Source organism: Sedimentitalea arenosa, assembly GCF_016428585.1.
Lineage (GTDB): Bacteria > Pseudomonadota > Alphaproteobacteria > Rhodobacterales > Rhodobacteraceae > Sedimentitalea > Sedimentitalea arenosa.
The window spans coordinates 111552-166269 of the sequence record NZ_JAELVR010000011.1; the positions used below are offsets into that span (position 1 = coordinate 111552).

At 63.9% G+C, this 54718-nt stretch carries 61 protein-coding genes (2 of these 61 only partly in view); 28 read left to right on the plus strand and 33 right to left on the minus strand.

Going from position 1 to position 54718, the window contains the following annotated elements:
• From odhB to lpdA, 4 genes are all read left to right on the plus strand, one after another.
• Positions 1 to 752: the end of a 2-oxoglutarate dehydrogenase complex dihydrolipoyllysine-residue succinyltransferase gene (gene odhB, locus JF290_RS15985; protein ID WP_199025901.1), read on the plus strand. 820 nt of this gene lie to the left of the window's left edge; 752 of the gene's 1572 nt are visible here — the last part of the coding sequence; the start codon falls outside the window, past its left edge; the stop codon is at positions 750 to 752.
• Positions 753 to 765: 13 nt separating this feature from the next.
• Entirely contained in the window at positions 766 to 1269 is a 504-nt protein-coding gene (locus tag JF290_RS15990) for a hypothetical protein (protein WP_199025902.1), read from the plus strand.
• Positions 1270 to 1273: 4 nt separating this feature from the next.
• Positions 1274 to 1663 (plus strand): MAPEG family protein, encoded by a 390-nt coding sequence (locus JF290_RS15995; protein ID WP_199025903.1) that lies wholly within the window; start codon positions 1274 to 1276, stop codon positions 1661 to 1663.
• A gap of 162 nt (positions 1664 to 1825) precedes the next feature.
• A complete protein-coding gene (lpdA, locus tag JF290_RS16000) occupies positions 1826 to 3214 on the plus strand; it encodes a dihydrolipoyl dehydrogenase (RefSeq protein WP_199025904.1) in 1389 nt (462 codons plus the stop codon).
• A 17-nt stretch (positions 3215 to 3231) separates the two neighbouring features.
• Here the strand turns inward: lpdA and JF290_RS16005 are convergent, their stop codons facing one another.
• Positions 3232 to 3810, minus strand: coding sequence for a TetR/AcrR family transcriptional regulator (locus JF290_RS16005; RefSeq protein WP_199025905.1), 579 nt, complete (start codon positions 3808 to 3810; stop codon positions 3232 to 3234).
• A 103-nt stretch (positions 3811 to 3913) separates the two neighbouring features.
• Between JF290_RS16005 and JF290_RS16010 the strand changes: the two genes are divergently transcribed.
• Complete coding sequence (locus JF290_RS16010; protein WP_199025906.1) at positions 3914 to 4507, plus strand: NAD(P)H-dependent oxidoreductase; 594 nt, start codon at positions 3914 to 3916, stop codon at positions 4505 to 4507.
• A 6-nt stretch (positions 4508 to 4513) separates the two neighbouring features.
• On the opposite strand, the gene JF290_RS16015 is transcribed toward JF290_RS16010, so the two are convergent.
• The 4 genes from JF290_RS16015 to JF290_RS16030 are packed head-to-tail and all read right to left on the minus strand — an operon-like array spanning position 4514 to position 7416.
• The gene (locus JF290_RS16015; RefSeq protein ID WP_199025907.1) at positions 4514 to 5116 is read right to left on the minus strand and encodes a pyridoxamine 5'-phosphate oxidase family protein; all 603 of its coding nucleotides are present in this window, start codon (positions 5114 to 5116) and stop codon (positions 4514 to 4516) included.
• On the minus strand, positions 5103 to 5843 hold the full coding sequence (locus tag JF290_RS16020) for a lysophospholipid acyltransferase family protein (RefSeq protein ID WP_199025994.1): 741 nt from the start codon (positions 5841 to 5843) through the stop codon (positions 5103 to 5105). Before JF290_RS16020 ends, JF290_RS16015 begins: the two co-directional genes overlap by 14 nt.
• Positions 5843 to 6742, minus strand: coding sequence for a cell division protein FtsX (locus JF290_RS16025; RefSeq protein WP_199025908.1), 900 nt, complete (start codon positions 6740 to 6742; stop codon positions 5843 to 5845). Before JF290_RS16025 ends, JF290_RS16020 begins: the two co-directional genes overlap by 1 nt.
• Complete coding sequence (locus JF290_RS16030) at positions 6739 to 7416, minus strand: cell division ATP-binding protein FtsE (protein ID WP_199025909.1); 678 nt, start codon at positions 7414 to 7416, stop codon at positions 6739 to 6741. Before JF290_RS16030 ends, JF290_RS16025 begins: the two co-directional genes overlap by 4 nt.
• A gap of 189 nt (positions 7417 to 7605) precedes the next feature.
• Here JF290_RS16030 and JF290_RS16035 point away from each other — a divergent pair, with 189 nt between their 5' ends.
• The gene (locus JF290_RS16035; protein WP_199025910.1) at positions 7606 to 8292 is read left to right on the plus strand and encodes a zinc-ribbon domain-containing protein; all 687 of its coding nucleotides are present in this window, start codon (positions 7606 to 7608) and stop codon (positions 8290 to 8292) included.
• 12 nt (positions 8293 to 8304) lie between these two features.
• Here JF290_RS16035 and JF290_RS16040 read toward each other — a convergent pair whose 3' ends face one another.
• From JF290_RS16040 to argH, 6 genes are read right to left on the minus strand one after another with little or no spacing between them, the layout of a single operon-like run.
• Positions 8305 to 10887: a TIGR02302 family protein gene (locus tag JF290_RS16040; protein WP_199025911.1), complete on the minus strand. Its 2583-nt coding sequence runs from the start codon at positions 10885 to 10887 to the stop codon at positions 8305 to 8307.
• 34 nt (positions 10888 to 10921) lie between these two features.
• A complete protein-coding gene (gene lysA / locus JF290_RS16045; RefSeq protein WP_199025912.1) occupies positions 10922 to 12187 on the minus strand; it encodes a diaminopimelate decarboxylase in 1266 nt (421 codons plus the stop codon).
• A 32-nt stretch (positions 12188 to 12219) separates the two neighbouring features.
• Complete coding sequence (locus JF290_RS16050) at positions 12220 to 12555, minus strand: DUF2834 domain-containing protein (protein ID WP_199025913.1); 336 nt, start codon at positions 12553 to 12555, stop codon at positions 12220 to 12222.
• A 3-nt stretch (positions 12556 to 12558) separates the two neighbouring features.
• Positions 12559 to 12729 (minus strand): hypothetical protein, encoded by a 171-nt coding sequence (locus JF290_RS16055; protein ID WP_199025914.1) that lies wholly within the window; start codon positions 12727 to 12729, stop codon positions 12559 to 12561.
• Positions 12730 to 12780: 51 nt separating this feature from the next.
• Positions 12781 to 12999, minus strand: coding sequence for a hypothetical protein (locus JF290_RS16060; protein WP_199025915.1), 219 nt, complete (start codon positions 12997 to 12999; stop codon positions 12781 to 12783).
• Positions 12996 to 14384, minus strand: a complete 1389-nt coding sequence (gene argH, locus JF290_RS16065) for an argininosuccinate lyase (RefSeq protein ID WP_199025916.1) — start codon at positions 14382 to 14384, stop codon at positions 12996 to 12998. Before argH ends, JF290_RS16060 begins: the two co-directional genes overlap by 4 nt.
• A 22-nt stretch (positions 14385 to 14406) precedes the next feature.
• Between argH and JF290_RS16070 the strand changes: the two genes are divergently transcribed.
• The gene (locus JF290_RS16070) at positions 14407 to 14964 is read left to right on the plus strand and encodes a TlpA family protein disulfide reductase (RefSeq protein ID WP_199025917.1); all 558 of its coding nucleotides are present in this window, start codon (positions 14407 to 14409) and stop codon (positions 14962 to 14964) included.
• Positions 14965 to 14978: 14 nt separating this feature from the next.
• Here JF290_RS16070 and JF290_RS16075 read toward each other — a convergent pair whose 3' ends face one another.
• Entirely contained in the window at positions 14979 to 15554 is a 576-nt protein-coding gene (locus JF290_RS16075; protein ID WP_199025918.1) for a DNA-3-methyladenine glycosylase I, read from the minus strand.
• Positions 15555 to 15703: 149 nt separating this feature from the next.
• On the opposite strand from JF290_RS16075, the gene JF290_RS16080 reads away from it, so the two are divergent.
• The 4 genes from JF290_RS16080 (at position 15704) to JF290_RS16095 (ending at position 20025) form a co-directional block, all read left to right on the plus strand.
• The gene (locus tag JF290_RS16080) at positions 15704 to 16543 is read left to right on the plus strand and encodes an EAL domain-containing protein (RefSeq protein WP_199025919.1); all 840 of its coding nucleotides are present in this window, start codon (positions 15704 to 15706) and stop codon (positions 16541 to 16543) included.
• A gap of 222 nt (positions 16544 to 16765) precedes the next feature.
• Positions 16766 to 17941, plus strand: a complete 1176-nt coding sequence (locus tag JF290_RS16085) for an acetyl-CoA C-acetyltransferase (protein ID WP_199025920.1) — start codon at positions 16766 to 16768, stop codon at positions 17939 to 17941.
• A 106-nt stretch (positions 17942 to 18047) separates the two neighbouring features.
• Positions 18048 to 18770, plus strand: a complete 723-nt coding sequence (gene phbB / locus JF290_RS16090) for an acetoacetyl-CoA reductase (protein WP_199025921.1) — start codon at positions 18048 to 18050, stop codon at positions 18768 to 18770.
• A gap of 319 nt (positions 18771 to 19089) precedes the next feature.
• Entirely contained in the window at positions 19090 to 20025 is a 936-nt protein-coding gene (locus JF290_RS16095) for a transcriptional regulator GcvA (RefSeq protein WP_199025922.1), read from the plus strand.
• Between the two features lie 95 nt (positions 20026 to 20120).
• On the opposite strand, the gene JF290_RS16100 is transcribed toward JF290_RS16095, so the two are convergent.
• From JF290_RS16100 to JF290_RS16110, 3 genes are all read right to left on the minus strand, one after another.
• On the minus strand, positions 20121 to 20285 hold the full coding sequence (locus tag JF290_RS16100; protein WP_199025923.1) for a YdcH family protein: 165 nt from the start codon (positions 20283 to 20285) through the stop codon (positions 20121 to 20123).
• 109 nt (positions 20286 to 20394) lie between these two features.
• The gene (locus tag JF290_RS16105) at positions 20395 to 21168 is read right to left on the minus strand and encodes a tRNA1(Val) (adenine(37)-N6)-methyltransferase (protein ID WP_199025924.1); all 774 of its coding nucleotides are present in this window, start codon (positions 21166 to 21168) and stop codon (positions 20395 to 20397) included.
• Positions 21165 to 21380 (minus strand): putative signal transducing protein, encoded by a 216-nt coding sequence (locus JF290_RS16110; protein ID WP_199025925.1) that lies wholly within the window; start codon positions 21378 to 21380, stop codon positions 21165 to 21167. The genes JF290_RS16105 and JF290_RS16110 overlap by 4 nt, the downstream gene beginning before the upstream one ends.
• A 56-nt stretch (positions 21381 to 21436) precedes the next feature.
• On the opposite strand from JF290_RS16110, the gene JF290_RS16115 reads away from it, so the two are divergent.
• Positions 21437 to 22435, plus strand: coding sequence for a polyprenyl synthetase family protein (locus tag JF290_RS16115; RefSeq protein ID WP_199025926.1), 999 nt, complete (start codon positions 21437 to 21439; stop codon positions 22433 to 22435).
• An 11-nt stretch (positions 22436 to 22446) separates the two neighbouring features.
• Here the strand turns inward: JF290_RS16115 and JF290_RS16120 are convergent, their stop codons facing one another.
• From JF290_RS16120 to JF290_RS16140, 5 genes are all read right to left on the minus strand, one after another.
• A complete protein-coding gene (locus JF290_RS16120) occupies positions 22447 to 23292 on the minus strand; it encodes a 4-(cytidine 5'-diphospho)-2-C-methyl-D-erythritol kinase (protein ID WP_199025927.1) in 846 nt (281 codons plus the stop codon).
• Positions 23279 to 24925 carry a tetratricopeptide repeat protein gene (locus JF290_RS16125; RefSeq protein WP_199025928.1) on the minus strand — a complete coding sequence of 549 codons (1647 nt, stop codon included), beginning with the start codon at positions 24923 to 24925 and terminating at the stop codon, positions 23279 to 23281. Before JF290_RS16125 ends, JF290_RS16120 begins: the two co-directional genes overlap by 14 nt.
• 177 nt (positions 24926 to 25102) lie before the next feature.
• Entirely contained in the window at positions 25103 to 26752 is a 1650-nt protein-coding gene (locus tag JF290_RS16130) for an electron transfer flavoprotein-ubiquinone oxidoreductase (protein ID WP_199025929.1), read from the minus strand.
• A 181-nt stretch (positions 26753 to 26933) separates the two neighbouring features.
• Positions 26934 to 29225: a xanthine dehydrogenase family protein molybdopterin-binding subunit gene (locus JF290_RS16135; RefSeq protein WP_199025930.1), complete on the minus strand. Its 2292-nt coding sequence runs from the start codon at positions 29223 to 29225 to the stop codon at positions 26934 to 26936.
• Between the two features lie 3 nt (positions 29226 to 29228).
• Positions 29229 to 29681 (minus strand): (2Fe-2S)-binding protein, encoded by a 453-nt coding sequence (locus JF290_RS16140; protein WP_199025931.1) that lies wholly within the window; start codon positions 29679 to 29681, stop codon positions 29229 to 29231.
• A 263-nt stretch (positions 29682 to 29944) separates the two neighbouring features.
• Between JF290_RS16140 and greA the strand changes: the two genes are divergently transcribed.
• Both greA and JF290_RS16150 read left to right on the plus strand, forming a co-directional pair.
• Positions 29945 to 30415, plus strand: coding sequence for a transcription elongation factor GreA (gene greA / locus JF290_RS16145; protein WP_199025932.1), 471 nt, complete (start codon positions 29945 to 29947; stop codon positions 30413 to 30415).
• An 11-nt stretch (positions 30416 to 30426) separates the two neighbouring features.
• Positions 30427 to 31464 (plus strand): hypothetical protein, encoded by a 1038-nt coding sequence (locus JF290_RS16150; protein ID WP_199025933.1) that lies wholly within the window; start codon positions 30427 to 30429, stop codon positions 31462 to 31464.
• Positions 31465 to 31771: 307 nt separating this feature from the next.
• Here JF290_RS16150 and JF290_RS16155 read toward each other — a convergent pair whose 3' ends face one another.
• The 3 genes from JF290_RS16155 to JF290_RS16165 form a co-directional block, all read right to left on the minus strand.
• On the minus strand, positions 31772 to 32278 hold the full coding sequence (locus JF290_RS16155) for a pyridoxamine 5'-phosphate oxidase family protein (RefSeq protein ID WP_199025934.1): 507 nt from the start codon (positions 32276 to 32278) through the stop codon (positions 31772 to 31774).
• A 1-nt stretch (position 32279) separates the two neighbouring features.
• Positions 32280 to 32480, minus strand: a complete 201-nt coding sequence (locus JF290_RS16160) for a CsbD family protein (protein WP_199025935.1) — start codon at positions 32478 to 32480, stop codon at positions 32280 to 32282.
• 72 nt (positions 32481 to 32552) lie between these two features.
• Positions 32553 to 33803 carry a DUF2254 domain-containing protein gene (locus JF290_RS16165; protein ID WP_199025936.1) on the minus strand — a complete coding sequence of 417 codons (1251 nt, stop codon included), beginning with the start codon at positions 33801 to 33803 and terminating at the stop codon, positions 32553 to 32555.
• Positions 33804 to 33977: 174 nt separating this feature from the next.
• Here JF290_RS16165 and JF290_RS16170 point away from each other — a divergent pair, with 174 nt between their 5' ends.
• Entirely contained in the window at positions 33978 to 34811 is an 834-nt protein-coding gene (locus JF290_RS16170) for a formate/nitrite transporter family protein (protein WP_199025937.1), read from the plus strand.
• Positions 34812 to 34907: 96 nt separating this feature from the next.
• The gene (locus tag JF290_RS16175) at positions 34908 to 35099 is read left to right on the plus strand and encodes a PLDc N-terminal domain-containing protein (RefSeq protein WP_199025938.1); all 192 of its coding nucleotides are present in this window, start codon (positions 34908 to 34910) and stop codon (positions 35097 to 35099) included.
• Between the two features lie 136 nt (positions 35100 to 35235).
• On the opposite strand, the gene JF290_RS16180 is transcribed toward JF290_RS16175, so the two are convergent.
• Positions 35236 to 35562 (minus strand): ElaB/YgaM/YqjD family protein, encoded by a 327-nt coding sequence (locus JF290_RS16180; protein WP_199025939.1) that lies wholly within the window; start codon positions 35560 to 35562, stop codon positions 35236 to 35238.
• Between the two features lie 180 nt (positions 35563 to 35742).
• Between JF290_RS16180 and JF290_RS16185 the strand changes: the two genes are divergently transcribed.
• Both JF290_RS16185 and JF290_RS16190 read left to right on the plus strand, forming a co-directional pair.
• Positions 35743 to 35901: a DUF1328 domain-containing protein gene (locus JF290_RS16185; protein ID WP_199025940.1), complete on the plus strand. Its 159-nt coding sequence runs from the start codon at positions 35743 to 35745 to the stop codon at positions 35899 to 35901.
• A gap of 87 nt (positions 35902 to 35988) precedes the next feature.
• On the plus strand, positions 35989 to 36486 hold the full coding sequence (locus tag JF290_RS16190) for a Dps family protein (protein WP_199025941.1): 498 nt from the start codon (positions 35989 to 35991) through the stop codon (positions 36484 to 36486).
• A 69-nt stretch (positions 36487 to 36555) separates the two neighbouring features.
• Here JF290_RS16190 and JF290_RS16195 read toward each other — a convergent pair whose 3' ends face one another.
• Complete coding sequence (locus JF290_RS16195; RefSeq protein WP_199025942.1) at positions 36556 to 37368, minus strand: response regulator; 813 nt, start codon at positions 37366 to 37368, stop codon at positions 36556 to 36558.
• A 103-nt stretch (positions 37369 to 37471) separates the two neighbouring features.
• Between JF290_RS16195 and JF290_RS16200 the strand changes: the two genes are divergently transcribed.
• The 3 genes from JF290_RS16200 to JF290_RS16210 all read left to right on the plus strand — a co-directional run bounded on the left by JF290_RS16200 (position 37472) and on the right by JF290_RS16210 (position 39935).
• A complete protein-coding gene (locus JF290_RS16200) occupies positions 37472 to 37654 on the plus strand; it encodes a NepR family anti-sigma factor (protein WP_199025943.1) in 183 nt (60 codons plus the stop codon).
• Positions 37651 to 38208 carry an RNA polymerase sigma factor gene (locus tag JF290_RS16205; RefSeq protein WP_199025944.1) on the plus strand — a complete coding sequence of 186 codons (558 nt, stop codon included), beginning with the start codon at positions 37651 to 37653 and terminating at the stop codon, positions 38206 to 38208. Before JF290_RS16200 ends, JF290_RS16205 begins: the two co-directional genes overlap by 4 nt.
• A 62-nt stretch (positions 38209 to 38270) precedes the next feature.
• On the plus strand, positions 38271 to 39935 hold the full coding sequence (locus JF290_RS16210; RefSeq protein WP_199025945.1) for a histidine kinase dimerization/phosphoacceptor domain -containing protein: 1665 nt from the start codon (positions 38271 to 38273) through the stop codon (positions 39933 to 39935).
• A 10-nt stretch (positions 39936 to 39945) separates the two neighbouring features.
• Here the strand turns inward: JF290_RS16210 and hemA are convergent, their stop codons facing one another.
• Positions 39946 to 41169: a 5-aminolevulinate synthase gene (hemA, locus tag JF290_RS16215; protein ID WP_199025946.1), complete on the minus strand. Its 1224-nt coding sequence runs from the start codon at positions 41167 to 41169 to the stop codon at positions 39946 to 39948.
• A gap of 200 nt (positions 41170 to 41369) precedes the next feature.
• On the opposite strand from hemA, the gene JF290_RS16220 reads away from it, so the two are divergent.
• Positions 41370 to 42077: a Crp/Fnr family transcriptional regulator gene (locus tag JF290_RS16220; protein ID WP_328701272.1), complete on the plus strand. Its 708-nt coding sequence runs from the start codon at positions 41370 to 41372 to the stop codon at positions 42075 to 42077.
• Entirely contained in the window at positions 42074 to 42634 is a 561-nt protein-coding gene (locus tag JF290_RS16225; RefSeq protein WP_199025948.1) for a DUF4202 domain-containing protein, read from the plus strand. The genes JF290_RS16220 and JF290_RS16225 overlap by 4 nt, the downstream gene beginning before the upstream one ends.
• Here JF290_RS16225 and JF290_RS16230 read toward each other — a convergent pair.
• The 7 genes from JF290_RS16230 to JF290_RS16260 form a co-directional block, all read right to left on the minus strand.
• Positions 42624 to 42893, minus strand: a complete 270-nt coding sequence (locus JF290_RS16230) for a nitric oxide reductase F protein (RefSeq protein WP_199025949.1) — start codon at positions 42891 to 42893, stop codon at positions 42624 to 42626. The two genes, JF290_RS16225 and JF290_RS16230, sit on opposite strands and share 11 nt — an antisense overlap.
• Positions 42890 to 43438 (minus strand): cytochrome c oxidase subunit 3 family protein, encoded by a 549-nt coding sequence (locus tag JF290_RS16235; protein WP_199025950.1) that lies wholly within the window; start codon positions 43436 to 43438, stop codon positions 42890 to 42892. The genes JF290_RS16230 and JF290_RS16235 overlap by 4 nt, the downstream gene beginning before the upstream one ends.
• Positions 43435 to 45360, minus strand: coding sequence for a nitric oxide reductase activation protein NorD (locus tag JF290_RS16240; protein WP_199025951.1), 1926 nt, complete (start codon positions 45358 to 45360; stop codon positions 43435 to 43437). Before JF290_RS16240 ends, JF290_RS16235 begins: the two co-directional genes overlap by 4 nt.
• Positions 45361 to 45369: 9 nt before the next feature.
• On the minus strand, positions 45370 to 46182 hold the full coding sequence (locus JF290_RS16245; protein WP_199025952.1) for a CbbQ/NirQ/NorQ/GpvN family protein: 813 nt from the start codon (positions 46180 to 46182) through the stop codon (positions 45370 to 45372).
• Between the two features lie 5 nt (positions 46183 to 46187).
• Positions 46188 to 47552 (minus strand): cbb3-type cytochrome c oxidase subunit I, encoded by a 1365-nt coding sequence (locus JF290_RS16250; RefSeq protein ID WP_199025953.1) that lies wholly within the window; start codon positions 47550 to 47552, stop codon positions 46188 to 46190.
• Between the two features lie 15 nt (positions 47553 to 47567).
• A complete protein-coding gene (locus tag JF290_RS16255) occupies positions 47568 to 48020 on the minus strand; it encodes a c-type cytochrome (protein ID WP_199025954.1) in 453 nt (150 codons plus the stop codon).
• A 73-nt stretch (positions 48021 to 48093) separates the two neighbouring features.
• Positions 48094 to 50181, minus strand: coding sequence for a NosR/NirI family protein (locus JF290_RS16260; RefSeq protein ID WP_199025955.1), 2088 nt, complete (start codon positions 50179 to 50181; stop codon positions 48094 to 48096).
• Between the two features lie 108 nt (positions 50182 to 50289).
• Here JF290_RS16260 and JF290_RS16265 point away from each other — a divergent pair, with 108 nt between their 5' ends.
• The 5 genes from JF290_RS16265 to ahbB form a co-directional block, all read left to right on the plus strand.
• Positions 50290 to 52044, plus strand: coding sequence for a nitrite reductase (locus JF290_RS16265; RefSeq protein ID WP_227362098.1), 1755 nt, complete (start codon positions 50290 to 50292; stop codon positions 52042 to 52044).
• Between the two features lie 80 nt (positions 52045 to 52124).
• On the plus strand, positions 52125 to 52910 hold the full coding sequence (cobA, locus tag JF290_RS16270) for a uroporphyrinogen-III C-methyltransferase (RefSeq protein WP_199025956.1): 786 nt from the start codon (positions 52125 to 52127) through the stop codon (positions 52908 to 52910).
• Positions 52903 to 53211: a c-type cytochrome gene (locus tag JF290_RS16275; protein ID WP_425503965.1), complete on the plus strand. Its 309-nt coding sequence runs from the start codon at positions 52903 to 52905 to the stop codon at positions 53209 to 53211. The genes cobA and JF290_RS16275 overlap by 8 nt, the downstream gene beginning before the upstream one ends.
• Complete coding sequence (locus JF290_RS16280; RefSeq protein WP_199025958.1) at positions 53208 to 54350, plus strand: cytochrome D1 domain-containing protein; 1143 nt, start codon at positions 53208 to 53210, stop codon at positions 54348 to 54350. Before JF290_RS16275 ends, JF290_RS16280 begins: the two co-directional genes overlap by 4 nt.
• Positions 54351 to 54352: 2 nt before the next feature.
• Positions 54353 to 54718, plus strand: the 5' portion of a protein-coding gene (gene ahbB / locus JF290_RS16285) for a siroheme decarboxylase subunit beta (RefSeq protein ID WP_199025959.1). It continues 627 nt past the right edge of the window; the window shows 366 of its 993 coding nt (coding positions 1-366); the start codon lies at positions 54353 to 54355; the stop codon falls past the right edge of the window.

Genomic DNA, 54718 nt, shown 5'->3' on the forward strand with positions numbered 1-54718 from the left:
CGCCCACCCCTGCTGCCCAATCTCCCCGCGCCCCGGTCCCGGCCGAGGACGCCGCCCGCGAGGAGCGGGTCAAGATGACCCGCCTGCGCCAGACCATCGCCCGGCGCCTGAAGGACAGCCAGAACACCGCCGCCATGCTCACCACCTACAACGAGGTGGACATGACCGAGGTGATGGCCCTGCGCAGCCAGTACAAGGACGAGTTCGAGAAGAAGCACGGCGTGCGGCTCGGCTTCATGTCCTTCTTCACCAAGGCCTGCTGCCACGCGCTGAAGGAGGTGCCCGAGGTCAATGCCGAGATCGACGGCACCGACATCGTCTACAAGAACTTCGTCCACATGGGCGTCGCCGCCGGCACCCCCACCGGCCTCGTCGTGCCGGTGATCCGCGATGCCGACAGCATGTCCTTCGCCGAGATCGAGAAGGCCATCGCCGAGAAGGGCCGCCGCGCGCGCGACGGCAAGCTTTCGATGGCGGAAATGCAGGGCGGCACCTTCACCCTGTCCAATGGCGGCGTCTACGGCTCGCTGATGTCCTCCCCGATCCTGAACCCGCCGCAATCGGGGATTTTGGGCATGCACAAGATCCAGGACCGCCCGATGGCGATCAACGGAGAGGTCGTCATCCGCCCGATGATGTACCTGGCGCTGAGCTATGACCACCGCATCGTCGACGGCAAGGGCGCCGTGACCTTCCTCGTCCGCGTCAAGGAAGCACTGGAGGATCCGCGCCGGTTGCTGATGGATCTTTGAGAGCCGAAAGAAGATGGAAAGGCCAGCCGACCCCGCTCACGAACCCCATATCGAAGCGTTCAACCTGACGGTGGCGCTGGTCTTCAACCATCTCTACATCAATTTCCCTATCCGGCAGTGGTTCACCGCCGGAACGCTGGGCGACGCATTCAAGGAACTCTGTGAGACGCCTGATCAGGATCTGGTCCTGCCTTCCGGTATACCGCAAGAGGCCGGAGTGACTTACATTCGCGGATCCAACGTTCCTCCTTCGCGCTACCTACAGGAAATCTTGCGATGGCTGGAAATCAATGGGCTGCATTTTCGCGACACGGATTCCGACGGTGACGATGTTTTTCAGATGACGTCCAAGGCCCTGACGATACTGGGGAAATCTCCTGACGGCATATCCGGAAACCTTGGCAACAGCCTGACAAATGCAGTCGGCGCTGCAGGTGCGGAAGCCGGCAAGGCCGCCATCGGCGAGGTTGTCGGACAGATCATCGGCGCTGCCGCGCGCGGATTTGCAGGAGGATAATGATGTGACCCCCGAACTCACCGCCCTCACCCTCGCCGCCCTGCTGCAAGTGCTCCAGTTCGCGGCCTACTCGGTCACGGCCAACCTCCAGGTCGGGACGAAAACCGCGCTCGGCCCCCGCGATGAACCGGTGCATCTCACCGGCACCGCGGGCCGCCTGCAGCGCGCGATGACCAACCATTTCGAAGGGCTCATCCTCTTCACCATTGCCTGCACGGTCATCGCCCTCACGGACCAGTCGACCGCCCTCACCCAAACCTGCGCCTGGACCTACCTCGCCGCCCGCGTGCTCTACGTCCCGGCCTACGCCTTCGGCCTGACCCCCTGGCGCTCGCTGATCTGGGGTGTCGGCTTCCTCGCCACCGTCACCATGCTTCTGGCGGCGCTGGCATGATCTTCATCTTCGCGGAAATACTCCGGGGTGAGGCGCGCACGCGCCGAGGGGCGGAGCCCCTGTCCCGGCCCGCGCCATCGCTTTCGCTGCACACCGCGTATGTACGCGATATGCACGGCATGTGTACGCTTGGCACAGCCCGAATTCCCACAGGAGACTCCCATGGCTAACTACGACGTCATCATCATCGGTTCCGGCCCCGGCGGCTATGTCTGCGCCATCCGCTGCGCCCAGCTGGGCCTGAAAACCGCCTGCGTCGAGGGCCGCGACACGCTCGGCGGCACCTGTCTGAACGTCGGCTGCATCCCCTCCAAGGCGCTGCTGCACGCCAGCCACATGCTGCACGAGGCCGAACACAATTTCGCCGCAATGGGCCTCAAGGGCAAAAGCCCCTCCGTCGACTGGAAACAGATGCTCGCCTACAAGGACGACACCATCGGGCAGAACACCAAGGGCATCGAATTCCTGTTCAAGAAGAACAAGATAGACTGGATCAAGGGCTGGGCCTCGATTCCCGAGACGGGCAAGGTCAAGGTCGGCGACGACGTGCACGAGGCAAAGAGCATCATCATCGCCACCGGCTCCGAACCCGCCTCCCTGCCCGGCGTCGAGGTCGATGAAAAGACCGTCGTCACCTCCACCGGCGCGCTGGAACTGGGCAAGGTGCCGAAGAAGCTCGTGGTGATCGGCGCCGGCGTCATCGGCCTCGAACTGGGCAGCGTCTATTCCCGTCTCGGCGCCGAGGTCACGGTGATCGAATATCTCGACGCCATTACCCCCGGAATGGATTCGGAAGTCCAGAAGACCTTCCAGAGAATCCTGAAGAAACAAGGGCTTGAATTCATCATGGGCGCGGCGGTCCAGAAGACCGAAACCCTGAAAACCAAGGCCAAGGTACACTACAAGCTCAGGAAGGACGACAGCGAACACGTGCTCGACGCCGACGTGGTGCTGGTCGCCACCGGACGCAAACCCTATACCGACGGGCTCGGGCTCGACGGTCTCGGCGTGACCCTCTCCAAGCGCGGCCAGATCGAAGTCGGCAAGGACTGGCAGACCAACGTCAAGGGCATCTACGCCATCGGCGACTGCATCGACGGCCCCATGCTGGCCCACAAGGCCGAGGACGAAGGCATGGCCGTCGCCGAACAGGTTGCCGGCAAGCACGGGCATGTGAACTACGGCGTCATCCCCGGCGTGATCTACACCCACCCCGAGGTCGCCAATGTCGGCGAAACCGAACAAACCCTGAAAGAACAAGGCCGTAACTACAAGGTCGGCAAGTTCATGTTCATGGGCAACGGCCGCGCCAAGGCCAATTTCGCCGCCGACGGCTTCGTCAAGATCCTCGCCGACAAGGAGACGGACCGCATCCTCGGCGCGCATATCATCGGCCCCAGCGCGGGTGAGCTGATCCACGAGATCTGCGTCGCGATGGAGTTCGGCGCCGCCGCCGAAGACATCGCCCTGACCTGCCACGCCCACCCGACCTATTCCGAGGCCGTGCGTGAGGCGGCCCTGGCCTGCGGCGACGGCCCCATCCACAGCTGACCATTGGCCCCGGCGGATCACACCGCCGGGGTCAACCACGCTCGCAGGTAGGTCTGCAGGCGCGCCTCGAAGGACTGCGCCGCATGCAAGGCACAGAACTGCAGCGCCATCGACTGGACCGCAAAGGCCTGCACCCCCTCGGCCAGCAACTCCGCGTCCACGTCCCGGCGATAGGACCCGGCCGAGATCCAGCCCGCGACCAGCGTCACGTACCGATCGAAACTCTTCGCGATCGGTCCGATCTCGGACACGGCAGCGGCTCCCGAATAGCGCAGGATCACGTCGAACACGTAGCGTTCCGAGGTCATGAAACTGTGCAGCGGCATGAGCTGCGCGCAAATCCCGGCCACATCCCGCGGCACGGGCACCGACTCGGCGCGTTCCAGCAAAGTGTCGAGTTCGCCGCCGATCAGCAGTTCCATCAACGCGTCCTTGTCCCGGAAATGCGCAAAGAATGTCCCCTTGGCCACGCCGGCGCGTGCCACCACGTCCTCGACCCTCAGCGCCTCGTACCCCGACTCGCGCACCAGGGCGTCCGCCTCTTCCAGCAGCCTGGCGCGCGTGCGCAGGGTCCGTTGTTGAATTGGTTTGCTCATGCAGCTCTTGTGACAGTTTTTCTGACCGTGGTCAAATTTTGTAATTGACCACGGTCACTTTATGACGCAAATAAGTGACCACGGTCAATTTATGGAGAATCACATGTCATCCAGGAAGATATTTGTCCTCGACGGTCACCCCGCGAAAACCAGCCTGTCGCGAGAATTCGCCGAACGCTATGCCGACGCGGCCCGCCACGCGGGCCACGAGGTGCGGATCACGCATCTCTCCGAACTCGTCTTCGATGAGGATTTCGGTCAGGGAAACTATGAGAATTTCAAACCCCTGGAACCTGTGCTTGAGCAGGTCATGGAGGATATCGAGTGGAGCGAGCACCTGGTCCTGACCTCACCGATGTGGTGGGGCGGCCTGCCCGCGCGCCTGAAGGGATTGATCGACCGCGCCTTCGTGCCGGGGCGCGCATTCGATCCGCGCAACACCACGCTTTCCGGGATGCCCTCGCCGATGCTGACCGGACGCTCGGCCCGTGTCATCCTCACCTCGGACACGCCGGGCTGGGTGATGCGCCTGCTCTATCGGCGCGCGCTGATCTGGCAGATGCGGGGGCAGATCCTGGGCTTCGTCGGGTTCAAGCCGACCCGCTTCACCTATTTCGCGGGCGCCAGCTACCCCAAGCCGGGCATGGTCGAGCGTTGGATCGGACAGGTCGAACGGATCGGCGCGGCCGCGGCGTGACGTCGCTCACCAGAGCGTTTCGGCGGCGCGAGCACCCCAGGCCGTGTCATAGGCCGCGCCGCCCTCTTCGCCATCGGTCATCTCGGCCAGGATATCGCCTACGCTCGGCAGTCCGGCGCTGTCATCACGGGACCAGAGACCGGCGCGCAACACCGCCCGCGCGCATTGGGTATAGACCTCGCCGATGCGGATCACGATCACCGTCGCCGGTTGCCGCCCTTTCTTCGTAAAACGGTTCCGCAACTCCGCGTCCGTGGTCAGTTTCGCACGTCCGTTGATCCGCACGACCGTGTCGGACCCCGGCACCATGAACATCAACGACACGCGCCCGTCCGTCACGATATTGCGCAGGGAATCCAGCCGGTTGTTGCCGCGCCAGTCGGGCATCGCCAGGGTTCCCGGGTCCAGTTCGACGACCACCGGGCCGTCATCCCCACGCGGGCTGCCATCGGTGCCATCAGTGCCGACCGTGACCAGCACGCAAAAGCGCGAGGCGGCGATCCAGCGCCGGTAGAGCGGCGTCATCCGCGCGGCGACCTTGCGCAACGCTGGTTGGCCCGGTTCGCCATAGAGCGCTTCCAGCGCCTCGATATCCTCAAGATACTGCATCGGCCTCGAACCCCGCTTCGCGCATCAGTGCGTCCGACCGGGTTTCGACCCGGCGTTCCAGTTCCTTCATGAACTCGACCCGCGACAAACCCGGCGGCATCGGCTCGAGAAACTCGACCACCGCGACGCCGGGACGGCGCATGATGCCCTTGCGCGGCCACAGCACCCCGACATTCGTCGCCACCGGCACGCAGGTCTGGCCCAGCTGTTCATACAGGATGCCGGTGCCGACCTTGTAATCGGCCTTCATCCCCGGCGCGACGCGGGTACCCTGCGAATAGATCACCAGCTGTCCGGCCTCCTGCCGGCCTGCATTGACGTCTCGCACCATCTTGTCGATCGCCGCCCCGCGCTTGCCCCGGTCGACCGGAACACAGTCCAGCAGCTTGGCATATTGACCGATGACGGGCGTGCGCAGGATCTCCTTCTTCATGATGAACTTCGCCGTGGGCAAGGCGGTGAAGATCATCATGATGTCCAGAAAAGACTGGTGCTTCGCCGCGATCAGCGCCTCGCCCTGGGGCGGCGTGCCGCGCACCTCGCAGCGGATCCCGACCATCCAGCGCGCTGACCAGAACACCCAGCGGGAATAGGTCTTGCAGCAAACCCGTGCCCCATGCTTGCTGAACAGCGCCCACGGCGCGAATACCAGCCCCACGATCGGCATCATCACATAGATCTGCCCGACGAAGAGCAGAGAGCGCAGCCATTGGAAAGCGTCCCGGATCATTGCAATCGCTCCAGTTTTCGATGCGCCGCGACCCAGGTCGCCCCAAAGGCCACTGCCGCCGCAAGGATCGGGATCAAAAGCGGCAACAGCCAGCCCGCCCCGCGGAACCCCAGCCCGGTCAGAACGCCGCCGGCCTCGCTGGCCGCGGGCAACAGCGCGACTCCTGACATGCCGAGCGCAATCCCGCCGCCCGCCCCGATCAGGGCACGGAATGTGAACCGGCGGATGAAGGCCTGCGCAATATAGCGGTCCCGTGCCCCGACCAGCCGCAGTACTTCGATCACCTGCGCGTTCGCCGCGAGAGAGGCATTGGCCGCCAGAGTGATCATCGCGGCGGTCGCGCCGGCGATCAGCAGGATCGAGATCAGCGCCATGCGCCGCAGGCCGTGCGCCGCATCGACCAGCGGCGCCCGCCAGCGGCCGTGATCGTCCAACACCGCGCCCGGCACCTCGGCGCTCAGCCGCAGGCGCAGCCCGGCCGCGTCGTACCCCGGATCGGCGGCGACGACATCGATCAGCTGCGGCACCGGCAGGCCATCGAGCGGCAGTTCGGCTCCGAACCAGGGCTCCAGGAGCGCGGCCTGCTCCTCGGCGGTCAGCGGCTCCGCACTGGCGACCCCCGGGGTCTGCCGCAGGATGGTCAGCGCGGACTCGGTCTGCGCGGCAAGCTGCTCGGGCGGGGCCGAGATGCGCAGCGTCGCGCTGCGGGCCAACTCGTCGGCCCAGCGATCCGCCAGCCGCCCGGATGCCAGCGACAGCGCCAGGGCAAAGACCGCGAGGAAGGCCATCGCACCCGCGACGAACACGGTCAGCTGCGCCGTGATCCCACTGGGCGGCACCACCCGGTCGGCCTGCGCATCACCGACAAGAAAGGCGCGAATATTGCCCTTGCTCACAGATCCGCCCCCGCCAGTTGCAACCGCCGGTCCGAGATCCGCAGCACGCGCGCCTGCACCTGGCTCTTGGCGGCCCGGATCAGCGCGAGGTCGTGGCTGGCGATCAGCACCGTCTTGCCCATCCGGTTCAGCTCAACCAGCAGGCGCAGCAGGCGCTGCGACATCTCCCAATCGACATTGCCGGTCGGCTCGTCCGCGAGGATCACGTCGGGCGACATGATGACGGCCCGCGCCAGCGCCGCCCGCTGACGTTCGCCACCCGAGAGTTCCGGCGGCAGCGCATCGGCCCGGGCGGACAGGCCGACCCAGTGCATCAGGTCACTGAGGTTCTCGCTCTCCTGCGTCACGTCCCGCCCCGACACGGTCAGAGGCAGGGCGATATTGTCGGCCAGCGGCAAGTGATCGAGAAAACGGCAATCCTGGTGGACGACCCCGATGCGCCGCCGCAGCAATGCCATCTGGTCGCGATCCAATTGGGTCAGGTCGGCATCAAAGGCGGTGACGCGGCCCGCCGTGGGCAACAGCGCACCATAGCAGATCTTCATCAGCGTGGTCTTGCCCGAGCCCGACGGCCCGGTCAGGAAATGGAACGACCCCGGGGCAAGGCGCACCGAGATGTCGCTCAGCAGTTCGCCGCCGCCATAGCTGTAGCCCACCTGTTCAAGCTCGATCACGGCCAACCCTCTGCCATCCTCGTGCCTTTTGCCTGACACACAGATCAGTTTCAATGGCCGTTCGCCCGGCCCGGTGGCAGGCCGCCGCCGGGTGTCAAATTGGGCCTTTGCGAAAGGGATGCGACCCCCTATGGTTCGGCAAAACAATCAGGACCGGTGCAGGCAGTCACCCGGATCAGGAGGGGCAGAATGCGTCTGACATGCCCGAAATGCGGTGCCCAGTACGAGGTGCCGGATGAGGTGATCCCCACGGAAGGGCGCGACGTGCAATGCTCGGCCTGCGGCACCACGTGGTTCCATGCACATCCCGATCATCCCTCGGTCGCCCAGGCGGATGCTCCGGCGGCTGAGATCGCGGCTGCCGCCGAGGATACGGACGACGAACCCGAGGCAGACAACGATCCGCTGGAAACTCCACCGCGCCGGGAACTCGATCCCGAGGTCGCGGAAATCCTGCGCTCGGAAGCCGATCGCGAGTCCCGCCTGCGGGCGGCGGAACGTGATCCCACCGCCACGGCGCCCGCCTTGGACCAAACGCCGGCCGATGATGGTGCCACCAAGCCTGTCGTTTCCGCCCCCACACGCGATGGCGGCGAGACAACCACGACCCCACATGGCGAGGCCCCAACGACGGCGGAGCCGTCCGATGCGTCCGAGAAAGCGCCGCGCAAAAGCGGGTTTCTGCGCGGGTTCAGCCTGATCATCCTTCTGGCGATGGCGCTGGTGCTGATCTATTCGAACGCTGCCGAAATCTCGGCGGCAATGCCCGCACTCGCGCCAACGCTCGACAGCTATGTCGATCTGGTGAACCAGGGCCGGGTGTGGCTCGACGCGACGATCAGCCCGCAGTCCCCCCAACCCGCCCCGACGGAATAGTCAGGCAGGCGATCAGAACCGTTCCAGCAACCTCTGAAGGTAGTCCAGCTCGACCTCGGGCCGTTCGCCATCGCCGGATCGGCGGCGGATCTCGTCCAGCAACTCCCGCGCGCGGCGATAGACATCTTCGCCCTGCAACAGGTTCTCGGGAGTCCCGAGCGAGCCGTTGGAACCGGTGTCGCGCCCCAGCGGATCACGATTCTGCGCCCGCATGTCTCCGTCGGTCGTGCCCTGGCCCGGCTGGTTCTGCTGTTCCTGCGCCATTGCTTCGCCGAGCGCCCGCATACCTTCGCGCAGCGCTTCCATCGCCTCGGATTGCCGGTCGATCGCACCGGCGTAATCGTCCTGCCGAAGGGACTCTTCGGCCCCGTCCATCGCGCGCCCGGCCCGGTCCAGCGCCTCGCGCGCTGCGTCGCCTTCCGGCGTTCCCGCACCCGGCATCTGGCCCTGCTGGCGAGACAGCTCATCGCGCAGGGCGCGCTGCCGATCCGCCAGCGATTGCTGACCGCCGGGCTGCCCCGGCTGACCTGGCTGAGCGCCTTCGCCCTGGCCGTCGGCGCGCCCCTGGCCCTGGCCCTCATGGCTCTCGCCACGGCCCTGACCACCGTTGCGGCCCTGGTTGCCCTCGTTTTCACCGGCCTGCGCGCCCGGGTTGAACTGTTCCTGCAGGTCGCGGAACGCCTGATCCGAGAGACCTTGCTGCTCGCGCAGTGTCTCGGCCAGTCCCTCCATCGCCTGCTGCCCCGGGGACTGGCCGCCCTGGCCCTGTCCCTGGGTCACGCGCATGTTCTCCATCATTTGCTGCAGTTCCTGCAGCGCCTGTTCGGCCTCGGCCATGCGGCCCTGCTCCATCAACTCCTGGATGCGATCCATCATGCGCTGCAGATCGTCCTGCGTCATCTGCATCGAGTTCTGCGCCTGCTGCTGTCCCTGCTCGCCCTGTTGCCCTTGCTGCTGGGCCTGGCGGGACAGTTGACGCAGGTAGTCATCGGTGGCGCGCCGCAACTCCTGCATCAGTTCGGCGATCTCCTGATCGGACGCGCCGTTGCGCATCGCTTCGCTCAACTGCTCCTGCGCGCGGCGCAGGCGCTCCAACGCGTCGCCGAGATCACCCTCTTCCAGCAGGATCGCCAGATCCCACAACGCCTCCGCCATCTCGTTCTGCGCCTCGACGGCCAGCAGGTCGCGTTCCGCGAGGCTTTCCAGCCGGCGCAGGATCACCCTGAGCCGCAGATAGGCGGTTTCCGAACGGAACACTTCGTCCGGGCGGTGCGAGATCGCCCGCAGCACCTGAGCCACGCGCGGCGCATTCGCCCGCGCCCAAAGCAGGTCGCGCCGCATCTCGATCACGGCGGCGGCCATCGGATCGAAGAAGCGCCGCGCCGGCAGAGTCATCGCATGGGCCTCGCCCACGGTGACGTTGCCGGCCGAATCCGTCGCGGACAAGGTGACCGTCACTGGCAGATGGGCCCAGGGATGCTTGGACAGATCCTCGATCAGCGTCTCCGTGAACATCGTCCGATCCCCCGCGATCGGCATCGGCAGCGGGACAGCGACAGGCTCTCGCGGATCGGGATCGGTGGCGAGGCCATATTCGCGGGTCAGCGCCGGGAGGTCGAGGGCGATGACTGCTTCGCCCGAGACGACGCCGTAGTCGTCGCTCGCCGTGAAGGGCAAGGTCATTTCGCCGGTCGCCTCGGCCTCGGGCACGCCGGCGACCGTGATCTGCGGCGGCGTGTCTGACAGAACGCGGATGTCCCAAGCGCGACCGCCGGGACCGTCGATGCGCAGTTCTCCATCCTGCGTGACGGTGAAATCCTGCACCGGGTCCGAGGCGGGGGGCAATTCGCCGATACGGCCCGATACGGTCTCGGCCAGTGTCAGGTCGCCGACTTCACCATAGAACCGCAGCAGGATACGACTGTTGACCGGCACCTCTATCGCCGCGCTGTCGATATCCTTCATGTAGATGGTCGGCTTGCCCGTGTACCGCGGTGGCTCGACCCACCCTTCCCATGTCGGTCCGCCGGCGAGGTCGCCCCCACCGGGGGTCATATCCACGACCGACCCTACCCGCCAGATCGACCCGAACAGCAACGCGACGAGAAACGCCAGAAGCGCCACATAGCGCAGCGCGAAGGGATCGCGCCGGGCGAGTTTCAGGTCGGGCGCCGGCGCTTGCGCCGCGGCAGCCCGATCGGCCATGCGCGCCTGGTGGGCACGCCAAACCGCCATCGAGGATTCATCGCCGGTTCCGATGGCCTGCTGGTCCATCACAGCCTGAATCGGTCGCCCGGGCAAGGTCGCATCGAGCCGCGCAAGCGCCATCTGGCGCGTTGGCCAGACAAAGCGTCTGACACCCGAGATCGCAGCGACCAGAGCCGCAAGCGCGAAGACCACCGTGCCGACCCAGACCGCCTCAATCGGCAGATGGTCCTGCACCCCCAGCATCAGAAGCGCCGCCGCCAGAAGGATCACACTGATCAGGGGCCAGAACCCGCGCAGCAGCTGTTCGGCCAGCAGGCCGCAACGCGTCAGGAAAAGCGGCAGACGCAGTTTGTGCAGGACAGGCGGGATGGCAGTCGGTTCGGCCATAAGGGTCTCCGAATGGCCGGAGAGCGGGATAGCCTCACAGCCATTCGGGGATGGTATCGCGTTTTATGATTTCGTCAAAGGTCGGACGTGGGCGAATAACCGCGAATTGATCCCCTTTCACCAGAACCTCGGGGATCAGGGGGCGCGTATTGTATTCGCTGGACATGACCGCACCGTAGGCGCCCGCGCTGCGGAACGCGACAAGATCACCAGCGGTCAGCGGCGGCATCGCGCGCTGGCGGGCGAAGGTGTCGCCGCTCTCGCAGACCGGGCCGACGATGTCATAGGGCTGCCGCTCGATTCCCGGGCGCGGCTCGACGACCGGGACGATATCGTGATGCGCGTCGTACATCGCCGGGCGGATCAGGTCGTTCATAGCGCCATCGATGATGAGAAAATCGCGCCCCTCGCCCTGTTTCACATAGATCACCGCGCTGACCATGATCCCCGCGTTGCCCGCGATCAGGCGGCCGGGTTCGATCTCGATCTCGCACCCCAGATGCCCGACCTTGCGCTTGATGAGCGCGCCGTAATCCAGCGGAAGGGGCGGTGCGCTGTTGGACTGTTCATAGGGAATGCCCAGCCCGCCACCCAGGTCGAGCCGCCGGATGTGGTGCCCGTCCGCCCGCAGCGCCTCGGTCAGCTCCGCGACCTTGCGATAGGCCGTCTCGAAGGGTTCCAGCTCGGTCAGCTGGCTGCCGATATGCACGTCGATCCCGACCACATCCAGCCCGGGCATCGCACCGGCGCGGGCATAGACCTCGCGCGCCCGTGCGATCGGAATGCCGAACTTGTTCTCCGACTTCCCGGTGGCGATCTTGGCATGCGTGCGGGCGTCGACATCCGGATTGATCCGGATCGTGATCGGCGCGATCTTGCCCAGCGACAGGGCGACCGCGTTCAGAACCTCCATCTCGGGCTCGGATTCGACGTTGAACTGTCGGATGCCGCCTTCCAGGGCCACGCGGATTTCATCCGCCGTCTTGCCGACGCCGGAAAAGACGATCCGCTCACCCGGCACGCCCGCCGCCTTGGCGCGCAGATATTCCCCGACAGACACCACGTCCATTCCTGCCCCAGCCTGCGCCAATGTCATCAGGATCGCCTGGTTGCTCGCGGCCTTCATCGCGTAGCAGACCATGTGATCCATGCCGTCGAGCGCCTCATCGAACAGCGTGAAATGACGCAGAAGCGTGGCGGTCGAATAGACGTAAAACGGCGTGCCGACCGCAGCGGCGATGTCGCTGATCGGCACGTCTTCGGCATGCAGGCTGCCGTTGCGGTACAGAAAGTGATCCATGTCGCGCGCTTAGACCGAAACGCCGGCCCGGATCAAACGGATTCGCCCTGCCCGGCGCCCGGGCGATTGCGCAGGAACAGGTAGAGCGGCAAGCCGCAGCTGACACCGATGCAGAACGTGGCGGGAATCGCGACCAGACCGATCCAGTTTCGGCGCGCGACGGACTCGGCGATGACGAAGACGGTCAAGGCCACGGCGGCAATCGTCAGGTCCCAGACGAGCCCGCTGCTGGCCGCGTTGACGTGCCAGGCATCGACCATGCCGCCGAGGTCGAATCCGTTCTCGCCGAACCATTGCAGGAAGTAATACATAGGGTGGATCGCGCCCCAGATCGCCAGCGCGAGAAAGACCAGACGCAGCGGCGACACCGCTCAGAATCCCAAGTAAATCGAAAGGGGCCCCTGGTGCAGCCCGACGCCGCCATAGGTGTTAACCCCACCCGATCCGACTCCGATGCCCACGTTCATCGAGGGCTGGACCGGCTCGCCATCGACGCCGCACCCGGCCAGAAAGATTGCCGCCACAAGAATGAGTTTCTTCATCCGTTCGCCCCCGATACGTTCCCGCGCGACATTTTCGCCGCGCCGACGTCGCTACCGCATCGGAGTATAGGGCGAACCGGACCACGGGTCGACTGCATTGCGCAGCGAGACGGAGATGCCGGCCCGCGCAGTGCCTGACACGCGGACGGACCCGTTTGACCCGCTGGCCTGCTGCGGTCCGCGCGCCTGTTCGGGTGGGGCTGACCGGGTGACCGGCTCACACGCCGCAAGTGCGAGCACCGCAGCGGCGGCCAGGCCTGCGCGGATCACAGTGCGTCCTTCCAGCGCGCGATCTGCGCCCTGACCTGATCGGGCGCGGTTCCGCCATAGGAGGTGCGCGAACGCACCGAGTTGTCCACACCCAGCACCTCGAACACGTCCTGCGTGATCTCCTTGTGCACGCTGTGCATGTCGGACAACGCAAGCTCGGGCAGGTCGCAGTTCTTGGACTCGGCCAGAGCGACCAGCGATCCGGTGACATGATGGGCCTCGCGGAACGGCAGGCCCAGAACCCGCACCAGCCAGTCGGCGAGGTCGGTGGCAGTCGAGAAGCCCGAGCCTGCGGCGGCTGCGAGGCTGTCTCGGTTGGCGGTCATGTCCCGCACCATACCTTCCATCGCGGCCAGCGCCAGCATCCAGTTGTCGGCGGCGTCGAAGACCTGTTCCTTGTCTTCCTGCATGTCCTTGGAATAGGCCAGCGGAAGCCCTTTCATCACCATCATCAGTGCCGTGTTCGCCCCGTAGATGCGCCCGACCTTGGCGCGGATCAATTCGGCCGCATCCGGATTCTTCTTCTGCGGCATGATCGAGGAGCCTGTCGAGAACCGGTCGGACAAGGCTACAAAACGGAACTGCGCGCTGGACCAGATCACCAGTTCCTCGGCGAACCGGCTGAGATGCATGGCACAGATGCTCGCAACACTCAGAAACTCCAGCGCGAAATCCCGGTCGCTGACCGCATCCAGCGAATTGGCCGCCGGGCGATCGAAGCCGAGGGCGCGCGCCGTCATCTGCCGGTCGATCGGGAAGCTGGTACCCGCCAAAGCCGCCGCGCCCAACGGGCATTCGTTCATCCGCGCCCGCGCATCGCGCACGCGCGACAGGTCGCGCCCGAACATCTCGACATAGGCCATCATGTGATGGCCCCAGGTAACGGGTTGCGCCGTCTGCAGATGGGTGAACCCCGGCATGACCCAATCCGCACCGGCCTCGGCCTGCCCCAGAAGGGCCTTGATCAGGGCGATCAGCCCGGTCTCGGCCGCATCGAACTGATCGCGCACCCACAGCTTGAAATCGGTCGCCACCTGGTCGTTGCGGCTGCGCCCCGTGTGCAAGCGTCCCGCCGGTTCGCCGATGATCTCCTTCAGCCGGGCTTCGACATTCATGTGGATGTCTTCCAACGCCGTGGAAAAGGCGAAGGTTCCGGCCTCGATCTCTGACAAGACTGTGAGCAGCCCTTTCCCAATCGCCTCGGCGTCGCTATCGCTTATCACACCCGTCGCGGCCAACATCGCCGCATGGGCCCTTGAGCCGGCAATGTCCTGCGCCGCCATCCGCTGATCGAACCCGATCGAGGCGTTGATCGCCTCCATGATCGCGTCCGGGCCTGCGGCAAAGCGGCCGCCCCACATCTGGTTCGAGGTCGTTTCGGTCATCTGTCAGCCCTTCGGAGGGGAAATGAAAAAACTGTTGCTCGCGCTCGTTTATACGGCCCTCGCATCGGGTGCAAACATCGCCGCGGCTGACGTCGCCGCGTGGGAATCGCTGCGCGAAGGCGACATGAAAAAGCTGGTGTTCCATGCAGAACCGAAACCGGCCAGTGACGCTGAATTCAACCTGGCGGACGGAGCCGGCACCGCGACGCTGGCCGATTATCAGGGCAAGTACGTACTGTTGAACTTCTGGGCCACCTGGTGTGCGCCCTGCCGCAAGGAGATGCCGATGCTGGCCGACCTGCAGACTGAATTCGGCGGCGATCGGTTCGAGGTTCTGACTTTGGCCACCGGGCGCAACTCCCCGGTCGGCATTCAGAAGTTCTTTGACGAGATCGGCGTCACCAACCTGCCGCGGCACCAGGATCCGAAACAGGCGGTGGCGCGCGACATGGCGGTTCTTGGTCTGCCGATCACGGTGATCCTGAACCCCGAGGGCGAGGAGATCGCCCGGCTTCAGGGCGACGCGGTCTGGAACTCGGACAGTGCCAAGGCGATCCTGACCTCGATCCTAGCGGAGTGACGCCGCACGCTTGACTAGGCGCGGCCCGCGAGGCGTTTCACCTCTTCATGTCGATGGCACGTCAGGACGTGATCGTTCACCATCCCGACAGCCTGCATGAACGCATAGACGATCGTCGGCCCGCAAAAGCGAAAGCCGGCCTTCTTCAGGTCCTTCGAGATCGTGTGGGACAGCGGCGTATGGGCCGGAACCGAGGCCAGGTCAGGCCAAAGGTTCTGGATTGGTTCGCCGCCGACGTAGTCCCACAGGAACGTGTCAAAGCCCCGGTCGCGCTCGATTCTCTGCCAGGCGCGCGCATTCCCGATCGTCGCTTCGATCTTGCCCCGGTGGCGGATGATCCCTGGATTGCCCAAAAGCCTGACGACATCTGCCTCGCCCCAACCCGCGATGATGTCGGGATCGAATCCCGCAAAGGCCTCGCGGAAATTGTCGCGCTTCTTCAGGATCGTGATCCAGCTCAGCCCGGCCTGAAAGCCGTCGAGGATCAACTTCTCCCAAAGTGCGCGGCTGTCATATTCGGGTACGCCCCACTCGGTATCGTGATAGATCTCGTAGATCCGGTCCTGACCGACCCAGCCGCACCGTTCCATGATGTCCTCCCGCGTGCTGCCCCAGACGTGCCGCAAACTTTCGCAAATTGCGAGCCTTAAGTCCGCATTTACCGCTTCTGCGCAAAGTGATCGGGCGCGCCCATAGCCAACTCGGCCCAAGCAGCGTGCATGCCAGGACGGAGCCCCACATGTTGACACGTCGAAAAATGCAGGCCGATCTGCCCGAAGGCGCAACCAGCCCACTTGACGCCGCCGTGACCCGGCGCGACGCCGATACGCTGAGCATGGTAAGCGAGGCGGTCCAACACAATCAGACGATGTTGGCCTTTCAGCCGGTGATGCAGGCGCAGCCACCGCATCAGACCGCCTTCTACGAGGGGCTGATTCGGGTTCTCGATGGCACCGGCCGGGTCATTCCCGCTCGCGAATTCATGCCGGTCGTCGAGTCCAGCGAGTTGGGGCGCGACATCGACTGCCTCGCGCTCGAGGCCGGATTGCGCACATTGGCCCGCAATCCTTCTCTGCGACTGTCGATCAACATGTCGGCCCGCTCGATCGGCTACAAGCGATGGATACGGACGCTGGATCGGCATCTCAGGAAGGACGCCACGCTTGGCGAACGGCTGATGCTTGAAATTTCGGAGGCCTCCGCGATGACGATTCCCGAACTCGTCATCGACTTCATGGACAACCTGCAGGACCGCAGCATCGGTTTCGCTCTGGACGATTTCGGCGGCGGCATGACGTCCTTCGGCCATCTCAAGAATTTCTTCTTCGATGCGGTAAAGATAGACGGGCGCTATATCCGCGACATTCATACCGATACTGACAACCAGATCGTCACCAAGGCATTGGTCGCCGTGGCCAAGCAGTTCGACATGCTGGTGATCGCGCCCAACGTCGAATCGGTGCAGGAGGCGGAATATCTGGTCTCGATCGGTGTCGATTGCCTTCAGGGCTATCTGTTCGGCGCCGCGACGGTCCGCCCGCCCTGGATACCGCAGGCCGAAACCCGCGCCGCCGGCTAGACGCCGAACGACGTCACGCCCGCCGGTCGCCCCGATTTCAGGAGGCGAGAGGCTTTCGCGGAGTCGCCAAGTTTCCCCTGAGACACCCTGTCTGTTGCTGCGCCTGCGGCAATCCAGTATGCCCGGCCTCGAAAGCCGGGGGCTCCCGCACGGAACGTAGCTTGCAATGCGGGCCGCGCCGGGCATGATATCCGGATCACACGCTGGCAAAGGATTGACAGAATGACCAACGTAGTAATCGCATCAGCAGCACGGACAGGCGTGGGCAGTTTCGGCGGATCCTTCGCCAACACGCCGGCGCATGATCTCGGCAAGGCTGTCCTCGAAGCCGTGGTCGAACGGGCGGGGGTCGACAAGGCCGATGTCAGCGAGACCATTCTCGGGCAGGTCCTCACCGCCGCGCAGGGGCAGAACCCCGCGCGCCAAGCGCATGTCAATGCGGGCCTGCCGCAGGAGAGCGCCGCCTGGGGCATCAACCAGGTCTGCGGATCGGGCCTGCGCGCCGTTGCGCTCGGCGCCCAGCACATCGCCCTCGGCGATGCCGACGTCGTGGCTGCGGGCGGTCAGGAGAACATGTCGATGTCGCCCCATGCCGCCAATCTGCGGCCCGGCCACAAGATGGGCGACATGAAGTATATCGACACGATGATCCGCGACGGGCTGTGGGATGCCTTCAATGGCTATCACATGGGCCAGACCGCCGAGAACGTCGCCGAGAAGTGGCAGATCAGCCGCGAGCAGCAAGACGAATTCGCCGTCGCGAGCCAGAACAAGGCAGAAGCGGCCCAGAAGGCAGGCAAGTTCAAGGACGAGATCGTGCCCTTCACCATCAAGACCCGCAAGGGCGACATCGTGATGGACAGCGACGAATACATCCGTCACGGCGCCACCATGGAGGCGATGGCCAAGCTGCGCCCGGCCTTCACCAAGGACGGGTCGGTCACAGCCGCGAACGCCTCGGGGCTGAACGACGGTGCGGCCGCCGTGCTGCTGATGTCGGCCGAGAATGCCGAGAAGCGCGGGATCGAACCGCTCGGGCGTATCGCTTCCTATGCCACTGCCGGGCTCGACCCGTCGATCATGGGTGTGGGCCCGATCTATGCAAGCCGCAAGGCGCTGGAGAAAGCCGGCTGGAAGCCCGAGGATCTCGACCTCGTCGAAGCCAACGAGGCCTTCGCAGCCCAGGCCTGCGCGGTGAACAAGGACATGGGTTGGGATCCGGCGATCGTGAACGTCAACGGCGGTGCCATCGCCATCGGTCACCCGATCGGGGCCTCCGGTTGCCGTGTGCTGAACACGCTGCTGTTCGAGATGAAGCGCCGCGACGCCAAGAAGGGCCTCGCCACGCTCTGCATCGGTGGCGGCATGGGTGTCGCGCTCTGCGTGGAACGCGACTGACGCATAGCGGATCTGCGGCGAGGGCCCTGCCTCGCCGCATTCCTTTCCGCTAGGTCACCCCGACAAGACACGACCAACCAGAACAAGACTTTGGAGGAGACAGAACATGTCCAGAATCGCCCTCGTGACCGGAGGCAGCCGCGGCATCGGCGCCGCCATTTCGAAAGCCCTGAAAGCCGAAGGCTATACCGTCGCCGCGACCTATGCCGGCAATGACGAAGCCGCCGCCGCCTTCACCGAGGAAACCAGCATCAAGACTTACAAGTGGAATGTCGCCGACTATGACGAAAGCAAGTCCGGCATCGAGAAGGTCGAAGCCGAACTGGGCCCGATCGACGTGGTCGTGGCCAACGCCGGCATCACGCGCGACGCCCCCTTTCACAAGATGACGCCCGAGCAGTGGCACCAGGTGATCGACACCAACCTGACCGGGGTGTTCAACACGGTGCACCCGATTTGGCCCGGCATGCGCGAACGCAAGTTCGGCCGCATCATCGTGATCAGCTCGATCAACGGCCAGAAGGGTCAATTCGCTCAGGTGAACTATGCCGCGACCAAGGCGGGTGACCTGGGCATCGTCAAGTCGCTGGCGCAGGAAGGCGCGCGTGCTGGCATCACCGCCAACGCGATCTGCCCGGGCTACATCGCGACCGAGATGGTTATGGCTGTGCCGGAAAAGGTGCGCGAAAGCATCATCGGGCAAATCCCCGCCGGACGTCTCGGCGAGCCCGAAGAGATCGCCCGCTGCGTGGTGTTCCTTGCGTCCGACGACGCGGGCTTCATCAACGGCTCCACGATCAGTGCAAACGGTGCGCAGTTCTTCGTCTGACACGAAGCCGCGGAACGAAAAAGGGCCGGTCATTTCGACCGGCCCTTTTTTGTGGCTCGTCGGACGGCCGGGATATCCCGGCGCGCGGCACTCAATGACGCCTGTGCGTCGAGAAAAGCCAATGCCATGCGTCCTTGATGGCTCGGGCGCGTTCCTCATGGGCGATCTGGAAGGCGCGGCGTGTCTCGGGGTTGGTAGTGCTCTCGATCATCGGAGTATCCTTGGTTGAGTATTTCTGGATTGCTCTCTACATGGCCCTTAAAAACTAAAGCCACAAACGAGACTCTTCCTTGAGCCAGTTAAGGAATACTTGCCTGAAATGACCGATCGCCTGCCACCCCTCACCGCCCTGCGCGCCTTTGACTCTGCCGCCCGCCACATGTCCTTTGCGCGGGCCGCGCGCGAACTGAACGTGACCCCCGCCGCCCTGTCGTTTCAGATCAAATCGCTCGAAACGCATCTCGGCCAGCCCCTGTTCCGGCGCCTCAATCGCGCGGTCGAACTGACAGAGGCCGGGCGTATGCTCGCCCCGGGCACCGCCGACGGTTTCCAATCGTTGACCGCTGCCTGGCGTGCGACGCGCCGCCTGCAAGACGATTCGACCCTGAACGTAACTGCCGGCCCGGCCTTCACCGCGAAATGGATGGCGCCCCGCTTCTACGAGTTTGTGCAGGCCCATCCCGAGATCGAGTTGCGGTTCTCCGCCAGCCTCCGCCTGATGGATTTCGATCTGGACGAGATCGACGTGGCGATCCGCTTCGGATACGGGCCCGATCCGGACCTCTACGCCGAACCCCTGGCCTTTGAATGGCTGACGCCTGTCATGACCCCGGCAATGGCCGAGCGCTATCCGACGCCGCAAGACCTGACCAGGGCTCCGTTCCTTTTCGACCAATCCATCGATTTCCTGCGCCCAAAATGCGACTGGGCGGCGTGGTTCCGGGCCGTCGGGATCGATTTCGATCCTCAGCACGGGGCGCGGTTCTCGCAGGCCGATCATGCTGTCGATGCCGCGCTGGCAGGTGCCGGGGTGGTGCTGGGACGTCGCGCCCTCGTGATAAAGGATATCCACGAAGGCCGGCTCGTCGCCCCCTACGAAGTCGCGCTTCGGACCGACGCGCACTTCCGCTTTGTCTGCCAGAAGGGTGCCGAAAAGCGCCCGTCCATTCGGGCATTTCATGACTGGATTCTGGCCGAGATCGAAAAGACCGCCGAGGTCTCGGGCCGTCTGACCATCGTATCCGTTACCGACTGAGCCGACCCGTCCGCAAAACACAAAAACGCCGCCGGCAGGCCCGGCGGCGCGATCGGCTCAGAACTCCATGTGGGCCGGTACTCCGGCCAGACGCCTCAGGCTGAAAGGCGCTGGATTTCTTCCTTCAGCTTCAGCTTCTGTTTCTTGAGTTCCGCCACGCGTAAATCATCGACACCCGGTGCACGCTGCGCTTCCTCCACTTCGGTGCTCAGGTGCTCATGCTTCTTCTTCAGTTCGTTCAGGTGCGCGCTCAAGCTCATGGCAGTCCTCCTCTGAATTGGGTGCCATTAAAGTAGAGCACAGTCTCGCCATCCTGTCACGCGTGATCGGCGGAACACGGCTAAGGAGCGGCTAACATCCCTGTGACCATCAGGCAGCGGGCCAGTCGAGCGCTACCCCCTCGCGCAGCACCGCCGAGATGTGCGCGCCGAAACTGTCTCCGTCGCGCTCGTGCCGTGCGCCGTCGTGCAGGATGACCGGCGCGTGCAGGCGCAAGGCCGCACGACCGCCCTTGCGCGCGCGCAGGATAACGAGGTCGGCAGCCCGTCCGGCGCGCGCCGCCAGGGGAAGGATTTCCGGCGACCCCAGCCGCCCTTCGCAGGCAGTCAGCATCTCGGGCAGACGGTCGACACGCTGGATCATGTGAAGATACCCTTTTGGCGCCAGACGCCGCGCGGCGACCTCGATCCAGCGCACAAGCGGCGTGGCCGTCTCACCCAGCGCCAGCTGTCGGCCATTGTCTGATGCGGGGCTGTGCGCACCGGCGCGGAAGTAGGGCGGATTGGCGAGAATTACATCGAACCTCTGCTGGCGCAGGTCGTCCGGAAGCGCGTCGATATCTGCGGTGACAATCTCTGCCTCAATCCCGTTGTCCGCCGCGTTGCGCCGGGCAAGATCCGCATAGGCGGGCTGAAGCTCAACCCCCGAAAGTTGCAGCCCGGCGCCGCGTATCGCGAGGCAAAACAGCGCGGCCCCCGCGCCGCAGCCAAGTTCGAGCACCGACAGGCCCGGCCGCAGCGCCACGGAGGCTGCCAACAGGACCGGATCGATCCCGGCGCGATAGCCTGACCTTGGTTGAAGGAGCTCCAGACGCCCGCCCAAGAACGCATCGCGCGTCAGATCGTCATCCGTGAAGGCCCTCATCGCCCCGGGGGAATGTCGTTGTCGGTCATGACGCGCAGCGCCCGGTCATAATCCTCGCTTCGGACCATCATCCGACGCGGGAAAACACCGATGCCACCTTCGAGGATGCTCATGTTTACGTCCATCTGAAAGCAGTCTATATCCTCGCCCTGAAGAAGGGCGGACGCAAAGGCCATCACGGTGGGGTCGGTGCTGCGAAAGAGTTCCTTCATGAGGACGGATGTAAGGGCAAGGTTCCGCGGTTGTCGAGCCTTGTATCGGGAGTGTGATGGATACCAGTGTGGCGAACAATCCCCATGACAGGCTGAGCCTGACGCTGGCCGAAGACCTGCTCGCGGTCAACACGTTGATCCGCGAGCGGATGTCGTCCGAGCACGCGCCGCGCATCCCCGAGGTCACTGCGCATCTGGTCGAGGCCGGCGGCAAACGGCTACGCCCGATGCTGACGCTGGCGACCGCGCGGCTCTGCGGCTACGAGGGCCCCTATCACGTTCACCTCGCTGCGACCGTGGAGTTCATCCACACGGCCACGCTGCTGCATGACGACGTGGTCGACGAAAGCCGCCAGCGCCGGGGCCGTCCCACCGCGAACCTGCTCTGGGACAACAAGTCGTCGGTTCTGGTCGGCGACTACCTGTTCGCACGCAGCTTCCAGTTGATGGTCGAAACCGGGTCGCTACGGGTGCTGGACATCCTGTCCAATGCCGCCGCCACGATCGCCGAGGGCGAAGTGCTGCAGCTGACCGCGGCGCAGAACCTCGCGACTGACGAGTCGATCTATCTCAAGGTGGTGCGCGGCAAGACCGCCGCGCTGTTCTCGGCGGCGACCGAGGTCGGCGGAGTCATCGCCGGCGCGCCCGAGGCGCAGGTCAAGGCGTTGTTCGATTACGGTGATGCGCTCGGCATCGCCTTCCAGATTGCAGACGACCTGTTGGACTACAGCGGCGACGCCAAGGCCACCGGGAAGAACGTGGGCGACGATTTTCGCGAGCGCAAGCTGACCCTGCCGGTAATCAAGGCGGTCGCGCAGGCCACGCCTGAGGAGCGCAAGTTCTGGGAGCGCACCATCGAAAAAGGCCACCAGAACGAGGATGATCTGGAAACCGCGCTGACGATCATGGCGAAATACGGCACGCTCGAGGCGACCCGCGCGGATGCAACCGCCTGGGCCGACAAGGCGCGCGCCGCGCTGGCCCTGGTGCCTGCCGACCCGATCCGTGACATGCTCGAGGATCTGCTGGACTACGTGGTCTCTCGCATCTCCTGACTGCTGAATGCTCAGGTCAGAAGCGTCGTCCTGACCCACCAGCCGGGATGTCGCGCCATCAACCTCCGCTCGGCCTTGTGCGCGGCATCGAGATCCCCGAAAAGACCGACACAAGTGGCGCCCGAACCACTCATCCGCGCGAGGGCGGATCCCGCGTCCCTCAGTGCGGCCAGAGCCTCCGCGATGACAGGTGCGTGGGCGATCGCGGGCTGTTCCAGATCGTTGCGCTGCGCGGCAAGCCAGTGCAGCACCGTCGGAACATCCGGCCTGTCCGGGCGTACTGTCATGGGAGCGTTGTTTCGTTCGGATAGGGTCGCGAAGATCTGCGCCGTCGAGACCGCGACCCCCGGGTTGACCAGAACCGCCGGCAGCGCCGGCAGGTCCGGAACCGGGCAAACCACGTCGCCGATACCGGATACATGCGCCGCGCGCGCCAGCAGGCACATCGGCACGTCCGCGCCGAGCGTCAGAATCGCCTCGGGCGGCAGATCGCGATCGCGGCCCAGGGCCCGCAACAGCGCTGCCGCGTCGGAAGAGCCTCCACCGATGCCGGACGACGGCGGCAGATGCTTGTCGAGCGTGATCGCGCCGGTCTCCATCCCGGCCAGCCGCGCCGCGCGTAGAACGAGGTTTTCGGCCCCGGTCGGGACGCCGCCTGCGAACGGCCCGCGCACATCAAGAGACAGGTCGCATGCGGGCGCGATCGTCACCATGTCACCCAGATCCGCAAAGGCGACCAGCGTATCCAGCGTGTGGTATCCATCGGCCCGCTGGCCGGTGACATGCAGTGTCAGGTTGATCTTTGCCGGTGCGAAGCTGTGACCCGGTTCCAGTGGCGCGGCTTCAGCCGTCGTCATTGACCACCTTCAGGGGCTCCGATCCTTCCTCGGACAACACCACGTCCAGCCCGACCTCCAGCTTGCGCCGCACCCTATCGGGATCGGCTTCGCTGTCGGTGTCGTCCGGGTCTATGAAGGAGAGCGCCCGCTTCCACTGGAATTCCGCCTCGCGGTAGCGGCCGACCGCCCAGTAGACATCGCCCAGGTGGTCGTTGACGACCGGGTCGACCGGCATCAGTTCGACCGCCGTTTCCATGTGGCCGACCGCTTCCTCGTACCGGCCGAGACGATAGAGCACCCAACCCAGGCTGTCGACGATATAGCCGCTGTCCGGTCGGGCCGCGACGGCACGCTCAATCATGTCGAGCGCTTCGTCGAGCTTCTCGCGCCGTTCGACCAGCGAATATCCGAGATAGTTCAAGACCTGCGGCTGTTCCGGATTGATCTCGAGCGCGGCACGGAAATCAGATTCGGCCTCGTCCCAATGCTTGAGCCGTTCGTGGCTGATTCCCCGGGCGTACAAGAGGAACCAGCGCGCGTTCGCACCTTCATCGGAATATTGCAGCGCCTTGTCATAGGCGGCGACGGCTGCGGCATAGTTTTCCTGCTGCCGCTGGATGTCTCCCAGTGCGGAATGAACCGGCGCCAGCGTCGGGCGGTCCTCTGCCAGTTGTTCCAGCACCTCGATCGCCGCGTCCGGTTTGGCGGCCCGGCGCAGGGCCTCGGCGCGGCCCATCTCGGCAGCGTGGTGATCCGGGCTTTCCGGCGGGATCTTCTTGTAGGTCGCCACGGCAAGCTCGTATTGGCCGAGCGCATCCAGAAGCTGCGCGCTCAACAGCAGCGAGTCGACATGATCGGGGCGCAGGAAGTTCGCGGTCCGGACATAGACCAGCGCGTAATCATCAGGCGTTTCCCCGCTCAGCGCCTGCCCGATCGAAAAGAACACTTCGGCGATGCCGTCCCTGGGCGATCTGACCTGATCGAACGCGAGCGTTTCGCCCGCTTCCAGCCGATCCGCCACGTCCTGAAGGCCCGGGTCCAGCGTTGCTCCGAAGGATTCGGTCAGAAAAGCCAGCGCATCGTCGTTGCGGTCCAACTGCGACAGGATCTGCGCCCGCGCTATGGCCGCGCCGCGCGACATGACCGACAGGCCGCTCTGATCGTCGGAATAGATCGCCTCGGCACCTTCGAAATCGCCGACCGACGCGAGCGCCAGAGCCTTGTGATACATCGCGAAGCTGCGCAGGCCGTTCTCCTCGGCCACGGTATCGAACTGCTCCAGCGCCTTGGCGACCGAACCGGCCCCCATGTGAGCCCAGCCCGTGACCAACCCATCGACGAGCGGCCCGATGCCGTGGGTCTCGGACTTCCGCGCCAAAAGATCATCGTAGCGCCCGTTGGCCACCAGGTCGGCGACCACGACCATGTGCGCGGCCTGGCTGCGCAGACCGAGATCTTCCATGTATTCCGCGACCGAGAGCGCGCGATCGATGCGACCCAGGGCCAGTTGCGACAGCACCACGCTTTCCATCAGTTTCGGATTGTCGCGATCCCGCCCCAGCGCGCGGGAATAGTATTCGGCAGCGGCGGCGAAGTCGCTCGCGCCCAGAGCCGAGCGGCCCGCAAGATACGACCCCGCGGACGTGTCCATCTGCGCTGCCAGTGGGCTCGACAGGGACAGACAGACGGCTGTGATTGCCGCTACGCGCAAAGATGAAAAGCCCAAGAGGTCGCCTCGCCTTGTTCAGAGTGTTGCCGGAATCTAGGGGCTATGGGGCGCGGAGGCAATGGCGCGCCGTTCACGGCCGCGCCATTGCTGCAGTCATGCCTACATGTTGGGATAGTTCGGACCGTCTCCGCCCTGCGGCGTGACCCAGGTGATGTTCTGGCTGGGGTCCTTGATGTCGCAAGTCTTGCAGTGCACGCAGTTCTGGAAGTTGATCACGAAACGCGGATCCTTTCCGTCCTCTCGCACGAACTCGTAGACGCCGGCCGGACAATAGCGCGCCGAGGGGCCCGCGTATTTCTCGAGGTTGACCTTGACCGGGATCTCCGGGTCGGTCAGCCGCAGGTGCGCGGGCTGGCTTTCCTCGTGATTGGTGAAGGAGAAGGCGACGTTGGTCAGACGGTCAAAGGACAGGGTGCCGTCCGGCTTGGGATAGTCGATCGGCTGATGCTTGCTGGCCGCTTCGGTCGACGCCGCGTCGGTCTTGCCATGGGACTGGGTTCCGAAGAGCGAAAAGCCCAACGTGTTTGTCCACATGTCGAACCCGCCCACGACGAGAGAAGGAATGAGCCCCCATTTCGACCAGAACGGCTTGACGTTGCGCACCTTCTTGAGGTCCTTGCCGATGGGGCCGTCGCGCACCTCGTCCTCATAGGCGGTCAGTTCGTCGGAGGCGCGCCCGGCCTTCAGCGCCGCGTGCGCCGCTTCGGCAGCCGCCATGCCCGAGAGCATCGCGTTGTGGTTGCCCTTGATGCGCGGCACGTTCACCATGCCGACCGAACACCCCAGCAGCGCCACGCCCGGTGCGACCATCTTGGGCATGGATTGCCAGCCGCCCTCGCTGATCGCCCGCGCGCCATAGGCGACGCGTTTGCCGCCCTTCAGGAGGTCGGCCACCATCGGGTGATGCTTGAACCGCTGGAATTCCATATAGGGAAAAAGATGCGGGTTCTTGTAGTTCAGATGAACCACGAACCCGACATAGACCTGGTTGTTCTCGAGGTGGTAGATGAACGAGCCGCCCCCGGCGTTCTTGCCCAGCGGCCAGCCCATCGTGTGCGTCACGGTGCCTTCGCGGTGCTTGTCCGGGTCGATCTCCCAGATCTCTTTCATGCCGAGGCCGTATTTCTGCGGTTCCTTGCCTTTCTGCAGGTCGTATTTCGCGATCACTTCCTTGGACAGGCTGCCGCGCACGCCTTCGGACAGGAAGACGTATTTGCCGTGCAGTTCCATCCCCGGCTCGGTGTTCGGACCATAGGAGCCATCGGGTTCCAGTCCGAAAACGCCCGCGACAACGCCCTTCACCTCGCCCTTGTCGCCATAGACCAGTTCCGAGCAGGACATGCCGGGGAAAATCTCGACGCCCAGTTCCTCGGCCTGTTCGGCCATCCAGCGGCAGACATTGCCCATGCTGACGATATAGTTGCCGTGGTTGTTCATCAGCGGCGGCATCGGCCAGTTCGGCACCCGGATCTCGCCCGCTTCGCCGAGCATGTAGAAATTGTCTTCGCGAACCGGAACGTTCAGCGGCGCGCCCTTTTCCTTCCAGTCCGGGATCAGCGCGTTCAGGCCTACCGGATCGAGAACGGCGCCGGACAGAATATGCGCCCCGACTTCCGATCCCTTTTCCAGGACGACGACGCTGAGGTCGGCGTCGAGCTGTTTCAGGCGGATCGCTGCGGACAGACCCGCGGGCCCCGCTCCGACGATCACAACGTCATATTCCATCGCTTCGCGTTCAATCTCAGCCATCCCGGCGCTCCTTAGCTATGTCGCAGCGACCCTCGCGGGCGCAAAAACCGTTTCGCGGCTGATACCGTTTGGCGGGACCAAGCGTCAATCGAAACACCGCGTCAGAATGTCAGGTGGGTCGGGAAAGGCCAGCGTCAACCGTCCGGAGGGGGCGGCAAAAGCGCCGCCCCCGTCCGTTGGTTCAGACGGTCTCGCCGAAGGGCAAGGCGCGCTTGCGTTGCCCGGTGGCCACAAAAAGGCCGTTGGCGATGGCCGGCGCGACGGGGGGCACGCCCGGCTCTCCGACGCCGGTCGCATGGGTATCAAATCCATGCGGCACGATATGGGTGATCACCTTGCCGGGGAAATTGTCCGAGCGGACCACGTCGTAGTCGTTGTAGTTGTGTTGCTGTGGCGCGCCGTTCTCGAAGGTGATCGAGGAATGCAGCGCCACGGTCATGCCCATCACGGTCGCACCTTCGATCTGACTGCGAATCCGTTCGGGATTGGCGGCAAAACCGCAGTCGATCGCCATGTGCATCTCGGGCACGGTGATCTTGCCGTCGACCACTTTCACATGCGCCGCGCAGGCCACGTAGGAGACGAAACTGCGGTGCACCGCCAACCCGATCCCCTCGCCCTCGGGCAATGCCTTGCCGTAGCCGATCGCGTCGGCGGCAACGTTCAGCACATGCGCCAGCCGCCCGGTGTCGATCGGGAACTCGTCATAGACTTCGCCGTAGTTCCAGAAGTCCTCGGGATAGCCCTCGGCCGCCGGATCGACCTGGCGCGGTGCTCCGATCAGCTCCAGCCACATCTCGCGCTGATCCTTGCCAAGCTCGGCTGCGAGATCCCCGACGAAAGAGCCGATGGCCCAGGCGCGCGGCACGTTGGACACCGCCCGGAACCAGCCGATCCGCGTATGCGCGAAGGCCTGTCCGTTCTCGACGCTGACATTGGGAATGGCGAAGGGCATATCGACGTGCCCCATGCCGTTTTCGATCATGAACTGGTGGCCGCCATCCGGCGCGAAGGTCGACAGGATCGACGGCGCGACCGAGTTGTGCCTCCAGCCGGTGACCTTGCCCGCATCATCAAGGGCAACTTCGATCCGCTCCGCCGACGTCGTGTGATAGAAGCAATGGCGCACATCGTCGTCGCGGGTCCATTGCATCCGGACCGGAGCGCCGACCTCGCGGCTGAGCAGCGCCGCCTCGGTTACGTAGTCCGCCTTGGACTTTCGCCCGAAACCGCCGCCCAGAAGCGTGACGTTGACGCGCACCTGTTCGGGATCGAGGCCGAGTGCTGCGGCGGTGTCGGTGCGCGCAGCATAGGGGCTTTGCACCGGGGCCCAGATTTCCAGCCCGTCAGCCGTGTAGTTGGCCAGGGCGACAGGCGGCTCCATCGGTATGTGCGCCATGTGATCCTGTGTGTAGGTCTGGCCGAACGTGCGCGCCGCATTCGCAAAGGCGGCATCCGGGTCGCCCTGCTTGCGCAGCACCTTGCCCTTGTCGAGCGCGGTGGCCTTCATTTCCTCCATGAACGGACCCGAGGAATAGTCGCCATGGGGCCCGTCATCCCACTCGATCTTGATCTGGTCACGCGCCTGCAGTGCGGCCCAAGTGGTATCGGCCACGACCGCGACACCGCCCAAGGGCGCGAATTTCGCGGGCGGAATGCTGTGGGGCAACTCGTAAACGCCCACGACACCCGGCATCGCGAGGGCTTCGGAGGCGTCGAATGAAACCACCTTGCCGCCGACCACCGGCGGGCGCACCGCGACCGCGTATTTCATGCCTGGCAGGGACACGTCGGCGCCATAGACCGCCTTGCCGGTGGTGATGTCGTGCAGGTCATAGATCTGCACCTCGCCCTTGCCGACATAGCGGAATTCGTCCTCGGACTTATAGGCGATCTCCTCGTGCGTCGGGACCGGCAAGGCCATCGCCGCTTCGGCAAGATCGCCGAAATCCATCATCTTGTCGCCGTGACGCGCGGCATGGTTGGTAACCGTCACCTCGCCCGCATCGACGCCCCATTCTTGCGCCGCCGCGGCCTGCATCATGTGGCGGACCGAACCGCCGATCTTCCGCGCGGCCTGAATGTGGTGGCGCAGGCTGCGCGACCCATCGGTATCCTGATTACCGTATTTCGGCTCGTCGCCCTCGGCCTGCACGATCTTGACGCGATCCCAGTCGGCCTCCATCTCGTCGGCCATGATCATCGGCAGCGAGGTTCGGCTGCCGGTGCCCATTTCGGAGCGGTGCGCGACCAGTGTCACGGTGCCGTCGGAATCGATGCTGACGAAGATCAGCGGATCGTCTCGCAGGCCGTGCGGCATCTGCTCGCCGCCCGTGGGCCATTTGGGAAACGCCTCGCCGCGGGTGGCGTAGACACCCAGCATGAAGGCGGCGGACCCGGCCAGGAAGCCGCGCCGCGACGGTTTTATCACCGACAGCGCGGGGGCATCGACGGTCTCTAGGTACTTCAGCATGGCTCAGCTCCCCGTGCTCGCGAGGCGCACGGCCTCGACGATCCGTTGGTAGCAGCCACAGCGGCAGACGTTCCCCGCCATCGAGGCCAGGATTTCGTCGTCACTGGGTTTCGGATTCTCGGCGAGCAGCGCCGCCGCTTGCATGATCTGCCCGGACTGGCAAAAGCCGCATTGCGGCACGTTGAGATCGCGCCAAGCCTGCTGGACGCGGTGATCGCCATTTGGATCCAGACCCTCGATCGTCGTGACCGACTTGCCTTCGACCTCGGACAAGCGCACCAGACAGGCGCGCTCGGCCTTGCCGTCCACATGCACCGTGCACGCCCCGCAGAGCCCTATGCCGCATCCGTATTTCGTTCCGGGCAGCGTCAGCACGTCCCGCAAAGCCCAGAGCAGGGGCATGAGCGGATCGGCGTCCAGTTCCATGGACTCCCCGTTGACTGTCAATCGTGTCATGAATAACTCCCCGGTCGATTTATGTGGTTGGTCTTATCAATTCGGTTGGGCCAACGGCCGCGAAATACTGGCGAAACCGAAAGGCCACCCACAACCCTAGCACGTTCCGGCGATTCCCCAAAATCCTCCGCCCCGCGGCGATCCGCCGGATCGTGCGCAAGCTCTTGCAATCCGGCGCGGCTTTAGGTCAGGTATTGTGAAAATCATCGGATCGTCCCGGCGCAGCAGCGGCGGGGCGTCCGCTTTTGTGTGGATGGACAGGTATGGAAAAAATCCCGATGACCCCCGCCGGGCACGGTGCGCTGGAGCAGGAACTCAAGCAGCTGAAATCCGTCGAACGGCCCGCCATCATCAAGGCCATCGCCGAGGCGCGCGAACACGGCGACCTTTCGGAGAATGCCGAGTATCACTCGGCGCGCGAGAAGCAGTCGTTTATCGAGGGCCGGATCAAGGAGATCGAAGGCGTGCTGAGCCTAGCCGACGTGATCGACCCCAAGAAACTGTCCGGCCCGATCAAGTTCGGCGCCAAGGTGACGCTGGTGGATGAGGACACCGACGAGGAAAAGACATGGCAGATCGTGGGTGAATACGAGGCCAATATCGAAGCCGGCCTGCTCAACATCAAATCACCCATCGCGCGCGCCCTGATCGGCAAGGAGGAGGGCGACAGCGTCGAGGTGCGCACGCCTGGCGGGGATCGGTCCTACGAAGTGGTCAGCATCGACTATTCCTGAGCGCCCGCGCCATGTCCGGCCCCGAAACCGCTTCCGAGAAGCCTGACGCCCCCCGCGCGAGCACGCCGCTTGGCATTTTCGACAAGCCCGCCCTGCCGGCCGTCACGGGAATAGAGATCGCCGCCATCGCACTGACGGTGATCTGGCTGGTTGGGTCGTTGATCTTTTTCGCGCTGCTGCCCGAGGAAAACTCGGACGGGTTCGACTCGCTGCGGTTCCTTATGACGATGCTGACGATCTTCATGCCCGTCGGCATGATCTGGGTCGCAGCCATCGCCGCGCGGTCGAACCGGGTGATGCGCGAGGAAAGCCAACGCCTGCAGACCGCCATAGACGGAATCCGCCAAGCCTATGTCGCGCAGGCGCAGCGTGGTGCAGCCGCACCCGATCAGGCACTGTCGCGCAAGCTCGACGAGATTGCCGCCGCCGCGCGCAAGACCGAAACGGCGCTGGCGACGTTTTCGAGCCGTCGCGACGCCCCCCCAACGCCCGCCACTCGCCCGAAGCCTTCACCGCCCCCGGCGACGACCGACCAAGGCTCGCTTGCGCTCGGCACTCCGGCTGAGGTGCTCAGCCCACCGCTGCCGACCGAGGATTTCATCCGTGCGCTGAATTTCCCGGAAACGGCCGAGGACAGGGACGGCTTCGCCGCGATGCGACGGGCGATGCGTGACCGAAAGACCGGGCAACTGATCCAGGCCAGCCAGGACGTGCTGACCCTTCTCAGCCAGGACGGCATCTACGTGGACGACCTGCGCCCCGATTTGGCGCGGCCCGAAACCTGGCGGCTCTTCGCCCAGGGCGCGCGCGGGCAACAAATTGCAGCGCTCGGGGGTGTGCGCGACCGCTCTTCGCTGGCGTTGACCGCCGGGCGGATGAAGCAGGACCCGATCTTTCGCGACGCGGCGCATCATTTCCTGCGCCTTTTCGATCGCAGTTTTGCCGAGTTCGAAGCCGACGCGACCGATGCCGATATCGCCGCGCTCGCGAACACCCGCACCGCACGCGCTTTCATGTTGTTGGGGCGCGTCACGGGAACCTTCGACTGACGTCGCGCACACCGCTGAAAAAAGCGCCGACGAACCGCTGTGTCCGGGGAGGCAACGCGGATGGATGAGATGCGGTTCTGGACGGCTTGCTCCAAGGCGCGCAAAGCGTGTGGACGGTTCTAAAGCAACACGCCGATCTGGTTGTCCGGCGACACGGGTGTCGTGCCTGACAGCGGGGAACGCCGCTTGTCCCGCGGCCATTCCCGATCACTAGGTTCCAGCTCTTTTCAAACGCAAAACGGGCAGGTTTGCCCTGCCCGTTTTGTTCGATTGAAAACCGAAGTTTTGACGATGCTTGTATACGGCGTCAGGCCGCGACGTTGAAGTCGATCACCATGTGCTCTCCGACGTCCGGACGCACATCGGTGGCCAGAGCGCGCACCATTTCGATGCCGAATTGCACCGGCCCGACGGTGCTGCGCCAGACAGACGCAGACGCCAGAGGCATCCTCAGCAGCACCACCTCGGGGTCGTCGACACCGCCCTCGAACCAGGCTTCGACCATTGGCGACCATATAGTTTCAAGTCGCTCCCGGTCATTGCTTTGCCCGATCGGGCCGGACATGCAGGCGTAAAAGTCGTCCTTGTCCGAAGTTATGGTAAAGTGTGCCGTCCCGCCGCTGCCGATGGCCCGCACCAAGTCTGTTTGACGCGCGGTGACATACCACAACTCCCGCGTGTCGGGGTCGGCGAAATGCGTCATCGGCTGCATGTGCTGGCCGGACCCCTCGACGCCGAGCATGCCTGTGCGGCATGTGCCAAGCATATCGAACAGGTCATCGGCCATCTTCTTCTGTTCAGCTTGTGTGGCCATGTCACGCCACCTTCTTCATCCAATTGTCGAGCGCGTCCTTGGCCTCTTCACGGGTCTTGCCATAGCGCTCCTGAATCAGGCCTTCGAGCTTTTCGCGATTGCCGTCGGCTTCCGCCAAGTCATCATCCGTCAGTTCGCCCCACTCGGCTTGGATGTCGCCCTTCATCTGTTTCCATTTGCCTTCGATCTGGTCCCAATTCATAACGGTCTCCTTCTTGTTTGCTTCTGCCACTCAACGCCGCTCCAGAGCGTCGGGTTCCGCATGGCCAAAAATTCATGCCCTCTGCTTCAATCCGTCCACGAAGCGCTCGAAGGTTTCCAGATGGGTCGAGTCGCTGATCTCGTCGCGGCAGCGCGACAGGACGCTGCGCAGATGCTTGTCGCAGAGCGGATCGTCCTTCACATATGGAAAGGACGCGCCGAACCCGGTGTCCAGAAGCCGCTGGAAGGTCGCCGGTATCGTCCTGACCGGTCCGCCACTGCGCCCCGCAAGGCCGCCATTGTGGTTGGCGGCAACAACCACCGCGGCATGCAACCAGTTCAGGCAGTTGATCGCCGTGAAGGGATCGTTGATGCCGGGAGACAAAGCACGGGCGATCATCTCGACCAGTTGGTCGACCATGAAGAACAGGTTCTGTGTGTCGCTCGGGTTCTCGCCCAGGGCGAAACAGCCGCGCAGTTCCGGGACGAGTTCGTCGGGCACTTCCGGCCCCCAGATCTTGAGAATGGCGCTGTCTTCGTTGATGAACTCGCCATGCGGCACCGGAACGTCGATGACCCAGTCGTTCTGCTCGGCCAGTTGTTCCAGTCGCGACTTGTCGAGGGTCTGGATATAGCCGCACTGTTTCAACGCCAGCTCGGTATCCGGGTCTCGCGACGGGATCGGGGTCACCTTCTCCGTCTCGTCCTTCCGCTCTTCCGCCTGATCGTCGATCAGTGCCTTGAGATCGCGAATGAGCCGCTTGCCGATATCCGCCGTAATGTTGGACACGTTGATGATCTCGGGAATGTGGTGCACGAAATAGATGACGGTCAGGACCGATACGAGCGTCAGCAGGAAGGCCAGCGTGATGGCGAGATGCGGCACGAACAGGACGCTGTCCTGCAGTGCGCCGCCCGGTTGCTCGCCCTGGATCGCGCGCGCCACGAAGAGCGCATAAACGAAGGTCGACACCAGGATGCCGAGACTGCGCTGGTTACCCCGGTCGCGCATGAAATTGCCGATCAGTCGGGGGCCGAAATTTCCCGCGGCGAAGGACACCGCGACGATGGTCATCGAGAACATCACGCCTGCCACGCCGAACACCGATTGCGAGATGATCCCCATCAACGCGCGCGCGCCATCCACCTGGGTGTCGCGAAGCGTTTCGGGCAGCAACTTGACCAGCCATTCCGCGTTGCGGTCGAGATAAAGCATAGCTTCGGCCAGCAGAATCGCCAAGATGACGAGTGTCGCCGGCAAGAACCAGTAGCTCGCCTGAATGTCCTGGATCTGTTTCGCGATGAATGCGCGGTATGATTTCATGAATCTGCGGTCCCATCATGGCAGGACCGACAATCGGACCTGCACAAGCGCCAGCAGACAACGCCTCCCGACCGGGATCAACGCCTTTGGCACCGGCCGGTTCCTTTTAGGGAACAGAACTGCAGCATTGCGCGTTATCAAGGGTTGCATTGCGCCTCAGAGCCCGGAGCCCCCATGACCGACAAGAAAAACGCCACCAATACCGATCAAGAGGCCGAGGAGATCGAGGAACGGTCCGTCGAAGAAGCAGCCGCACTGTCTCCCAAGCTGATCTACGAGGTGGTGCGCAAGGACGGCGAAGAGGAGATGTCTCGTCCGACCCTGTCGCTGATCTGGTCGGGCATCGCCGCGGGCATCATGATCAGCTTTTCTGTGCTGGGGGAGGCAGTATTCCGCACGCACCTTCCCGAAGGCCCCTCCCGGTTTCTCATCGAAAACCTCGGCTATACCTTCGGGTTCCTGCTGGTGATCCTCGGGCGGATGCAGCTGTTCACCGAGAACACGATCACGTCGGTCCTGCCATTGATGAGCGAGCCCGGGTTCGCCAAGCTGCGCGCCGTGGGACGACTCTGGGGCATCGTGCTTTGCGCCAACGTCGTCGGGGCTTACGCCGCGGCACTGATGATCGCCTTTACTCCGGCAGTGCCTGCCGATCTGATCCCTGCGATCACCGATCTGTCCGCCCACGCGATGGGGATGTCGCCCTCGGACGGATTCGCGCGTGCCATTCCGGCCGGGGTTCTGGTGGCCGCCATCGTCTGGATGATGCCACAGGCCGAGGAAGCGTCGTTTTTCGTGATCCTCGTTTTCACCTGGCTGATCGCGGCCGGGGATTTCGCCCATATCGTGGCCGGGTCGGTCGAAATGGCCTTCCTTCACGTGACGGGCGCCTTGTCGCTCTATGATGCGGTGTTCGGGTTTTTTATTCCGGTCCTTCTGGGCAACATCATCGGCGGCACTGTGATCTTCGCCATGATGGCGTGGGGGCAGGTAAAGGAAGAACTGTGAGGCGGGGGCGGAACCTATGGCGCTGTCAGACGTTTGATCTGCATTCGCGGCCCCGCGCATTTGCGTGATCGGCCGACCTGAGACAGGAGAGACAAAATGTTGGAAGTGACAGGACTGGGCGGAGTGATCATCCTCGCGCTCGACATCTGGGCGATCGTTTCGATCGTCGGATCATCGGCGAGCACTGGCAAGAAAGTGCTCTGGACTTTGCTCGTGCTGCTGCTCCCGGTCGTGGGTTTCATCATCTGGCTGCTGGCTGGTCCGCGGTCCACCGCGAGTCGGGTCTGACACAGACGTAATGTGACAAAGCGAGAAGACGGGCGGCGACGCCCGTTTTTTTGTTTCGAGGCATTCAGACGACAAAAAAGGCGGGTCTGATTGGACCCGCCTTAAACACCACTCCGGCATTACGCCGACTGTTGAATTACTTGCGGCCACTCATCCAGCCGACCAGAAAACCAATGCCGACTGCGATTCCCAGCGCCGTTGCGGGCTGGGTGCGGACAAACTCACTCGATTGCGCCTTGGCGAGTTCGGCCTGTTGCAGGGCCCGGTCGGACACCTCGCGACCAGCGGCCTTCGCTTGATCGACGCGCTCGGACGCAGCTGCGCTGAGCTTTTCGCCTTGGGCTTTGCCCATGTCGGCGATGATTTCTGTCAGCCCGGCCAGGTCGGAGCGCAGGGTGTCTATCTGTTGTGTGAGATCCGCTGTCGTCGCTTCGCCGGATCCGTTGGTGGATGTACGTGCCATCTTCAATCTCCTTGGTCTGCTTCAAGTTTCTCATGCCAACGCAGCTGGGCGGCACATGGTTCCGCGCGCGACGCGGCGTCACGAAACGGGACGCGATGGAACCGTTCTTGGCGTCTGGCGTTCTTTTCGCAGGACGGTGTCATCCAGATGCCGAGAACGCAACACGCAAAGGAGACTACCATGCTCTATTGGGCCCTCACTTTTCTGATCGTCGCCTTGATTGCCGGCGTCTTCGGCTTCGGTGGCATTGCATCCGCCTCGGCCGGGATCGCGCAAATCCTGTTCGTCATTTTCTTGGTGCTGTTCATCGGCGCGCTGATCATGCGGGCGGTGCGATAAGCTGTCTCTTCTCGCTTTCTCCAGAGTAATCCCCTGAACCACGCCAAACGGCGTGGTTCTTTCCAACACAATCAGAAAGGAAAAATCATGAATTCCGCAATGAATGTCGTTCCCGAAACCAAGAGCTTTGCGACCGGCCCGCAGAACACCGAAGCGCTGGCGACAGCGATCGCCAACGTGCTGTCCGACACCTATCGCCTTATGTTCAAGACCCACGCCTATCACTGGAACGTGGAAGGGCCGCTGTTCTATTCGCTGCACAAGCTGACCGAGGAACAGTACGAAGACCTGTTCGCCGCCGCCGACGAACTGGCCGAACGCATCCGCGCTCTGGGTCACATGGCACCGATGAAGCTGGCCGACATCACCTCGCAATCCGTGGTGAAAGACTTGGAGGACATCCCGTCCGCCGGGGAAATGTGCGAAGATCTGGCCAACGATCATGAGCGTATCGCGCACCGGATGCACGCGCTGATCGAGTTGTCCGGCAAGCACCGCGATGCCGTGACCGAAGACATGGCCACCGCGCGCTCGTCCGTGCATGAACAGGCGGTCTGGATGCTGCGGGCCATTGCAGCCAAGTAAAACCACCGTCACACAAAGAAAAACCCCGCGCGCCGCGCGGGGTTTTTTGGTTTCGGGGGTGCCCTTTTCTTAGATCCGCAGCTTTTCGGTGGATGCGAAGAACATTGCCTGGCTGACCGCGGATTGCACTTGGCTTTCCTTGTAGGGCTTTGAGATCAGGAAGGCCGGTTCTGGACGTTCACCGGTCAACAGGCGTTCAGGGAAAGCGGTGATGAAGATCACCGGGCTGTCGCCAAGCTCTGCGAGCAGATCATTGACCGCATCGATGCCCGACGAATTGTCGGCAAGCTGGATATCCGCGAGGATCAGATCGGGACGCTTGTCCCGGCCCAGGGCGACTGCCTCTGCACGGGTACGCCCGATGCCTGTCACCTCGTGACCGAGATCCATCACGATCGAGCGGATATCCTCGGCAATGATCGGTTCGTCTTCGATGATCAGCACGCGCCCAGCGATGCTGTCCTGCATGTCAGCCTGCGCCCGGTCGATGAAGCCGCGAATATCGTCTTCGGTGACGTTCATGATATGCGCGATGTCCGCATAGCCAAAATCCTCAAGCGTCGACAACAAGAGCGCCTCGCGCGTGTTGACCGGCAACGAGGCGAGGTGGTTCTGCGCCCGGATCAGACGGCCGGAGGTTTCCTCTGCCACCGGTGCGCCGCTGGAGGACCAGATCGCGTGAAACGCCTTGAACAGTCCGACCCGCACGGACACATCCGGATCCAGTGCGCCGGCATCCTGAAGAATGGCTTCGAGCGTTGCCAGCGCATACTGATCTCCGCTGGTCTGTGACCCGGTCAGTGCACGCGCATAGCGACGAAGATAGGGGAGTTGCGCCGCGATCTGATCGGAACGGTCGACGTGATCCTGTGTCTCTGACATTTTTTCGCCTTTTTTGCTTTTTGCCGGAACCAACACGCGAGCTGCACGTTTGGTTCCACGTGCGCGCGACATATTTTCGGGAATTCGAAGGACAATCAACCCAATGGCAGGTGGCAAGAACAAGGACGGGACAAGGGCAGCCCGGATCATCGATGAAAATCTGAAGCTGGTCTATTCCGACCTGGTTCAGGAGGACCTCCCCGACAGGTTCAAGGACCTGCTTGCGCTGCTCAAGGCGCAGGACGCAGAAACCTCGCACGACGAAGACAAGAAAGGCCGAAAATGAGTGAACCCGACCCGAGAGATGGGCTGGTGGATCACCTTCCGGCCCTGCGCGCCTTCGCGCTCAGCTTGACGCGAAACGGTGCGACCGCCGATGACATGGTACAGGACACTGTGGTCAAGGCATGGACCAATATCGACAAGTTCAAGCCCGGCACGAACATGCGTGCGTGGCTCTTCACCATCCTGCGCAATACCTACTATTCCAGCCGCCGAAAGCTGAACCGCGAGGTCGCCGATGTCGATGGTGTGTTTGCCGGGAGCGTTTCGGTCAAACCCGATCACGATGGGCGCATGCAATTGGCGGATTTCAAGAAAGCCTTTGAAACCCTGCCCGACGAACAGCGCGAGGCGCTGGTTCTGGTCGGGGCCGCCGGATTCACCTACGAGGAAGCGGCCGAGACCTGCGGCGTGGCGATCGGCACGATCAAGAGCCGCGCCAACCGCGGGCGGGCCCGGCTTGCGGAACTTCTGGAGCTCGAAGACGGCGGCGTGACCGAACTGACCGACAACGCAACAATGGCCGTGGTGGCCGGATCCCCCGAGGTCAACCGGTGAAGGAAGACGCTGGCCACGCGTCTGAGCGGCGCTGGCATCGGGGATTGCGGGCGCGCCTGGCCATGTTGTTGGCGCTGGCCTTGCTGCCGATTGGACTGATCGCCATCAACCAGACCAACCTGCTGAGCTCACAGGCCCGGGAGAATGCCGAATTGGCGCTGCTGGCCCTGACCGAGAAAGCCGCGAGCCAGGAACGCCAGGTCATCCAGCGCGGGATCGGCATTGCCGATGCGATCGCGGCGCTTGCCCTGCGCCTGTCGCAGGACACCGAGAACTGCCAAACATATCTCAAGGCGCTGGTGGACAGCTATCCGCGGTTCAGTTTCCTGGCGATCGTGCCGAAGGATGGTCGGATCACCTGTGCATCGGACGGAAACTCGCATGATGTTTCCCAAAGCGAAGGGTTCTTGGACCATATCGGCGACACCAGCGCGACCATATCAGTCAATTCGAACGCCCCGATCAGCGGAACCTCGGTCGTTGTCATGCGCCAACCGTTTCTGGAAAAGGATGCGATCGCGGGCTATGCGCTCGTGTCGATCCCTCACGCCAACCTCGCGTCCACCGTGGCGGATCGTCCGACGGAGGCGCTTCAGGAAATCATCACCTTCGACGCCGATGGCGAAGTGCTGACCACGACCGGTGACTTCGAAACGGTCGCGGACAGGCTGCCGTCAAGCCAGATCCTCGGGGAATTCGGCTCGGAAGCGACGCGGGCCTTCATCGATACCGACCGGTCGGGACGCAGGAAGGTCTTTGCCGTGGTGCCGATCGAACAGCGCCGGATCTACACGATGGGCGTGTGGGAACCCGATTCGCCCTACACGAGCATTCTGAAGGCGCGAGTTCCGCCGGTCCTGTTTCCCGGCCTGATGTGGTTGATCAGCCTCGGCGTCGCGCTGTTCGCGGTCCATACGCTCGTGATCCGGCATGTGAACAGGCTGGGCCGCGAAATGGCGCGTTTTGCGAGCCGTCGTGAACTGCCCTCCTTCGCGGGGGCGGCGGAACTGCCGAGCGAACTGCAGGCCTTGGAAACGCGGTTTGCCAGCATGGCGGATGCGATCCTGCGCGACGAGGCCGATCTTGAAAACGCGCTGCGTGAAAAGAACGTGCTGATCCGCGAGGTGCATCACCGGGTCAAGAACAACCTCCAACTGATCTCGTCGATCATCAACATGCAGATCCGCAAGGCGGACCACGACGAGACACGCGAGGGCCTGCGCCGTATCCAGGACCGGGTGCTGAGCCTCGCGACGATTCACCGCGACCTCTACCAGACCAGCATTGGTGGCCGGGTCGATGTCGGCGCGCTGATCGAAGAGATCGTCGGGCATGCCGCCGATGTCGGCAACGACAAGGGTGACGGTGTCGAAGTCACGACCGATATCGAACGGATCATGCTGTATCCCGACCAGGCCGTGCCCTTGTCGCTTCTGGCCTCGGAAGCGGCGACAAACGCGATGAAGTATGCCGGCACCGACGACGGTACGCGCACCAGGATCGACGTCGAGTTGAAGAAAACTTCGGACACCACTGTCCGCTTCGTTTTCGCCAACAGCATGGGCGACGTCGATGACAGTGACGGAACGGGGCTCGGCACCCAGCTGATCAATGCCTTCTCGATCCAGCTGGGCGCGACCACCGACGTGCAGCAGACCGACGACCGCTACGTTCTGACCGTGAGCTTCGACATCGCAGCCTTTTCCGAAGAATCCGATACGGCCTGAGTCGTCGCTCCTACTGGGCGGCGAGCGGTTGGCGCGCGAGCTTGCACTGGTTCCACAACTGGCCCAGTGCCTCGACGAGCGCGTCGATATCGGCTTCGGAGTGCACCGGCGACGGCGTGATGCGCAGCCGTTCCGTGCCCTTTGGCACAGTCGGATAGTTGATCGGCTGAATATAGATGCCGAACGCGTCAAGCAGCAGGTCGGAGATGTACTTGCATTTCATCGGATCGCCCACGATCACCGGGATGATATGGCTCGGATTGTCGATATGCGGGATACCCGCCGCGTCCAGCCGCGCGCGCAGCCGGGCGACGTTCGCGTGCTGCCCGCGTCGTTCCTCGTCGCTGGACTTGAGATGTCGGACCGAGGCCGCGGCCCCTGCGGCCACGGCGGGCGGCAGGGCGGTGGTGAAGATGAAGCCGCTGGCAAAGCTGCGCACGAAATCACAGAGCGCGGCCGACGCGGCGATATAGCCCCCGACGACACCAAATGCCTTGCCCAGCGTGCCTTCGATGACGGTCAGCCGGTGCATCAGCCCCTCGCGTTCAGCGATGCCGCCGCCGCGCGGCCCATACATGCCGACGGCATGCACCTCGTCCAGATAGGTCATGGCGCCGAACCGGTCGGCAAGGTCGCAGATTTCCTTGATCGGTGCGATATCGCCATCCATCGAATAGACAGACTCAAAAGCGATCAGTTTGGGCGCATTTGCGGGCGCGGCGGCCAGTTTCGCTTCGAGATCGGCGAGGTCGTTGTGCTTCCAGATCACCTTCTGCGCGCGCGAGTGGCGAATGCCCTCGATCATGCTCGCATGGTTCAGGCTGTCTGAGAACACGATGCAGCCCGGAATCTCGGACGCAAGTGTTCCCAGTGCGGCCCAGTTCGAGACATAGCCCGAGGTGAAGAGCAGCGCCGCTTCCTTGCCGTGAAGATCGGCCAGTTCCCGTTCCAGCAGAACGTGGTGGTGAGTCGTGCCCGAGATGTTTCGGGTGCCGCCCGCGCCGGCGCCGCAGGTATCGAGCGCCTCATGCATGGCGGTCAGCACGCTGGGATGCTGCCCCATGCCGAGATAGTCGTTCGAGCACCAGACCGTAACCTCGCCGGTCTGCGCGCCCGTGAAGCGCGTGGCCTGCGGGAAGGCCCCGCGTCGGCGCATCAGGTCGGTGAAAACGCGATAGTTGCCCTCGTCCTTGAGGCCTTGCAGGCGATCCTGGAAATAGCGTTCATGTGCCATCGGCAGCCCCTCTCATCCGGTTGCCCAAAACCTAGCCTAGGGCCACGCTTGGCTGCCTTGACAATGGTCAAGATGGACGCCGCCTGTCCCCCGCGTCAGACAGTGACAGCGACCGTTACGCTTCAGGTTGCCAATCCGAAGCCAGGGCAACATAAAGAGATCGCCGGATTCCCTACCTATCGCATGAATTGACGGGACAGATGATGACCGAACGCAACGCGGATATCGCCCGAGGATCGCTGCTGCTGAAAAGCATGCCCGAAGAAATCAGCGACGCGCTCCTGAAGGGCGCGACGACCCGAACGGCGGGGCGCGGAGAAACCCTGTTCCTGCAGGGCGAGACTGCGCACGTGATCCATGTGGTTCTCGACGGGTGGGTCAAGCTCTACCGCATTTCGCCCAACGGAAACGAGGCCATCGTCAACGTGTTCACGCGCGGCAGCAGCTTCGGTGAAGCGGTCGCGTTCCGCCATGGGGAATACCCGGTGTCCGCCGAGGCGGTCACCGATTGCACGCTGCTTCAGATCTCGGCCGCCTCCTTCATCACGATGATGAAGGAGCGGCCGGAAATCTGCGTGTCGGTCCTGTCGGCGACCTTCCAGCACCTCCATGCGCTGGTCGCGCAGATCGAACAGATCAAGGCGCAGACCGGGGCGCAACGGGTGGCCGAATTCCTGCTGGACCTGTGCAATCAGGAGAGCGGCAGCTGCGTCGTCACCCTGCCCTATGACAAGGTGCTGATCGCCGGCCGCCTCGGCATGAAACCCGAAAGCCTGTCACGGGCGTTTTCCAAGCTGCGCCCGCAAGGGGTGCGCATCGCCAAGAACCACGCCGCCATAGAGGATATCGAACTTTTGCGCGACTACGCAGACGAGGATCCGGCCTCTGCCTGGAACAAGGCCCTATGAGCGATCTTTCCAAAGCCCTCGCCGCGATCGACGCGGCCAATGCTCACGATCCGGACACATCGGAAGGCGCGCCCGCGGCGCAGCTTTACGGTCAGCGCATGAGCGCGGAACTGACGCGGCTGTTCGCCGACGCCTCCGAACCGCTGCAGATCGCGGCCCGGGGGCAGCATATCGAACGCTGGGTGCTCAAGCGCGCCGACTATCCGCAGGGGCGCGAGGGCTACCTGACATGGCGGCGCGACCTCGCGCGCCATCACGCCAACCGGGTCGGCGAGATCATGCGCGAGGCGGGCTATGACGAGGCCGACGCCGAGGCCGCAGGCAAGATGATCCGCAAGGAAGGCATCAAGCGCGACGTCGAGGTGCAGGCACTGGAGGACGTGATCTGTTTCGTCTTCCTCAAGTGGTACTTCGCGCCGTTTTCCACCACCCAAGATCCGGACAAGATGCAGCGCATTGTTGAAAAGACCGCGCGCAAGATGTCTGCAGAGGGCCGTGCCCGCGTGCTGGACGAATTCGAGCTGCCGGACTCGCTCGCGGCAGCCTTCAGAGCATGAGCGGGATCAGGTAGAGCCCCAGCAGAAGCGCACAGAACAGCGCCAGCGAAATGCCGAAGCCCCGCGCCCAGAACGGCGCATTGACCAAACCCAAGTACCGCCCGAGGATGACACGCGCCTTCAGCCAGGCGAGCGTCAAAATCATGGCCCCGGCGAACGGTTGCACCGTCGTCGGAACCGGGAAGACGGAAATCAGAGTCGATGCGAAGCTGAAGACCAGCAAGGCCAACCAGGCGGTGATCAGGGCGTGGCGTGTCATGTCAGAAGATAGATCACCGGAAAAAGCAGAACCCAGACCAGGTCGACCATGTGCCAGAAGGCTGCGCCGACCTCGATGTTGCGGGGCGCGTCCCGCCAGGCGACCAGCAACAGAATGACGATGCCCGCCACGACGTGGGCGGCATGAAAGCCGGTCAGAAGGTAGTAGAACGTAAAGAACGGGTGACTGTCCCAGCCGATCCCCAGCGCCGACTTGTCGGCATACTCCTGCCCCTTCACGATCAGGAACACGACCCCCAGCACCGCCGCAACCGCCAGCGCGTACCGCGCCTGCATCCGCCGGCCGGCCTCACGCAGGGACAAGGCCAGCGCGGCGAGAAACCCGCTGGTCACCAGAACCACCGTGTTCAGACCGGCGGCCGTGCGATTCAGGGCCGATTGCGCCTCGGCAAAGCCTGCAGGATCGGTCGCGCGCACTGCCAGAAAAGCGGCCAGGCCAGCGCCGAAGACCAGCAACTCGCTGACGATCAGAACCCACATCATCAGATCGCCGGGCAGCTCGTCCAGCACGTTTTCGTCGCTCATGCCCCGACCAGTTCGCGATAAATCTGGGGCAGCGCTTCGGTCAGCTTGTCCGGGTGCGGGATGACGTGGAACCCGCCACGCCCGAACAGGCGCGGGAACCAGGTCTTGGCCTGCTTGTCGATGGTCACGCCAAAGACCGAATGTCCCGCGCGGCGGGCTTCGCGGACGGCCATCGCCGTGTCCTCGATGCCGTGCCGACCTTCATAGTGGTCTAGGTCGTTGGGCTTGCCATCGGTGATGACCAGCAGTAGACGCCGTTTCTTGCCCTGCCGCGCCAGATCGACCGAAGCATGCCGGATCGCGGCCCCGAGACGTGTATAGAAGCCGGGGCGCAAGGCACCGATCCGCTCTTCGATCCGCTCCGACATCGGCTCGCCGAATGCCTTGCATTGCTGGATGTAGACGCGGTTGCGCTTGAGCGACGAAAATGCGTGGATCGCGAAATCATCGCCGCAGGCATCGAGCCCCCAGGAGAGCGCAGCGAGCGCCTCGCGCTCGATATCGATGACCGCGCGGCCCGAAACGGCGCTTTCGGTGGAGCGCGACACGTCCAGCAGGATCGAAACGGCGAGGTCGCGCGCCTGCGGCAGCGATTGCCGCCAGATCCGGTTACTGCCCGCGCCATTTGCGAGGATATCGACCCGCGCGCGCACGACCGCTTCCATGTCCAGCTCATCCCCGTCGAGACAACCGGGCACGAAGACGCGGCCGGGACGCAAAGCCTCGAACTGACGTTTGACATGGTTGATGCGGCGCATGGCGCGCGGGTCCTCGCGAAACGAGGGGACGCAATCTCCCGTTTCGGCGATGCTGTGCAGGACGCGCACGTGGTCGGGCAGATAGGCGCCCGAACGCGCGTCCCATTCGGGATAGGTATGTTGGCCTGCCAATCGTTCGAGGTCGACATCCTCGGGCGCGAGGTCAAGGTGCAACTTGAGCCGCGTGGCCGGGGCCTTGGATATCTGCCCCAGCCCGATCTCGTCCTGGTCGTCGGCGGCCTTCTTGGCATTGTCCGGGTCGTCATCATCGACCCGGCGGTTGAGGTTCAGGAACTCGGCCCAGCTGAGAATCGCCTCGAACTTGTGCAGGATCAGGCTGTCGGCACGTTCGGCCTGGTCGGCCTGCCGCCGCTTGGCGCGGTGGGTGCCTTCGCTGCCTTCCTCGGGCGGGCCGTCAGTGTCGCGACTCTCGACCGTATCGGACGCGCTGAAACTGAGCTCGCGCAAATCGGGCCAGATCGGCACGGGCACGAAAGGTTGGTAGCCGCGCGGCGCGTCGAACTCTGCCGGATCTGCGGTGAAGAGCCGGTCGGCAAGCGGCGAAAGCGGCGCGGTGTCGCCGAGCGCATGGCGCAGCAACGCTTCGACCGCTGCCTCGACGGGCGGCAGCTTGGCGGTGCGGCGCTGGTGCAGCGTCGCAGCGCACAGGGTTTCATACAGACCACGCAGCCCGGGCGCGTCGGCAAGAACGTCGTCCGCCATTATGCGCGCGGCCGAAATTGCGCACATGTCCGCGCGCAGCGGATCGTCCTGCACCTGATAGGCTCCCGCGTGCGCGGCGGCAGCGGTCAGCCAGAGGTAGAGCGCGCCATTGGCTTCGCGGGTGGGGAAAACCGCCAGCCGCTCGGGCAGGCGCAGCACCTCGCCATCGAAACTGGCGCGCGGCAGGATGTCCGCCTCGGCCCCCAGACGACGCAGGAAGCTCAGTCGGTGACGGCTGACTTCGGCACTGACGGGGCGCAGTTCAACCGACTGCGCGCCTCCCAGGCCGCGAAAGAAAACGGCCAGCCGCCCGCTGACCTCGGAGAGGTCCACGCTGGCTCCATGATGCACCTGCGGCGCATCCAGGCGGCTGGCAAAGGCGTGCCACAGTTTCCCGACTGTTTCTTCGGGTTCCCATGGCTCTATCTCGATCCTGCCCATGGCCATGCCTCACCCGAAGATGGCCGTGACGAGATCCAGGAGCCCGCGTTTCACATCGGCGTCGTCCGTCAGGGGTTCGATCATCGCCGCTTCGACCGCACGGTCGATGGGCATGCCCTGCGCAATCAGCGACGCGGCATAGACGATCAGACGGGTAGAGACGCCTTCTTCCAAATCCTGACCCTTGAGCGCGCGCAGCTTTCCGGCAAGGCGCACCAGCGGTTTGACGCGGTCGGGCGACAGCCCGCTTTCGCGTGCCACGACTTCGATTTCGACCTCTGGGGTCGGGAAATCGAACTCAACGGCAAGGAAACGTTGCCGGGTCGAAGGTTTCAGGGTTTTCAGGATATTCTGGTAACCGGGGTTGTAGGACGCGACCAGCATGAAGCCGGGCGCCGCTTCCAGTTCTTCGCCGGTGCGGTCGATCGGCAGGATACGCCGGTCGTCGGTCAGCGGGTGCAGCACCACGGTCACGTCCTTGCGCGCCTCGACCACCTCGTCGAGGTAGCAGATTGCGCCCTCGCGCACCGCGCGGGTCAGCGGCCCGTCGACCCAGACGGTTTCACCGCCCTTGAGCAGGTAGCGCCCGATCAGGTCGGCCGCCGACAGGTCGTCATGGCAAGCCACGGTGTAAAGCGGCCGGCCCAGCCTTGCGGCCATGTGCGACACGAAACGCGTCTTGCCGCACCCGGTCGGCCCCTTGAGCAGCATCGGCAGGTTGTTGGCGCTGGCGGCTTCGAACAGTGTGCATTCGTCGCCCTGCGGCAGGTAGAAGGGGGCGTCTGCCGCCCCCTCCGTTTTCGGGGTGAAGGATCCGTCCATCTCGCTCACTCCGCCGCCACCGTCGCATCGGCCGAGATCACCTCACGGCGCGGCACGAAGATGGCATAGAGGAACAGGAGCACGCCGAGCAGAACCACGATGCCCGAGCCCAGCCGCATCCAGTAGAAGATGGCGATGCTGTCCTGAACGTCCATGTAGTACTCGCCCACGACCCGCTGCATGTGCGTCTGCACGGTGCCGGCAAAGGTCAGGGTGAAGGTCATGAAGACCATGCCACCCGACATCAGCCAGAACGAGGCCATGTTCAGCACCTGGTTGTAGGGATCACGCTGCTTCAGGATCGGCATGGCATAGCTCATGATCGCGAGGTTGAGGCAGACATAAGCGCCGTAGAAGGCCAGGTGCCCGTGTGCAGCGGTGATCTGGGTGCCGTGGGTATAGTAGTTCACCCCGTGCAGCGTGTGCAGGAAGCCCCAGATGCCCGCGCCGAAGAAGGCCAGCGTGGCACAGCCGAGCGACCACAGCAGTGCCGCCTTGTTCGGGTGATCGCGGCGGCCCTTCCAGACCATGACGAAGGCGAAGGCCATCATCGCGAAGAACGGGATCACCTCGAGGCTCGAGAAGATCGATCCGATCCACTGCCAGTAGGCCGGCGCGCCGATCCAGTAGTAGTGGTGTCCGGTGCCCAGGATGCCCGAGAAGAGCGCCGCGGCAACGATGACATAGAGCCATTTCTCGACGATCTCGCGGTCCACCCCGGTCAGCTTGAGCATGAGGTAGGCGAGGATCGATGCCATGATCAGTTCCCAGACGCCTTCGACCCACAGGTGGATCACGTACCACCAGTACATCTTGTCGAGCGAGAGGTTCTCAGGATTGTAGAAGGCGAACAGGAAGAGCAGCGCAAGCCCCCAGAGACCCAGAAGCAGGATGTTGGTGATCGCCGTCTTCTTGCCCTTCAGAACGGTCATCGACACGTTGTAAAGGAACAACAACGCGGCGACGACGATGCCCGCCTTGACCCATTTGGGCTGTTCGAGGAACTCGCGGCCCTCCTTGCCCAGCAGCCAGTTGCCCTCGAACAGGTTGAACAGGTAGGTGACGACCACGCCCAGCGTGCCGACCACCAGGATGATCAGTTGCAGATAGGCGATGGTGGGCGAGTGGATCTCGCGTTCCGCCTCTTCGGGGATCAGGAAGTAGGCCGCCCCGAAGAAGCCGAGCAGCAGCCACACGACCAGACTGTTGGTGTGCAACATGCGGACGATGTTGAACGGCACCAGTTCGGACAGGGTGTTGGGCATGACATAGATCAGCCCCGCGAGAAGGCCGCCGAGGATCTGGACCGCGAACAGTCCCAGCGCCACGGCGAAATACGCATATGCGATTTTCTGAGATTGATACTTCATCTTGATTGTCCTCACTCAACCCGCGTCGTTGGGCGGCCAGCCCTGCGCGTCGATGCTATCCGTCCACAGAAGGAAGTCGCTGAGCGCGCGATACTCTTCGTCGGTCAGATCGAAATAGGGCATCTGGCGGCGGCCCTCGATGCCGGTCGGCATGGCCTGCATCCACCCTTTCAGGGTCTCGAACGCGGCCTCGGGGTCGTCCTCGACCCCCATCCGGGTCATGTAGTTGGCCAGTTCCGGCGCGAAATAGGCTCCTTCGCCCAGGATGCTGTGACAGTTGATGCAGGCGTGGCGTTCCCACACGTGCTTTCCGAGGGCAACGCTTTCCGTGATGCCCTCGTGGTCGGTCGACGTGGTGACGATGTAACGGTGCGAATGAGCCGTCAGCCCCACGAATATGATGATAAAGAACAGTGACCCGCCGAAAAAGATGTTCCGGGCCATGCTCTTGGTCATGACTTCGCGCATTGCGCTCTCCTTTGCGCTGCGTTTTCGATGCGGCCACCTTGGTCTGCGGCGGCCGTGTGATCCTTGGCTTTTGTCAAGCCTCGGCGCTTTTGGGTCCCTCCCCGCCCGCTTGTGACACCGGTTTGCGTTGCCGCCGCTTGAGCACCGGACAGGTCTGCGGGTCGTTCATCACCACCTGGCAGCGCAGGCAGAGCACGCATTCGTTGGCGTTGATCCGACCCAGCGGATCGATGGCGCCGACGGTGCACTTGGTTTCGCACAACCGGCATTCGCGCCCGCACTGGGGCCGGCGGTGCAGCCAGTCGAAGATCTTGAGCTTGGCCGGAATCGCAAGCGCGGCGCCCAGCGGACAGAGATAGCGGCAATAGAACCGCTCGATGAACAGGCCCGCCGTCAGCAGGGCGACAACGAACAGCACGAAGGGCCACGCCCGCATCATCCGCATCGAGATCGCCGTCTTGAAGGGCTCCGCCTCGGCCAGGATCAGCGCGTCCTTCATCGAATAGAAGGACAGCGCGAGAATCGCCATGAAGAGCGTGTACTTGATGATCCAGAGCCGCTCGTGCAGCGCATGCGGCACCGCGATCTGCGGCACGCCCAGCTTGCGCGCGGCCACGTTCGACAGCTCCTGAAGCGCGCCGAACGGGCAGAGCCAGCCGCAGAAAACGCCACGTCCCCAGAACAGCAGGCCCAAGGCGACACCGGCCCAGAGGGTGAAGATCACCGGCTCGATCAGGAAGGTCTCCCAGTGAAATCCGGTCAGCAGCGATTGCACGAAAGCGATGACCTGCACGACCGAAAGCTGGCCGTTCAGAATCCAGCCCAACCAGACCAACGTGACGCTGAGAAAGCCGAGACGGAGTCCGCGCCAAAGCGCGGGTCGCCGCACCAGACTCTCCTGGAAGAGCAGAATCAGGGTCAGGGCGATCTGCATGGCGGCCACGGTCATCACCGCGAATCGCCGCTCCTGCCAGCTCTGCTGCCAGAGCGGTGCGGCTTCGGGCGGCGGCGCGATGATGTACGCTTCGGGCAGCGCGTAGGGAAGCGTCGTGACGAAGGACACCTCGCCGCCGGCCTCGGTTTGCCGACTCGCCGTCAATTCCAGCACGAACGGTTTGGTCACGTCGAACGCTGCGCCATCGAGTCGGAACAGGCTGCGTTCCTTGAGGTCTGGGGCATCCGCAAGGGGCAGTTTGTCCACCCGGGTGTATCCCGCATCAGTCAGCGGCAGCCGCACATCGCCCTGAACCAGCGTCAGCCGATCGAACACACCGCTGCGTCGCCAAGACGTCCCCCGGTGAGAATAGAGTCCGCGCGAGGCAACGAACAACACCACCTCGTCCGGCCCCAGCGCCCCGACCGCGCGCGAATACTGCTGCTGACCCAGGATGTTGCGCCCGATCGTGGGCGGATCGACGATTCCGGTCCAAAGCTCGATGAATGCCTCCTCGCCCTCGGGGATCGGGGGGCTCGCACCGGGCAGCTCCGCGCGGGCCTGGCTCATCGTGACCAACGCATGGGCAAGCGCGCCTTGCGCTTCCAATTCCGACCAGCCGGCAGGGGCGAAGCCGACGCGGTCGATCCCACCGCCGGACAGCACGCCGCGCCCGATCGCCAGGGTGCGCGCCGTGCGCAAGATCGAATCGCGAATCACCCCGGTCGAAACCGTGGCGCGCGAGATGATGTCGGGCATGTCCGGGCCATCCGTTCCCTCGTCGGGTGCGGCCATGTCCACGCCGGCGAATCCTCCGACGAAACGCTCGATATCGGCATCGGACAAGCCGAGCGTCAGGATCGGCTCGCTGTGGCGGGTCAGGGTGGCGCCGGCGATCCGCCCCTGCAGATCAAGAGCGACCAGCGCATCGAGCGGTCGGCCCGAATAGCCGACGGATCGGGCGATTTCCCAGGTCGAGGCGATGTATCCGACAGGTCCTTCGGCAGTTGCGACCGACCAGCCGGGAACATCGCCCTCCTCGCGGATCAGGACCGGCGTGCGGTCGAGACCGAACAGCTCAGCCGCCTGTGCGGATGTCGGCGCGATCGGTTCTATCCGGTTTTCAAATGTCGGCCGCACCGCCTGTGCCCATGCGGGCACGGCGTATCCGACCCAAAGAAGGACCAGTATCCCGAGGACGGCAGAGATCGGCGCGGGGCGAGACATGCGCCCTTGTCGCGCCGGGCGGCCGCGCGAGCCTTAACGAAAGTCAAGGATGCGAGTTCGCTTTGGCGTCAGGGTCGCCCTGCCTCACCAGCGAACGGAGTATTCGTGATGAAACCCACACCAGCCATCCGGCGCGCAACGCTTCTTACAAGCGCTGCTGTCGCACTGGGCCTTGCCGTGACCGGCGTATCGGCCCAGGAAAAGCCAAAGGACCACGCAGACGGTCCCGCTGCGGCATACGAGCCCAGCATGACGACGCTGGGCCAGATCCAGGTCGAAATTCCGGGCCGCAAGCCCGGCGATCCGGTTATGACCCCGGCCGAGTTCCAAAAAGCCACGACGATGTATTTCGAACGCTGCGCAGGCTGCCACGGCGTGCTGCGCAAGGGCGCGACCGGCAAGGCGCTGACCCCCGATCTGACCCGTGCAAACGGTTTTGAATACCTGCGCGACTTCATCAACTACGGCTCGCCTGCGGGTATGCCCAACTGGGGCACCTCCGGCGAACTGACCGAGGACGACGTGGACCTGATGGCGCGGTACCTCCTGCTGGAGCCCCCCGCACCGCCGGAATACGGCATGCCCGAGATGCGGGCGAGCTGGAAGGTGCACGTGGCACCCGAAGATCGCCCGACCGAGAAGATGAACGATTGGGACATCGACAACCTGTTCTCGGTGACGCTGCGCGATGCGGGCCAGATCGCCCTGATCGACGGCGCCAGCTACGAGATCAAGGCGGTGCTCGACACCGGGTACGCGGTTCACATCAGCCGGATTTCGGCCTCGGGTCGTTATCTGTTCGTGATCGGACGTGACGCCAAGGTCAACATGATCGACCTCTGGATGGAAAGCCCCGACACAGTCGCCGAAATCAAGGTCGGCTCCGAGGCACGCTCCGTCGAAACCTCCAAGATGGAAGGCTACGAGGACAAGTATGCCATCGCAGGTGCCTATTGGCCGCCGCAATATGTCATCATGGACGGCGACACTCTGGAACCGCTCAAGATCAAGTCGACACGTGGCATGATCTATGACGAACAGACCTATCACCCCGAGCCCCGTGTCGCGGCCATCCTGTCGTCGCACTACCGGCCCGAGTTCATTGTCAACATCAAGGAAACCGGCATCATCCAGCTGGTCGATTACTCCAACATCGACGCGCTGAAATTCACCGATATTGAGGCCGAACGGTTCCTGCATGATGGCGGTCTGGACAGTTCCAAGCGCTACTTCCTGACAGCGGCGAACGCCCGCAACAAGGTTGCGGTGATCGACACCAAGGAAGGTACGCTGGAGGCGCTGATCGAAACCGACGGTCTGACACCGCACCCGGGCCGTGGCGCGAACATCGACCACCCGACCTATGGTCCGGTTTGGGCGACCTCGCACCTTGGAGACGACACCGTGGCGCTGATCGGGACAGACCCCGAAGGCAACCCGGACAACGCCTGGAAGATGGTGCAGCAGCTCTACGCGATGGGCGGCGGTTCGCTCTTCGTCAAGACGCACCCGGAGTCCGAGCACCTCTACGTGGACGCACCGCTGAACCCCGATGCGGAAGTCTCCGGTTCGGTCGCCGTCTTCAAGGTCGCCGACCTGGCACAGGAAGAGCCGGAATACACGGTTCTGCCCCTTGTCGAATGGGCCGGTATCGCTGAAGGCCAGCCGCGTGTCGTGCAGGGTGAATTCAACAAGGACGGCAACGAGATCTGGTTCTCGGTCTGGAACGCCGCCGACCTGCAATCGGCCATCGTGGTGGTGGACGACAAGACGCTGGAACTGAAGCACGTGATCAAGGACGAACGCCTGATCACGCCGACCGGCAAGTTCAACGTCTACAACACCCGCGCCGACGTCTACTGACGCGACGCATCGGGGGCCGGCCAGCCCGGCCCCCGGCTTTCTTCTGAACACCCGCGAGCCAGACGAACAGGAGCCAGCACATGACACCGACCGGCAAGGTAAATCTGATCGGAGCCGGCCCCGGCGACGTCGAACTGATGACGCTGCGCGCGCTCCGGATGCTGAAAGAGGCCGACGCCGTGGTCTATGACCGGCTCGTCTCGCCCGAAATTCTCGACCTTTCGCCCGAAGGCGCCCGCATGATCGCGGTGGGCAAGGCCCCGAAATGCCATACGGTCCCGCAGGACCGAATCAACGAAATTCTCGCCGAACTCGCCCTGCAGGGCTTGACTGTCGCACGGCTCAAGGGAGGCGATCCGATGATCTTCGGGCGTGGCTCGGAAGAGGCCGCCTATCTGATGGATCGCGGCATCACTGTCGAATATGCGCCGGGCATCACCGCCGCGCAGGGCATGGCGTCCGCGACCGGCGTGCCGCTGACCCATCGCGGGCTGGCGACCGGCGTGCGCTACGTCACCGGGCACCGCGCCGCGGACCAATCGCTCGACCTCGACTGGGCCAGCCTGGCCGACACCGACACGACGCTCGTGGTCTACATGGGCGTGGCCAACATCTCCGAAATCTCGCTGAACCTGATGCGCGAAGGCATGCCCGGCTCGTTGCCGGTGATGGCCATCGCCTCGGCAACCACGCCACAGGAACGCCGCATCCTGTCGCGGCTCGACCAGATCGGCGTCGACATCCAGGCCAACCCGATGGCGGCTCCGGTTCTGTTCGTCATCGGCCATGTGGTCTCGCTCTATCGCGCGGGGGATGTCGAAGACCAAGAGGACCGGCGGATGCCCGCGGTGGCCGCCGGTGAATAAGATCGTTCTCTACCTCGCTCTGAGCAGCGCCGCGATCGCCGGAGATACCGTCCCGGTCGATGGCCCTGCACTGGCTCGGCTGGTGCAGCAGGATTGCGGCTCCTGCCATGGCCTGACGCTCAAGGGCGGGCTGGGCCCGGATATCCGGCCAGAAGCTCTGGCCCATTACGAGCCGGAAACCCTGGCTTCGGTGATTCTCGACGGCATCCCCGGTACGGCGATGCCCCCGTGGCGACCTCTGCTGACCCAGGCCGAGGTGGAATGGATGGTCGACTACCTTCTGAGTGGAGGACTGGAATGAAACGTGTCTTTCTTGGGGCCGTCGCCGCGATGGCTCTTGCCATTCCGGCCACGGCGCAACCGACCGGCGATCTTGGCCTGATCGTGGAACGTGCCAGCGGGTCGCTGCTGGTGGTCGATCAATCCGACCGCGCCAAGATCGGGCGAATCACCGGCCTTGGCGATCTGTCGCATGCTTCGCTGGTCTATTCACCAGACGAGCGGTTTGCGTACGTCTTCGGCCGCGACGGCGGGTTGACCAAGGTCGACATTCTCGAACAGTCGATCGTCAACCGGGTCATGCAGGCGGGCAATTCGATCGGCGGAGCGATTTCGGACGACGGGCGCTTCGTCGCCGTGTCCAACTATGAACCCGGCGGCGTGCGCATTTTCGACGCCGAAACGCTCGAGATGGTGCTCGACATTCCGACCCAGTCCAAGACCATCGGCCTGGTCGACATTCCCGGCACCAAGTTCGTGTTCAGCCTTTGGGATGCGGGTGAAACATGGATCGTCGATCTGTCCGCCGAAACGGCCGAGATCACCAAGATCGAAGGCATGGGCACCAACCCCTATGACGCGTTGGTCACGGGCGACGGGCGCACCTACATCACCGGGCTTTTCGGCGACGACCACCTGACCGCGCTGGACCTGTGGCAGGAGACCCCGGAACCGATGCCGATCCTGCCCGGCTATGCCGAGGGTCGCGAGGGTCTGCCGGTCTACAAGATGCCGCATCTCGAAGGTTGGGCTCTTGCGGGTAGCGAATTCGTCCTGCCCGCGGTCGGTCAGCACGAGGTGCTCTGGGTCGATGCGCGTGATCTGACGGAAACCGGGCGCACGCAAACCCATGGCCAGCCGGTCTTTGCGATGGCGCGGCCCGACGGACGCCATGTCTGGGTGAACTTCGCACATCCGCTGAACGACACGATCCAGGTGATCGATACCGTGACAAAGCAGGTCATCCACGAATTCAAGCCCGGCCCCGGCGTTCTGCACATGGAGTTCACGCCGCGCGGGCGTGAAGTCTGGCTGTCCGTGCGCGATGCAGGCAAGGTCATGATCTACGATACGCAGACCTTCGAAAAACTGCGCGAGATCGATGCGGAAAGCCCGTCTGGGATCTTCTTTACCGCGCGGGCGCACAGGACGGGGTTGTGATCATGGAAGGCGTCACCGATCCCATTACCCAGGCCCTGCTCGACGACTGGCAGCGCGGCTTTCCGATCTGTGCACGGCCGTTCGCAGAGCTTGCGCTCAGCCTCGGCCTTGACGAGGCCGACGTCATCGCACGGCTGGACACTCAGCGGCGCAACGGGCGTATCACCAGGGTTGGCGCGACCTGCGCCCCCAACGCCGTGTCGGCCAGCACGCTGGCGGCCGTCGCAGCCCCCGAGGACCGTATCGAGGAAGTCGCCGCGATCATCGGGGCCGAGCCGGGTATCAACCATTCCTACCTGCGCGAGAACGACTGGAACCTGTGGTTCGTGGCGACGGGACCCGATCGCGCCCATGTCGATGCAGCGCTT

Coding starts and splice junctions, on each gene's coding strand:
- JF290_RS16080 (WP_199025919.1), top strand. CDS start 15,704: ATGTTGACACGTCGAAAAATGCAGGCCGATCTGCCCGAAGGCGCAACC.
- JF290_RS16130 (WP_199025929.1), bottom strand. CDS start 26,752: ATGGCTGAGATTGAACGCGAAGCGATGGAATATGACGTTGTGATCGTC.
- argH (WP_199025916.1), bottom strand. CDS start 14,384: ATGACCGAAACGACCTCGAACCAGATGTGGGGCGGCCGCTTTGCCGCA.
- JF290_RS16070 (WP_199025917.1), top strand. CDS start 14,407: ATGAAAAAACTGTTGCTCGCGCTCGTTTATACGGCCCTCGCATCGGGT.
- JF290_RS16165 (WP_199025936.1), bottom strand. CDS start 33,803: ATGAAATCATACCGCGCATTCATCGCGAAACAGATCCAGGACATTCAG.
- JF290_RS16210 (WP_199025945.1), top strand. CDS start 38,271: ATGTTGTTGGCGCTGGCCTTGCTGCCGATTGGACTGATCGCCATCAAC.
- JF290_RS16260 (WP_199025955.1), bottom strand. CDS start 50,181: ATGTCTCGCCCCGCGCCGATCTCTGCCGTCCTCGGGATACTGGTCCTT.
- JF290_RS16250 (WP_199025953.1), bottom strand. CDS start 47,552: ATGAAGTATCAATCTCAGAAAATCGCATATGCGTATTTCGCCGTGGCG.
- JF290_RS16150 (WP_199025933.1), top strand. CDS start 30,427: ATGTCCGGCCCCGAAACCGCTTCCGAGAAGCCTGACGCCCCCCGCGCG.
- JF290_RS16140 (WP_199025931.1), bottom strand. CDS start 29,681: ATGACACGATTGACAGTCAACGGGGAGTCCATGGAACTGGACGCCGAT.
- JF290_RS16035 (WP_199025910.1), top strand. CDS start 7,606: ATGCGTCTGACATGCCCGAAATGCGGTGCCCAGTACGAGGTGCCGGAT.
- JF290_RS16120 (WP_199025927.1), bottom strand. CDS start 23,292: ATGACGACGGCTGAAGCCGCGCCACTGGAACCGGGTCACAGCTTCGCA.
- JF290_RS16240 (WP_199025951.1), bottom strand. CDS start 45,360: ATGGGCAGGATCGAGATAGAGCCATGGGAACCCGAAGAAACAGTCGGG.
- JF290_RS16040 (WP_199025911.1), bottom strand. CDS start 10,887: ATGGCCGAACCGACTGCCATCCCGCCTGTCCTGCACAAACTGCGTCTG.
- cobA (WP_199025956.1), top strand. CDS start 52,125: ATGACACCGACCGGCAAGGTAAATCTGATCGGAGCCGGCCCCGGCGAC.
- JF290_RS16155 (WP_199025934.1), bottom strand. CDS start 32,278: ATGGCCACACAAGCTGAACAGAAGAAGATGGCCGATGACCTGTTCGAT.
- JF290_RS16200 (WP_199025943.1), top strand. CDS start 37,472: ATGGCAGGTGGCAAGAACAAGGACGGGACAAGGGCAGCCCGGATCATC.
- JF290_RS16185 (WP_199025940.1), top strand. CDS start 35,743: ATGCTCTATTGGGCCCTCACTTTTCTGATCGTCGCCTTGATTGCCGGC.
- JF290_RS16195 (WP_199025942.1), bottom strand. CDS start 37,368: ATGTCAGAGACACAGGATCACGTCGACCGTTCCGATCAGATCGCGGCG.
- JF290_RS16180 (WP_199025939.1), bottom strand. CDS start 35,562: ATGGCACGTACATCCACCAACGGATCCGGCGAAGCGACGACAGCGGAT.
- JF290_RS16115 (WP_199025926.1), top strand. CDS start 21,437: ATGGATACCAGTGTGGCGAACAATCCCCATGACAGGCTGAGCCTGACG.
- JF290_RS16055 (WP_199025914.1), bottom strand. CDS start 12,729: ATGAAGAAACTCATTCTTGTGGCGGCAATCTTTCTGGCCGGGTGCGGC.
- JF290_RS16225 (WP_199025948.1), top strand. CDS start 42,074: ATGAGCGATCTTTCCAAAGCCCTCGCCGCGATCGACGCGGCCAATGCT.
- JF290_RS16100 (WP_199025923.1), bottom strand. CDS start 20,285: ATGAGCTTGAGCGCGCACCTGAACGAACTGAAGAAGAAGCATGAGCAC.
- JF290_RS16105 (WP_199025924.1), bottom strand. CDS start 21,168: ATGAGGGCCTTCACGGATGACGATCTGACGCGCGATGCGTTCTTGGGC.
- JF290_RS16075 (WP_199025918.1), bottom strand. CDS start 15,554: ATGGAACGGTGCGGCTGGGTCGGTCAGGACCGGATCTACGAGATCTAT.
- JF290_RS16265 (WP_227362098.1), top strand. CDS start 50,290: ATGAAACCCACACCAGCCATCCGGCGCGCAACGCTTCTTACAAGCGCT.
- JF290_RS16245 (WP_199025952.1), bottom strand. CDS start 46,182: ATGGACGGATCCTTCACCCCGAAAACGGAGGGGGCGGCAGACGCCCCC.
- JF290_RS16175 (WP_199025938.1), top strand. CDS start 34,908: ATGTTGGAAGTGACAGGACTGGGCGGAGTGATCATCCTCGCGCTCGAC.
- JF290_RS16170 (WP_199025937.1), top strand. CDS start 33,978: ATGACCGACAAGAAAAACGCCACCAATACCGATCAAGAGGCCGAGGAG.
- lpdA (WP_199025904.1), top strand. CDS start 1,826: ATGGCTAACTACGACGTCATCATCATCGGTTCCGGCCCCGGCGGCTAT.
- JF290_RS16015 (WP_199025907.1), bottom strand. CDS start 5,116: ATGCAGTATCTTGAGGATATCGAGGCGCTGGAAGCGCTCTATGGCGAA.
- JF290_RS16005 (WP_199025905.1), bottom strand. CDS start 3,810: ATGAGCAAACCAATTCAACAACGGACCCTGCGCACGCGCGCCAGGCTG.
- hemA (WP_199025946.1), bottom strand. CDS start 41,169: ATGGCACATGAACGCTATTTCCAGGATCGCCTGCAAGGCCTCAAGGAC.
- JF290_RS16125 (WP_199025928.1), bottom strand. CDS start 24,925: ATGGACACGTCCGCGGGGTCGTATCTTGCGGGCCGCTCGGCTCTGGGC.
- JF290_RS16110 (WP_199025925.1), bottom strand. CDS start 21,380: ATGAAGGAACTCTTTCGCAGCACCGACCCCACCGTGATGGCCTTTGCG.
- JF290_RS16280 (WP_199025958.1), top strand. CDS start 53,208: ATGAAACGTGTCTTTCTTGGGGCCGTCGCCGCGATGGCTCTTGCCATT.
- JF290_RS16205 (WP_199025944.1), top strand. CDS start 37,651: ATGAGTGAACCCGACCCGAGAGATGGGCTGGTGGATCACCTTCCGGCC.
- JF290_RS16255 (WP_199025954.1), bottom strand. CDS start 48,020: ATGCGCGAAGTCATGACCAAGAGCATGGCCCGGAACATCTTTTTCGGC.
- JF290_RS16010 (WP_199025906.1), top strand. CDS start 3,914: ATGTCATCCAGGAAGATATTTGTCCTCGACGGTCACCCCGCGAAAACC.
- phbB (WP_199025921.1), top strand. CDS start 18,048: ATGTCCAGAATCGCCCTCGTGACCGGAGGCAGCCGCGGCATCGGCGCC.
- JF290_RS16190 (WP_199025941.1), top strand. CDS start 35,989: ATGAATTCCGCAATGAATGTCGTTCCCGAAACCAAGAGCTTTGCGACC.
- JF290_RS15990 (WP_199025902.1), top strand. CDS start 766: ATGGAAAGGCCAGCCGACCCCGCTCACGAACCCCATATCGAAGCGTTC.
- greA (WP_199025932.1), top strand. CDS start 29,945: ATGGAAAAAATCCCGATGACCCCCGCCGGGCACGGTGCGCTGGAGCAG.
- JF290_RS16230 (WP_199025949.1), bottom strand. CDS start 42,893: ATGACACGCCACGCCCTGATCACCGCCTGGTTGGCCTTGCTGGTCTTC.
- JF290_RS16095 (WP_199025922.1), top strand. CDS start 19,090: ATGACCGATCGCCTGCCACCCCTCACCGCCCTGCGCGCCTTTGACTCT.
- JF290_RS16160 (WP_199025935.1), bottom strand. CDS start 32,480: ATGAATTGGGACCAGATCGAAGGCAAATGGAAACAGATGAAGGGCGAC.
- JF290_RS16235 (WP_199025950.1), bottom strand. CDS start 43,438: ATGAGCGACGAAAACGTGCTGGACGAGCTGCCCGGCGATCTGATGATG.
- JF290_RS16220 (WP_328701272.1), top strand. CDS start 41,370: ATGATGACCGAACGCAACGCGGATATCGCCCGAGGATCGCTGCTGCTG.
- JF290_RS16135 (WP_199025930.1), bottom strand. CDS start 29,225: ATGCTGAAGTACCTAGAGACCGTCGATGCCCCCGCGCTGTCGGTGATA.
- lysA (WP_199025912.1), bottom strand. CDS start 12,187: ATGGATCACTTTCTGTACCGCAACGGCAGCCTGCATGCCGAAGACGTG.
- JF290_RS16085 (WP_199025920.1), top strand. CDS start 16,766: ATGACCAACGTAGTAATCGCATCAGCAGCACGGACAGGCGTGGGCAGT.